We start from the raw sequence: 56,139 nt of genomic DNA, 5'->3' as shown, positions 1-56,139 counted from the left end.
TCTTTCCCGGGGCACGGCAGCGGCTGCGCGCGCTGGCACAGGCGTTGGAGACACCTCCGACCCACGTGCTCTATGTCGTGCGCTCCTACGACGCGCTCTTCCTCTCGGCTTATCGCAAGCGGGCCGAGGACAACCCCGTGCTGGATTTCGACGGTCTGGTGCCCACCCTTGCCGACATGGATCGCGGCTGGTCCGGGCTGATCTCCGACATCCGCGACGAACTGCGCCCCGAGCGGCTGACGGTGCTGGAATACGGCGCCCGTGGCAGCAGCCGCGACCTGCTCGCGAGGCTCGTGCCGGGGCTGGAGGGGGCCGAGCTTGCCGAACCGGCCAGGCTCGTGAACCTCAGCGCGACCGATGCAGGCCTGCTGGCTTTGCAGGCGCGCTACCGCGCCGGGGAGAAACTGGCGCGGCCTGAATGGAAGGCGGTGTTGCAGGACCATGCCGCCGACACCGAGCCGCGGGGCTTTGCGGCCTTTCCCGACGCCGTGGCCGAAAAGTTGCGGGACCGCTACGCGAGGGATCTCGAACGGCTCGCCAGCATGCCGGGCATAACCTTCGGCTGAACCTTACTCGGCGGCCTTTTCCTCGGCCTTCACCGCATCCCAGAGCGCATCCATCTCGGCAAGGTCGCTGTCGGACGGCATCTTGCCGCGATCGGCGAGCTTGGCCTCGATCCCCTCGAAGCGGCGGATGAACTTGGCGTTGGCGCGGCGCAGCGCGGCCTCGGGCTCGACCCCGAGGTGCCGGCCCAGATTGGCCATCACGAACAGCAGGTCGCCGAACTCTTCCTCGATCTCGTCGTGCCCCAGCGCGTCGCGCGCTTCGACCAGTTCGCGCGATTCCTCGGCGATCTTGTCGAGCACGTGGCTGGCGTCTGGCCAGTCGAACCCGACCCGCGCCGCGCGTTTCTGCAGCTTGTAGGCGCGCAGCAGGGCGGGCAGGCCCACCGCCACGCCATCCAGCGTCCCGGTCTGGGCCTTGCCTGCGCGCTCGGCGGCCTTGATCTTTTCCCAGTCGACCGTCTGCTGGTCCGCCGACTTGTCGCGGCTCTCGTCGCCAAAGACGTGGGGATGGCGCGTCACCATCTTGTCGGACATCGTCCGCACCACGTCCTGAAAGGTGAAATATCCAGCCTCGGCAGCCATTTGCGCATGGAACACCGACTGGAACAGCAGGTCGCCCAACTCGCCCTTCAGCTCGTCCCAGGCCCCGCGCTCGATGGCGTCAGCAACCTCGTAGGCCTCCTCGATGGTATAGGGCGCGATGGTCGAGAAATCCTGCTCCACGTCCCACGGGCAGCCTGAGTCGGGGTCGCGCAGGCGACGCATGATCTCGAGGAGCCGCTCGATTCCGGCGTTTTTGTCGTGGATCAGGGCATCTTCTGGCATTGCGGCGCTCTCATATCCGGTGTCAGATGCGACCGTAAGGTGCGCGCCCAAGGAGTTACAGCCCATGCCTGTTGTCAACCGTATCGCAGAATTTTCCGCCGATATGACCCGCTGGCGCCAGCACCTGCACACGATCCCGGAACTGGGGCAGGACTGCGTCGAAACCTCCGCCTACGTGGCCGAGCGCCTGCGCGAATTCGGCGTGGACGAACTGCACGAGGGCTTTGCCAAGACCGGCATCGTCGCCATCATCAACGGGCAGGGCGATGGTCCGACCATCGGGCTGCGCGCCGACATGGACGCGCTGCCGATCCGCGAGGCGACGGGGCTCGACTATGCCTCGACCCGCGAGGGCAAGATGCATGCCTGCGGCCACGACGGTCACACCACCATGCTGCTGGGCGCCGCGCGTTACCTTGCCGAGACCCGCAACTTCGCCGGTCGCGTCGCGCTGATCTTCCAGCCGGCCGAGGAAACCGGCGGCGGCGCCGAGGTCATGGTGGAGGAGGGCATCCTCGACCGCTTCGGCATTCGCGAGGTCTATGCCCTGCACAACGCCCCGGGCTTCCCGCCGGGCTCCTTCCATACCACGCCGGGCCCGATCATGGCCGCGGTGGACACCTTCCACATCCACGTCACCGGCCTTGGCGGTCACGGCGCCATGCCGCACCAGACGCGCGACCCGCTGATGGCGGCGGTCTCCATCGCGCAGGCGTTGCAGACCATCGTCAGCCGCAATCACTATGCGCTCGACGACCTCGTGCTCTCGGTAACCCAGATCCACGCAGGCAGCGCCGACAACGTCATTCCCGACAAGGCCTACATCAACGGCACCGTGCGTACCTTCGACCCGGCGGTTCAGGACATGGTCGAACGGCGCATGTCGGCCATCGTCGCAGGGCAGGCGGCCAGCTTCGGGGTCGAGGCCGAACTGGACTACGACCGCGGCTATCCGGCCACCGTGAACGACCCCCGCAAATCCGAGTTCGCCGCCGAGGTCGCCCGCGAGATCGCAGGCGAGAAACGGGTCGAGGCCGAGTCGGGGCGCGAGATGGGGGCGGAGGATTTCGCCTACATGCTGATGGAGCGCCCCGGCGCCTACCTGTTCATCGGTCAGGGCGACAGCGCCGGGCTGCATCACCCCAAGTACAACTTCAACGACGAGATCGCACCGGTCGGCGCCTCCTTCTTCGCGCGCCTCGTCGAACGCGCGCAGCCGCTGGCCGCGAGGTAAGGCATGGCGCTGGAAGACGCGAAGACCGTCGTCGACGACGCCTTCACGCGGGCGTCGCTGCGGGGCGCGAGCTTCGAGAACACCTTCGGCGGCGCCACCTCCTTCCTGCGGCGGCGCTACACCAAGGACCTGACCGGCGCCCAGATCGCCGTGACCGGCGTGCCCTTCGATCAGGCGGTCACCAACCGGCCCGGCACCCGCCTTGGCCCCCGCGCCATCCGCGAGGCCAGCACGCTGATGGCCTTCGACCGGCCCTATGGCTGGGATTTCAACGTCATGGAAGACTGCGACATCGTCGACTATGGCGACCTTGCCTTCGACTATGCCAATATCCCGGCCTTTCCCGACAAGCTGACCGACCACATCCGCACCATCCTCGCCGCCGGGGCCATGCCCCTCGTTCTGGGCGGAGATCACTACATCTCGTTCCCGGTGCTGCGCGCCCTGGCCGAGACGCACGGTCCGCTCTCGCTGGTGCATTTCGACGCCCATTCCGACACCTGGCCCGACGATGACATGTCGCGCGTCGATCACGGGACCATGTTCTACAAGGCGGTGAAATCCGGCATCGTCGATCCCGCGCGCTCGGTCCAGATTGGCATCCGCACCACCAACGACGACACTCTCGGCGTCCCGACCATCGACGCGCCCGAGGTGCACCGCATCGGGCCCGAGGCGGTGGTCGAACGGGTCAGGGAAATCGTGGGCGACCACCCGGTCTACCTGACCTTCGACATCGACGGGCTGGACCCGGCCTATGCGCCCGGCACCGGCACCCCGGTCTGGGGCGGGCTGACCAGCGCGCAGGCGGCAGCCATGCTGCGCGGCCTTGCCGGGATCAACATCAAGGGCGGCGACGTGGTCGAGGTCTCGCCCCCCTTCGACACCACCGGGGCAACGGCCATCGCGGGCGCCCATGTCGCGGTGGAAATACTCTGCCTGCTGGGATGGACACTACGGAAATGAACGACTTCAATCAGCCCCTCGGGGGGAACGAACTGGCCCGCTTCTCGGGGCCGAACACCTTCATGCGCCTGCCGGTCACCAACCGGCTCGACACGCTCGATGTCGCCTTCCTCGGCATTCCCATGGACATCGGCACCTCCTGGCGCTCGGGCACCCGCTTCGGCCCCAAGCAGATCCGCGCCGAGAGCGCGATGATCCGCCCCTACAACATGGCCACGGGGGCCGCGCCCTTCGACAGCCTGCAGATCGCCGACATCGGGGATCTGGCCATCAACACCTTCTCTCTGGCGGATACTGTTCGCATTATTACAGAGAGTTACGACGTGATCCTCAAGCATGACCTGATCCCGATGGCGATGGGCGGCGATCACACCATGACGCTGCCGATCCTGCGCTCGATCGCGAAAAAGCACGGCCCGGTGGCGCTGGTGCACGTCGACGCCCATGCCGATGTGAACGACGAGATGTTCGGCGAGAAGATCGCCCACGGCACCCCTTTCCGCCGCGCCTACGAAGAAGGGCTGATCCAGCCCGACAAGGTCTACCAGATCGGCCTGCGCGGCACCGGCTACGCCGCCACCGACTTTACCGAGGCGCAGGGCTGGGGCTTCCAGATCTTCCAGGCGCACGAACTCTGGGGCAAGTCGCTCGATACGCTCGGCGCCGAGATCCGCCGAGATATCGGCGACCGCCCGGTCTACATCACCTACGACATCGACAGTCTCGACCCGGCTTATGCGCCCGGCACCGGCACGCCCGAGATCGGCGGCCTGACCACGCCGCAGGCGCTCCAGCTGATCCGCGCCCTGAACGGCGTGAACGTGGTGGGCTGCGACCTTGTCGAGGTCTCTCCGCCCTACGATCCGTCGGGCAATACGGCTCTCACCGCGGCGAATATCCTCTACGAACTGCTCTGCATCCTGCCGGGCGTTACGCCGCACTGACAAACGCGGACCAACTCTGCCATCCTGTTCCTGCCTGGCGACAGGATGGTGTGAGGACATGAAGACGGCGCTGATGTTTCTGTGGATCGTGATCTGCCTGTGCGTGGTGGCCGTCGGCTATGTCCGGCTGGCGCCCAGCCCGGCTGCCGACTGGCACCTGCCGCTCGAGTTCGAGAGCGACCGCGACATGAAGGGCGGGGTGGAGCGGGTGGTCGAAACCGGCCCCGACGGGCTCGCCCGGCTCGATGCGGTGGCTCGCGCGACCCCGCGCACCGAGGTCCTCGCTGGCAGCGTGGCCGAGGGGCGCGTGACCTATGTCACCCGCACCAAGTGGATCGGCTTTCCCGACTACACCACGGCAGAACAGCATGACGACGTGCTGAGGGTTTGGGGCAGGTTGCGGTTCGGCCGCTCAGATTTTGGAGTGAACAAGGCCCGTGTCGACCGCTGGCTTGCTGATCTGCAGCCGTGACGTCTGGCAGCCCTGCTGCACCTCGCGCCACATCGGCACGTTCAGGGACATCTGGCACTGCGCCATGAAGGCCCGACCGTCGACAAAGAGGCAGATGGTTTCGCCCAGCTCGACCCGCGCGCCCGCCGTGTCCGTGCAATAGCAGTCGCGCACCTTGCCGCCCGGTCCGATCACATCGGCCCCGGCAGGGGACCCGGCGGCGCCAACCGCGAGCGAGAGCATCACGACAAACCGTTTCATGGGCCGACGATAGCACATGCGGGCTCTTGACCAAACCGGTTTGATATTGGACACCCCGCGAATGGTCCCGAACGAGCGCCTTGAACAGATCCTCCAGCGTTTCCAGTATCTGGAAGCGGCCATGGCCGACGGCAAGGGCGATATCGCCAAGCTGGCCAAGGAATACTCCGCCCTCAAGCCTGTGGTCGAACAGATCGAGGGCTGGCGCCGCCTGCAGTCCGACATCGCCGAGGCGGAAGAGATGCTGTCGGACCCCGACATGAAGGCCCTCGCCGAGGAAGAGCTCCCCGCGCTGCGCCGCCAGCTGCCAGAGGCCGAGCACGCCCTGCAACTGGCGCTGCTGCCCCGCGACGAGGCCGACACCCGCGCCGCCATCCTCGAGATCCGCCCGGGCACCGGTGGCGACGAGGCCGCGCTCTTCGCCGGTGACCTGCTGCGCATGTACATGCGCTACGCCGAGGAACGGCGCTGGCAGGTCGAGATCATCGAGCAGCAGGACACCGAACTCGGCGGCGTCAAGGAAGTGGTGGCGCGCATCAACGGCGACAACGTCTTCGCCCGGCTCAAGTACGAAAGCGGCGTGCACCGTGTCCAGCGCGTGCCCGCGACCGAGAGCGGCGGCCGCATCCATACCTCCGCCGCCACCGTGGCCGTCCTGCCCGAGGCCGAGGAGGTCGACGTCCAGATCGACCCGAACGATATCCGCATCGACACCATGCGCTCCTCCGGCGCGGGCGGTCAGCACGTGAACACCACCGACTCCGCGGTGCGCATCACCCACATCCCCTCCGGCATCGTGGTGACCAGCTCCGAGAAGTCGCAGCACCGCAACCGCGAGATCGCCATGCAGGTGCTGCGCACGCGCCTCTACGACGCCGAACGCCAGCGCGCCCACAGCGAACGCTCGGCCAGCCGCGCGGCGCAGGTCGGTTCCGGCGACCGCTCCGAGCGCATCCGCACCTACAACTTCCCCCAGGGCCGCATGACCGATCACCGCATCGGCCTCACGCTCTACAAGCTTGACCAGGTGCTGCAGGGCGACATCGACGAGATCATCGACGCGCTGATCGCCGACGGTCAGGCCAAACTTCTGGCGGAGATGGGCGCGTGACGGCGGGCGAGGCGCTTGCCGCGGCCGCCGCGCGGCTGCGCGCCGCCGGCGTGGCCGACCCGGCCCGCGATGCCCGCCTGCTGCTGGCCCATGCCGCCCGCATCGAGGCGGCCCGCATCACCCTGATCGCCCCCGAGGATCTCGCCCCCGAGATAGAGGAACGCTTCGACCAGCTGATATCGCTGCGCGCCATCCGCGTGCCGGTCTCGCACCTCGTCGGCGAACGCGCCTTCTACGGGCGCCGCTTCAAGGTGTCCGGCGATGTGCTCGACCCGCGCCCCGAGACCGAGACGCTGATCGAGGCCGCGCTGGCCGAACCGTTTTCCCGCGTGCTCGACCTCGGCACCGGCTCTGGCTGCATCCTCGTGACCCTGCTGGCCGAGCGCCCCGAGGCCACCGGCATCGGGATCGACCTGTCCGAGGCCGCCTGCCTGCAGGCCAGCGCCAACGCGGTGCTGCACCGGGTGCAGGCGCGGGCGCAGATCCTGCGCTCCGACTGGTTCTCGGGCGTCGAGGGGCAGTTCGACCTCGTCGTCGCCAATCCGCCCTACATCGCGCTCGACGAATGGCGCGGGCTCGAGGACGAGGTGCGCCGCCACGAGCCCGAACTCGCGCTCACCGACGGTGGAGACGGGCTCGGAGCCTATCGGCAGATCGCCGCCGGGCTCGATGCCCACCTCGCGCCGGGCGGGCGGGCGCTCATGGAAATCGGGCCGACCCAGGCGGCCCAGGTGCGCGAACTGCTGGAATCGGCAGGGTTTTCCCAGATCGGCGTGATCCCCGATCTCGACGGGCGCGACCGCGTGGTTCATCTCCGCAAACCCTAGGCCGTTGGCGCTACCATCGGCGGAAAACAACGAAACAGAACAAAAAAGAGACAAAAAATTTCGCAACGCCTCTTGTCTGGCGCGCCAGAACATGTTTTCTCAAGGACGTTGCTTCGGTAGATGCTCTAAGCGGCTCCCGCACAACGCCAAGCCCAAAAAGTCGATGATCCGGCGTATTTCTGAACGCAAGGGGCGTGAAACGGATCATGGGACAGCGAAAACAAGGCTGACAAGAAGTACATGAGATCGTCTAAATCACGTTCGCGTTCGAAATCGAGCCGTAACCGGAGTTCGTCCGGCGGCGGCAATGTGGTCAACCGGGTCTTTGACAGCTCGGGTCCCGAGGGCAAGGTCCGCGGTACCCCGCAGCAGATCATCGACAAGTACAACCAGCTCGCCCGCGACGCGCAGCTCGCCAACGACCGTGTGGCGACCGAGAACTTCCAGCAACACGCGGAACACTACCTGCGCCTGCTGAGCCAGGCGCAGCGCGAAATCGACCAGCGCCGCGAAGAGGTGGAACGCCAGAACCGCGACCGCCAGGCCGAGCGCGACCGGGAACGCTCCGAGCGCGACAACACCCGCTCGCAGGATGACCAGCCCGAGGTCGAACAGGCTCCGGTGCAGGCACAGGCTCCCGCCCAGTCCGACGAGCCCTTTGGCGGGGACCCGCTCGCCACCGACGACGGCGGCCGTTCCGACGAGGACAGCGGTCTGGTCGAAACGCCGGAAAGCAAGCCGAAGAAACCGAGCACCCGCAAGCCCCGCGCCAAGAAGGCGGCCCCCGCGCCGGTCGAAAGCAGCGAGGACGGCGGCGCCCCCGAGGCAGCCGAGTAAGACCACCGGTATCGGGGCGCACGACGCCCCGGTTTCAGGGAGGTAAGGGAGGCCGGCGCCTAGGCGTCGATCTGCCGTGCCAGGGCGCAAAAGCCCTCCAGCGAGATCTGTTCGGCCCGATCCGTCGGCTTTAGCCCGGCGGCAACAAGGCGGTCCTCGATATCCGGCCCCAGCGACTTCAGCGCCGCGCGCAGCATCTTGCGCCGCTGGTTGAAGGCCAGCGCCACCACCCGCGACAATGTCTCGGCCCGCGCGGGAAACCGCGGCTCGGGCAGGGCGGTCAGATGCACAACGGCGCTCGACACCTTCGGCGGCGGCGTAAAGGCTTCTGGCGGCAGCGACATCACGATCCGTGCCTCGGCCCGCCACTGGGCCAGGATGGCGAGCCGCCCATAGGCTTTCGACCCGGGCACCGCCACGATCCGCTCGGCCACCTCGCGCTGGAACATCAGCGTCAGGCTCTGCCAGAACGGCGGCCACTCCGGCGGCGTAAGCCAGCGCACCAGCAGCTCGGTACCCACGTTGTAGGGCAGGTTGGCGGCAATCCGGATCGGCGGGGTCAGATGCGCCAGCGCATCGACCTCCAACGCATCGCCGTTGATCACCTCCAGACGCCCGGGATAGGCCGCCGCGATCTCGGCCAGCGCCGGCAAACAGCGCGCGTCCTTCTCCACCGCCAGCACCCGCCGCGCGCCTTCCGCCAGCAGCCCGCGCGTCAGCCCGCCGGGCCCGGGCCCGATCTCCAGCACGTCCGACCCGCTCATGTCGCCCGCCTGCCGCGCGATCTTGGCGGTCAGGTTCAGGTCCAGCAGAAAGTTCTGCCCCAGCGCCTTCTTGGCCGACAGCTGGTGGGTCGCGATCACCTCGCGCAGGGGCGGCAGCCCGTCGATCGCACTCATTTCATCACGCTCGCGGCCGCCTCCCGGCACCGCGCCCCTTCATCTTTTCTTCTCAAATACTCAAATCCCGCCCCCTCGGCCAGCGCCGGTCTCCGGGATCAGCGCGCCGCCATCGCCTGCGCCAGCTTCAGCGCCTCGATCAGGCTGCTCGGGTTGGCAACGCCTTTCCCCGCGATGTCGAAGGCCGTGCCGTGATCGGGCGAGGTGCGCACGAACGGCAGCCCCAGCGTCACGTTCACGCCACGGTCGAAATCCAGCGTCTTGATCGGGATCAGCGCCTGATCGTGGTACATGCAGACGGCGGCGTCATAGCGGGCGCGGGCCGCCGCGTGGAACAGCGTATCCGCCGGATGCGGTCCGGTGACGTTGAACCCGTCGCCCTGCATCTCCGCGATCAGCGGCGCGATCCAGTCCAGTTCCTCATGGCCCATCTTGCCGCCTTCGCCCGCGTGCGGGTTCAGCCCCGCCACCGCAATGCGTGGCCGCTCGAGGCCAAAGCGCAGCCGCAACCCTTCCTCGGTAATCCGCAGCGTATCGCGCAGCAACTCCGGCGTCAGCGCCCGAGGCACCTCCGACAGCGCGATGTGGATGGTCGCGGGCACCACCCGCAGCTGGTCCGAGGCCAGCATCATCACCACCCGGTCCACGCCGGCCAGTGCGGCCAGGAACTCGGTATGGCCGGGATAGGCGAAATCCGCCCCGTCGATCAGCGCCTTCTTGTGGATCGGCGCGGTGCAAAGCGCCGAGGCGTCACCGGCCTGCACCAGCGCCACGGCGCGTTCCAGCACGGCCACCACGCCGGGCGCATTGGCCGGGTCGGCGTCACCGGGCACGGTCGGCTTGGCGAAGGGGTGCGCCAGCACCGGCATCGCCGTGGCGCTCACCCGGGCGGCATCGCCCAGGTCGGTGATAACTTCGATAGCGGTTCCGGCGGGCAGGTGGCGCGGATCGCCGATCCAGACAAAGGGACAGGTCTCGCGCAGCGCCGCCCAGGCCTTGACCGCCAGCTCGGGGCCGATCCCCGCCGGTTCGCCGCAACTCAGCGCGACGGGCGCGCTCATTGCTCGATGATCACCGCGTTGGCGCGCAGACGTCCAAGGTCGCTGTCGGCGTACTGCTGCAGGCGGCGCTGGATCAGCGAGCCCGCCACCCGGTCACGGTCGACATTGGCGTTCACGGCAGCGGTGCGGCTGCACAGCATCAGGAACACGAGGGTCTGCCCGTTGTTGCGGGTCAGCGTGGTCGAGACTTCGCCGGGATCGAGCTTGGACAGCTCCAGCGCGATATCGCGCGGGATCTGACCGGGCGACGCCTTGGTGCGTTCCAGAACCTCGGGTGGTTGTCCCTTGGCAACGCCGTAGAGGTCGTCGCAGCGGTCAACGCGGGCCTTCAGGGCAGCGGCTGCCGCCAGCGCCTCGGGGCTGCGCCCGCCCGGCAGGTAGTACGAGGCGTAGTCGATCTCGGAATAGCTGATCGTGCCGCCACCGGTCTCGCCGATATCGCGCATCCGGAAGATCGCCACGGCATTGTTCAGCAGGATCGGCTCCGAGATCTCGCCGGGGCTCAGCCCCTCGATGATCCCGCGCAGGGCGGGGGGCAGCTTGGAGGCCGCCATCCATTCAAGTTCGCCGCCATTGGCGCTGCTGGGCGAGGCCGAGTACTGCCGCGCCGCGTCTTCGAAGGCCGAGGCCGACTGCAACGCGGAGATCTGATTCGCCAGTTCCTCGACCTGCGCCGCGTTCTGCGCGTCGATCGGGATGATGATCTCGGACATCAGCACGCTCAGGTCCGACGTGGTGGCATCCTCGGACAGGGCGCGGTCGATCTCGGCCGAGGTCGGGCGGGCCCGCTCGATGTATTTGTCACGGACGAGGTCGCGCCAGGTTGCGGCGACACGGACAAAGTCGCGCAGGGTCTCGCGCGACACGCCGTTCTGCTCCAGCGCCTGGTAGAACTGGTCTTCCGACAGGCTGGTGCGGCCGATGAATTCCTTGGTGGCCTGCGCGACCTCCTCGTCGGTGATCGTAACGCCCGCCGCACTGATCGCCTGTGCTTGCAGGCGTTCCTCGACCAGACCCTTGCGGGCCAGCTGGTCGACATCGCCGGGGGCGCGCAGCAGCTTCAGCAGTTCGATGCGCTGTTGCAGCTCGAAGTTGGTGATCACGTCGCCGTTGACGCTGATGGCCGGCGCAAAGAGGTTCTGCGCCGTCACGGCAGCGGGGCTGCCAATCAGCAGGAGGGCACCCGTCAGGGCGCCGGCGAGGGCTCTGGGCAGACCGTGCCCGCACGGAAATCCGAAATTCAACTGCATGACCGTTTGTACTTCTCCGATCCCTTGTCGACTGAAAATCCGCTCAGCGAGATGCTAAACCCGAAATCCGTCGTAGGCTCAATACTTGAGGACGAGGTATAGCGCCGGTTCACCCGGAAATCCAATGTGACGCATTCGTTCTGGTAGACCACCCCGAGACCCGAGCGCGTGGTCTGTCCGCTCGCGATGTCGTAGCGCACCGAGGCGCTGGCCGACCAGTTCGGGGTGATGTCGTAACCGCCGTTGAACCAGATCTCCGAGAGCGACTCGTCGCGGTCCTCGTCCTCGTCTTCGCTGAGCCAGAGGTAGGTGCCCTCCAGCCGCGTGTTCTCGCCGGTCCAGCTGCCCCGCAGCTCGGCCTTGCCGATGTCAAAACCGCCACCAAGGAGCGTCCTGCCGGTCAGCGAAAGCCGGTTGCCAAGGCGCAGCTGTGCCGCGGCCAGCACGTCCGACGTGGTGCCCGACAGGCCCGAGGTCTCGCTGAAGCCGCTGTCGGCGGTCTGGCGCACCACTTGCCCGAAACTAGCCGAGGCGGTCCAGCCGTTGCTGCCGTAGCGCGCCCAGTTCACCCCGTAGGCCAGAACCAGCCCGTCCTCGCGCTGGTCGCTGGCGGGAAAGCGCGAGAGCGACAGCAGGTTGCCCTGGTCGAACTCCACGATGGTACTCTCGTCGACCGGCACGTCGCCGCCGTTCACGTCGCTCCAGGCCAGTTGCACCACCGGTTCGAGGAACTGCGTCGCAGCGCCGCCGGCTTCCACCCGCGTCATCGGCAGGCTCAGCTTGACGGCCGTGTAGGGCGTGGCGCGGTCGATGCGGTCGGGGTAGTTGCTGTCGCCGTCGATGCTGAAGGTGTCTGCGGCAAAGCCCGTCTGCCAGTCCAGCCGCAGCCCGCGCGAGAGGATCCAGTTCTGCCGCCAGTTCAGATCGGCCGTGGCGCGGGTGACGTCGCGGCCCACGACATCCTCGTCCGAGGTCCGGTGGTGGGCGTGGAAATCGACGTTGGCGCGCAGTTCGCCGCCAATGCGCGAGGGAAAGAACCGCCGCTCCAGCGAGCTGTCCATCACGATGCTCGGCTGCTCCGAATCGTCGTCGTCCTCGCGCAGCGAGTCGTAATAGATCAGCCGGGTGCGGAAGGCGCTGCGCATCTTGTAGCGGCTGAACGCCAGTTCGCTCTTCAGCCGGTCGAGGTCCTCGTGGCCGTAATCGACAAGGTAGGCATCGTCGCTCACCGTCTGGATGTCGAAGTCGAGCATGTAGCCGCGGCCAAGCTCGAAGTGGCCGTTGCCGAACAGGTAGCCCCGGTCTTCGCCGTCGATCAGGTCGTCGCGTGTATGCGCGCCCTCGAAGGTCACCCGGCCCGCGCGGAACGCCTGCCGATAGCGGTACTCCATCGTGCTGGTCGAGTTCGAGTAATAGGGCGTGAGCGTCAGGTCGGCGTGGTCGCCCAGACGGAAGAAGTAGGGCACCTTGATCCCGGTGCCGAGGGTCGAGGTCGACCGCACTGAGGGAATGAGGAAGCCGGTCGCGCGCTCCAGCGTGGGGTCGGGCAGGCGCATCCCGGGCAGGTAGAGGATCGGCACGTCGTAGACGAGGAACTGCGCGTCCTCGAAGTAAAGCTGCCGCTCGGCCTCGTCATGGGTGATCTTGCGCGCCCGGATCTGCCAGAGCGGGGGCCTGCCGTCGGAGCAGACGTGGCAGGAGGTCACCGCCGTCTTGTACATCTGCGAATAACGCCCGCCGACGCGGGTCATCTGCAGCGAGGCGATCTGAAGTTGCTGGTTGAACACCATGCGCGCGCCGGTCAGCAGCCCGTCCTGCAGGGTGCGGTCCAGTTCGGCGAAATCCGCGAGGATGGTGGCGTCGCCGCCGTGGTCGATGCGGATCGGGCCGGTGATCGTCAGCTTGCCGCTGGTGTCGTCGAACACGATCTTCTTGGCCCGGAGGCGGGTCTCGCCCTGGAACGCCTCGACATTGCCCTCGGCCACCAGCGTGCGCTCGGGCGTGATGAACACCCGGTCCGCCACCAGCGCGGCGGGGCCTGCCTGGGCAGTTGTCGCCCCGGCGGGCGCAGCCTGTCCGGTCGTCTGAGACGCAACGGGCAGGGCACCCATTGCCGTTGTCAGAAGCAGCGCTGCCGCCAGTGCCGTGATGCGACGAGCTGTCATCCGTCCTCCGCGTGAAGCAACAGTCCCAGCGTCAGAAGGATCGACGCCACCGGAGGCCCCCAGGCCGCCAGAGCGACCGGAATCTGTCCGTTCTCGCCGAGGATCTGTGCGAAATTCCGGACGAAGTACAGCGCGAATCCCAGCAGCACGGCGATCAGCACGGAGATGCCGGTGCCGCCGAACCGCGTGTGCCGCATGGTGAAGGCGGCGCCGACCAGGACCATCGCCAGCAGGAACAGCGGCCGCGCTAGCTCGACCTGGTACCAGACCTCGTGACGGCGGGTCGAGAACCCGGCCTGACGCAAGGCCCGGATGGTGCCGGGCAGGTCATAGACCGAGATCCCCGTGGGCCGGCCCAGCGTGTCGCGGATGCGATCCTCGGTCAGCGTCGTCGAGAAAGTCATGCGGTCATGGCGCTCGGCGGTCGTTTCCGGGTTCACACCGGCGGCAAGGCTCCAGACCTTGGCATCGCCGAGGATCCACTCGCCGTTGCCCAGCAGGGCGCTGCCCGCATTGATGCGCTGAACCGGTCCGCCGCCGGGGGCGTAGCTGATGATGGTCACGTCCTCCAGCGTCAGCGGATCGGCATTGGTGTAGCCGTTGGCGTGGATCACCGCCTGTCCCTTGGCACTGCCCTGTCGCAGCCACAGACCCTCGCGGCTGAGCGACAGCGCCGAGGGGCCGCCGTTGCGGTAGGTCTCCGAGAGCTGCTGATAGCGGTTCGAGGTCGCCGCGACGATCGGGTTCAGCGTGGTCACCGCCAGCACGCCGATCAGGAAGGCGACGACCGCCGGTGCCAGCAGCGCCCGGATGCCCGAGCGCCCGGTGGCGCGCAGCACCACCAGTTCGCTGCTGCGGGCAAGCCCGACAAAAAGCACCACGGTCGACAGGATCATCAGCAACGGCAGGATGTCCTTGATCGCGCCCGGCGTGTTCAGCAGGGTCAGGCCAAGCATCTGCCCATAGTTCACGTCGGAATCGCCGAAACGGCGCACCTGTTCAAAGACGTCGATCAGCATGATCATGCTGAGAAAGACGGCCCCGATCAGCAGAAAGCTCCACGCAAAGCGGCGGGCAAAGTAGAAGTCGAGGATCATGCCACGCCCTCCGGGCTGCGCGGCCGCCGCTTCAGTGGATTGGGGAACGGCCGCCCGCCAAAGCGGAGGAACAGCGCCGCCACGCCCAGCCCGATCAGCGTCGGCAGGTAGAGCAGGGGCCAGAGCGAGGGGTTGGCCAGCACCGGGGGCGAGACCACACCGCGCAGGCCTTCGAGCACCACGAGGAGGAGGAAGGCGATCAGCGCCTGCCGCCAGACCCCGAAGCGCGAGAAGGTGCCGAGCATCAGCGTCGCATAGCCGATCAGTGCCACCGAGATGCAGATCAGCGCGCGCGCGAACCGCGTGTGCAGCTCCTCGGCCAGATCGCCACGGGTGAACTTCTCGGTCTCCGAGATCTTCTGGCTCTCGGTCATCAGTTCAAGCGTCGGAATGGCCCGGATGCTGCGCGTCCGAGTGTCGTCCACCTCCACCATGCTGGAGATGTCATAGGAGAAATCCACGAAGGTCGTGGTCGACAGCGTCTGCGTGTCGGTGTTCAGCCGCTGCGCGATCCCGTTCAGCATGATCAGGTTGGTCTGCCCGTCCTGCCGCGCGAGAAAGGCTTTCTCGCCGGTATAGATGATGTTCACCTCCGGGTCGCGGCGGTCGGACAGGAACATGTCGTGCAGGGTGCCGTCGTTGCCGATCTCGCGGACGTAGAAGGTCACGCCTTCGGCCGGGTGCAGAAAGCTCCCCTCGGTCAGCAGCCGCGCGGTCACATTGCGCGCCACTTCGGCCTCGCGCACTGCCAGCTGGTTGATCGACGCGGGCAGGAGCACATGGGTCAACATGCTCATCATCAGCGCGGTGACGATGCCAAAGGCCAGCGCGGGCCGCGCCAGCCGCCACGGGCTCGACCCCGTCGCCTGCATCACCGTCAGTTCGCTTTCCGCGTTCAGGCGGTTGGTCACGTAGACGGTGGCGGCAAAGGCGGCCATCGGCAATATCATGCGGATCAGGTTCGGCAGCGTCAGGGCGGAGAACTCGAGGAACACCAGCGCCGACTGCCCGTCGCCGATCAGGCGGTCGAACAGCACCACGGCGCGGTTGATCCAGAACACGATCACCAGAACCAGCGAGAAAAAGCCGAAGAAGAGCAGATATTGCGACAGGACGTATCTGTCGTAGCGAGTCACCCTGTTCTCCCGGATCGTGCGGTCTTGTCGTGGTCTTCGATCCTAGAGCAATAGAGGGACGGGGAAAACTGCTATCTGGTAATGACGGCAGAGGGGCGCTACCTCTGGTCCGACTGGACAGACGGAGCCCGATGATGAGCAGCTTGACCCCGATACGTTTCACCGACACCGATCTCGACGCGATCGCCACCGCCGAAGGGCGTGTGGCCGTGCTGGTGACGCCGGATGGCAGGCTGGACGCGGCAGCGCGCCGGGCCAGCAAGCTGACACGCGGCGCCCTGCAGCGCCTTGTCGACAGCGACCGCTTTGCCAAGGCCAAGCCCGGTCAGGTCCTCACCATCGGCTGGCCCACCGGCCTCGCCGCCGAGGCGCTCGACGTGCTGGTTCTGGAGCGCAACGCCTCCCCGGTCGAGGCCCGCAAGGCCGGGGCCAAGCTCGGGGCGCTCAAGGGCGGCAAGCCCGCGCTGGTGATGACCGGGAGCATGAAGAACGCCGCCGACCTCGCCCTCGGCATGGTTCTGCGCGACTATCGTTTCGACGCCCACAAGACAGCCGCAGACGCGGGCGAGGCGCCTGCCGAGTCGGTGATCTGCCACAACAAGTCCGAAGAGATTGCCGCCGCCGCCGCGCCGCTGCTGGCCGTGGCCGAGGGCGCGCATTTCACCCGCGACCTTGTGAACGAACCCGCCAACGTGCTCACCACCACCGAGTTCGCCAACCGTCTGGCCGAGATGAAAGCGCTGGGCCTCAAGGTCGAGGTGCTGGAAGAGGCGGAGCTCGAAAAGCTCGGCATGCGCACGCTGCTGAGCGTCGGGCAGGGTTCCGACAGCCCCTCCAAGGTCGTCGTGATGCAGTGGGAAGGGGGCGAGAAGGGCACCGCCCCGCTGGCCCTGATCGGCAAGGGTGTGGTCTTTGACACCGGTGGCATCTCGCTGAAGCCGGCGGCAGGCATGGAAGACATGACGATGGACATGGGCGGCGCCGGTGTCGTCGCGGGCGTCATGCGCGCGCTGGCGCTGCGCAAGGCCAAGGCCAACGTGGTCGGCCTCGTCGGGCTGGTCGAGAACATGCCCTCGGGCAACGCCACCCGTCCGGGCGACGTGGTGACCTCGATGAAGGGCGACACCGTCGAAATCATCAACACCGACGCCGAAGGCCGCCTCGTGCTGGCCGACGTGCTCTGGTACGCGCAGGACCGCTTCAATCCGGCAGGCATGGTCGACCTCGCCACCCTGACCGGCGCCATCATCATCGGCCTCGGACATCACAACGCGGGCGTCTTCTCGAACGACGATCCCTTCTGCAACGCCTTCCTCAAGGCCGCCGAGGCCGAGGGCGAGGGCGCATGGCGGATGCCGCTGGGGCAGGACTACGACGACCAGCTGAAATCGCGCATCGCCGACATGAAGAACGTGGGCGGTCGCCCCGGCGGATCGGTCACCGCCGCCCAGTTCCTCCAGCGCTTCGTCAAGGACGGGATGCCCTGGATCCACCTCGACATCGCTGGCGTGGCCTCGGTGACCTCCGACACCGCCTTCGCGCCCAAGGGTGCGACCGGCTGGGGCGTCGCGGCGCTGAACCGCCTCGTGGCGGACAAGTTCGAGGGCTGAGGCCCGTGGGCGCGGCCTATTTCTACCACCTGACGCGGGGCCCGCTGGAGCGGACCCTGCCGGTGCTGCTGGGCAAGGCGCGAGAGGCGGGCTGGCGCATCGCCGTGCGCGGGCGCGACGCGGACCGGATGGAGTGGCTGGACGAAAAGCTCTGGCAGGGGGCCGACGACGGCTTCCTGCCGCACGGCCTCGCCGGTGGACCGCACGACGCCCTGCAACCCATCCTTTTGACCACCGCGGCCGCCGCGACGAACGATCCCGCCTGCCTGATGGCCATCGACGGGGCCGAGGTCGCCCCGGAAGAGGTGCAGCGGCTCGAACGGGTCTGCGTCCTGTTCGACGGCAACGACCCCGAGGCCGTCCAGGTCGCGCGCGGCCAGTGGAAGGCGCTGACCGGCGCGGGCTGCTCGGCCCAGTACTGGTCCGAGGAAAGCGGTCGCTGGGAGAAGAAGGCGGAGAGCGGGCAGGGCGCCTAGCGCGACAGCACCAGCTTGCCGCCCGAGATCTCGATCTTGGCGAAGCGCTGGAGATAGGTCATCCCCAGCAGCGAGGTGTCCATCTCGCCATCGTTGACCGTGGCCGAGACATCGCGGTCGGTCACCGGCCCGAGGCTCACCGTGTCAAGCCAGACAGGCGCCACCTTGACCGTGCCGTTCGCCGTTCTGGCGGTGCCGTAGAACCCCTTGCTGGTCAGGTCGAGCCCCGCCTTCTGCGCGTCCGAACGGGTCAGGACCATGTCCGTCGCCCCGGTGTCGACGACAAAGCGCACCGGCTCTCCGTTCACCTCCAGCGTCAGGTAGTAGTGGCCATCCGGCGCGCGTGGCACCGTGATCTCGCCGCCCTCCATGCTGATCCGGGGCTGAAACGTGGTCGAGCTGCGGATATCCTCCCAGAGCCCGATGGCCGCGACCATGCCCACGAAGATCAGCGCCCAGAGCGCGGCATGCTGCAGCTTCTGGTTCAGCGACTCGCGGTTGCGGACGAACATCCAGAACACCAGCACGCTGCCCAGCAGGACAAGGTAGATCAGTCGGGCGGTCTGGTCGGATGTCACGGGCGCGGTCCTTTGCTGTCTCTGTCCGATATAGGTCCGCCCGCGCGTTCCGCTAGGAGGCGAAGCCAAAGGCGCGCAGACCGTCCAGCACGAACTGCACCGACAGCGCGGCCAACAGCATCCCCAGAAGCCGCGTCACCACGTTGATGCCAGTCCGCCCCAGCGCCCGCTCCATCAGGCCGCTGGCCATGAACAGCGTCATCACCAGCGCCATCACGGCAATGGTCACGCCAAAGGCCGCCATCACCCCCTCGATCCCCGGCCGCTGACCCGAGATCAGGATGACCGAGGCGATGGCGCCGGGCCCGGCGATCAGCGGAATGGCCAGCGGAAAGACCGAGGGGTCGCGATGCTCCTCCTCGTCGGCCTGTCCCTTGCGCCGCTGCGTGCGCCGTTCGAACAGCATGTCGAGCGCGGTCAGGAACAGCAGGATGCCCCCCGCCACCCGAAAGGCGGGCATCGAGATGCCGACAAAGCCCAGCACCGCCTCGCCGAACAGGGTGAACACCGCCAGCACCATGATCGCCACGCCACAGGCACGCAGCCCGATGGCCCGGCGCTGCTCGGGCTTCATGCCCTGAGTCAACGCAACGAACAGCGGCGCCAGCCCCAGCGGGTCGATCACCACGAAGAGGGTGACGAAGGCAGTGATGAGAAACGACATCTCCATGAGAGCGCAGGCTAGTCGTCGTCGCGCGAGCTGTCGAGCAGGCTCGCCACCACGGCGCGCAACATGGAACGGTCGATGGGTTTCTGCAGGAAGGGCATGTCGGTGGCCCAGGGCATCTGCCGCCGCTGCCGCTCGGATTCATAGCCCGACATGATCACCACCCGCACCATCGGATAGAGGTCGCGGATCCGGCGCGCCAGTTCGTGGCCCTGGATCGGGCCGGGCATCACCAGGTCGGTGATTACGAGGTCCGGCAGCTGCTTGGCCCGCGCGAGGTGGTTCAACGCCTCCTCGGCGTTGACCGCGATGCTCACCTTGTGGCCGTCCCGCTCCAGCTGACGCGCGACGACGCGCGTCACCCCGGGTTCGTCGTCCACCAGCAACACGCCCGCGCCGGTCGGGCGTTCGTTGTCGGGCTGGTCCGGCCCCGGATGACCGCCGGGCGCCACGATATCGCGCACCGGAAAGTACATGCTGACCGACGTGCCGGCACCTGCGGTGCTCTCGATCTGAAGTCCGCCATTGGACTGCCGGCAGAACCCCATGACCACCGACAGCCCGAGGCCCGAGCCTTCGCCGGCGGGCTTGGAGGTGTAGAACGGCTCGCTCGCGTGCCGCCGCACCTCCTCGTCCATGCCATTCCCATCATCGAGGACGGTCACCTTGACATAGGTCCCCTCGACGGGCGGCTCGTCGCTCTCGAAGTCTTCCATCTGGCCGGAGACCAGCGAAACCACCGAGGTCGAGGTCTGGATATGGCCGCCACGGGGCATCGCATCGCGGGCGTTGATCAGCAGGTTCAGCAGCGACTGCTGGAAATTCACCGCGTCGATCTCGGTCACCACGTGGCCTGCCGCCAGCGACCGGTCGACGGCGATGGTGGCCGGGCAGAGCCTGCCGAACATGGCCAGCGTCGGCTCGATCAGCTTGTCGAGGATCAGCGGCTCGGGGTTCAGCCGCGACTTGCGCCCATAGGCAAGCAGCTGGCGGGTCAGGTGGGCCGCATGGTTGGCCGCGTCGATGGCCTCGTTCAGGTACTCCACCCGGCTCTCGGCCTCCGCCTCGTCGGCGATCAGTTCGAGGTTGCCAAGGATCACGGTCAGCGTGTTGTTGAAGTCATGGGCGACACCGCCCACCAGTTGCCCGAGCGCTTCGACCTTCTGCGCCTGCACGATGGCCAGTTCCGAGTTCTGCCGCAGCCGCTCACTGCGCCGCAGCGCCTCGCGGGTGGTCGCGTTCTGCTGCTCGGTCAGGTTCACGCGGTGGGCAAAGTGGAACGCGGCCAGCCCGATCGACAGGATCATGGCAAAGGCCAGCACCGCCAGCCGGAAATCCGCGCTCATAACCGACTGGTTGGTCGCGAAGAGGGCCAGACCGCAGAGCACAAGGGGGCCGAGGATGATCACCGGCAGCAGGCGGCGCAGCATCACGCTGCCGTTCTCGCCCGCCAGCACCAGCGCGATCCAGCCATGCTGGGGCGCGGCCGTGACAAGGGCGAAGAGAACGCAGAGCAGCCCCAGCGCGGTGTGCAGCGCCATCGAGGTGTAGACCGGGTTCGCAAACAGCGCCTCGGCGTTGAACAGGTAGCCGATCACCGGGATGCAGACGACGCAGGCACCGACCGAGGCAAGGCCGGACCTGATGGACATCCACCTGTCCGAGGCATTCAGCGGAATCAGCAGGGTCAGCGCGCAGGCGAGGGAACCGATCGTGGTCGCCGCCGACATGGCGTCGCCCGGGGCAAAGTTGCTCAGACGGACCGGTTGGGTCAGTTCGGCGATCAGCACCAGCAGGACGATGACACCGCCCCCCTGCGCCACGATTTGCCAGGGACCGGACCGCGAGGGCCGGAACAGGCAGAGCGTCGCAATGGCAAGCACGAGAATGCAGACCGCCGTTTCGGGCACCATCGCCGGATAGCCGGGGCGGATGCGCACAAAAACCTGGTATCCGCCCGCCCATCCCAGCAGCAGATCGGCAAGCGCAGCAATGGCGGCGCAGATCGCAAGTATCTGCGCAATAACCCAGAAACGCGCGCCAGTCGCCCGCGCCCTCCCTGCAGCGGCTGCTACCTCTTCCGGCATGAATTTCCGTACTTACTGTCCCCTTGAGGAAATCATGCAGCGGAAATACAGGTTTTACCATTGGAACGTTCACCGCCTTGTGACAGGCCGGATCCGCACCTCAGATTCCGGTCTCGGCCCGCTCCAGCTTCTCCAGCGCCTTCATCCAGAGTTCCTCGGCCCGGTCGAGCCCATTCATGACCTCGGCGTACTTCTTCTGCCAAACTTCCGCTTCCCCGCGCTTTTCCTCTTCGTAGAGGGCGGGGTCGGCCAGCTTCTTGGCTAGCTTGTCACGCATTTCGTTAAGCTTCTCAATGCGTTCCTCTCCCTTCTTTACTTCGGACTTGAGGGCGAGGATGGCATCGCGAGAGGGCCGCTTGGGCTTGGCGGCCTCTTCCTTCTTCTTCTGCGGCTTGTCCGAGGCCAGCAGCATGGCGCGATAGGCATCGAGGTCTTCCTCGTAGGGCCTGACCGCACCGTTCGAGACCAGCCACAGCCGGTCCGCGACAAGGCTCAGCAGGTGCATGTCGTGGCTGACGAGGATCACCGCGCCCGAATAGGCTGTCAGCGCCTCCACCAGCGCCTCGCGGCTCTCGATGTCGAGGTGGTTGGTCGGTTCGTCGAGGATCAGCAGGTGCGGCGCGGGCAGCGTGGCCAGCAGCAGCGACAGGCGCGCCTTCTGACCGCCAGACAGGCGCCCCACCTCGGTCTCCGCCTGCGCGGCGCCAAGTCCAAAACCCGCCAGCCGCGCGCGCAGCTTGGCCTGGCCTTCCTCGGGCCGCTCGCGCAGCAGATGCTGCAACGGGGTCTCGTCCACGTGAAGCTCGTCCACCTGGTGCTGGGCGAAAAACCCGATCCGCAGCTTGGAGGAGGAGGTCATCCGCCCCTCCATCGCATCAAGACGTCCCGACAACAGTTTGGAAAGAGTGGATTTTCCCTCACCGTTCCGGCCCAGCAGGGCGATCCGGTCGTCCTGGTCGATGCGCAGGTTCAGGTTGCGCAGAACCGCCTTGCCGTCATAGCCGACCGAGACGCCCTCGGTCGAGATGATCGGCGGCGAAAGCTCCTCGGGCTCGGGGAAGGTAAAGACCACCCGTGCCGCGTCTTCCGGCATGGTGATGGTTTCCATCTTCTCCAGCATCTTCACCCGGCTCTGCGCCTGCTTGGCCTTCGATGCCTTGGCCTTGAACCGGTCGACGAAGCTCTGCAGGTGCGCGCGATGCGCCTGCTGCTTCTTGGCCGCCGCCGCCTGCACGGCGCGCTGTTCGGCGCGGGTGCGGGCGAAGGTGTCGTAGTTGCCGGTGTAGAAGGTCAGCTTCTTGTTCTCGAGGTGCAGGATCCCGTTCACCGCCCGGTTCAGCAACTGCCGGTCGTGGCTGATGATCAGCACGGTATGCGGGTAGCGGCCCAGATAGTTCTCCAGCCACAGCGCGCCTTCGAGGTCGAGGTAGTTGGTCGGTTCGTCGAGCAGCAGGTAGTCGGGTTCCGAGAACAGCACCGCCGCCAGCGCCACGCGCATCCGCCAGCCGCCCGAAAAGGCCGAGCAGGGCATCTTCTGCTCTTCGTAGGTGAACCCGAGGCCCTTCAGGATCGCCGAGGCGCGCCCCTCTGCCGACCATGCGTCGATATCGGCCAGCCGCGTCTGGATCTCGGCGATCCGGTGCGCGTCCGTCGCGGTCTCCGACTCGGCCATCAGCGCCGCGCGCTCGGTATCGGCGGCCAGCACGGTGTCGATCAGGCTGACCTCGTTGCCGGGCACCTCCTGCGCCACGCCGCCGATGCGGGCGCGGGCGGGCAGGGTGATGGTGCCGCCTTCCAGCGACAGCTCGCCCCGGATCAGGCGGAACAGCGTGGTCTTGCCCGCGCCATTGCGCCCGACGAGGCCCACCTTGTGACCTTCGGGAATGACGGCGCCTGCCTCTTCAAAGAGGTTCCGGCCTTCGACGGCGTATGTGATGTCTTCGATGCGTAACATGGGCGGCTCATAGCAGAGAGAATCCACCGCCGCCAGACGCCGCGCTATGGTCTCGCCGTAGAGGCTGTGATAGCCGCCGGGCCGGGCGCGAACTGCCCGAATTCCGCCCGAGTCCCATGCGCCCAGCCACCACGCCCCCGCACCTGTTCACCCTCGTTCTGTGCACCGCCATCGCGGTGCTGTCGCTGAACATGTTCCTCCCGTCGCTCGCGCGGATCGGAGAGGAGTTCAAGGCCGACTACGGGCTCGTGAACCTGTCGATTGCGGGCTACCTCGCGGTGACCGGCGTCCTTCAACTGTTGATCGGCCCGCTGTCGGACCGCTACGGCCGCCGCCCGGTGCTGCTGGTGTCGATGGCGATCTTCGTGCTCGCCTCCATCGGCTGTGCACTGGCCCAGTCGATCTGGGTCTTCCTCGGCTTCCGCCTGCTGCAGGGCGGGGTGATCTCGGCGCAGGTGATCTCGCGCTCGGTCCTGCGCGACATGTACCCCCCGAACGAGGCCGCCTCCAAGCTCGGCTATGTCTCGATGGTCATGTCGCTGGCGCCGATGCTCGGGCCGATGCTGGGCGGCGGGCTCGACATGGTGTTCGGCTGGCGCAGCGCCTTCGTTCTCTACATGCTGCTGGGGCTGGTCATCCTCGTGATGATCTGGGTCGACCTGGGCGAAACCAACAATAACCGCGCCGCCACCATGACCCAGCAGATCCGCGAGTATCCGCACCTGTTCCGCTCGCGCCGCTTCTGGGGGTACAGCCTCTGCGCCGCCTTCTCGGTCGGCGGTTTCTTCAGCTTCATCACCGGCACCCCGCTGGTCGCCGCCGCCTGGTTCGACATGTCCCCCGCGCAGGTGGGTCTGGGCATCGGCATCATCACCGGCGGCTTCATGGTCGGCAACTTCGTGACCGGGCGCCTCTCGATGCGCATGCAGCTTGTCACAATGGTGATCGCCGGGCGCGTCTTCGCCACCATCGGCCCGCTCGCCGGTCTGCTTCTGTTCTCCCTCGGCCTCGGCAACCTCTGGGTCTACTTCGGGTCCGCCATCGTGCTCGGCTTTGGCAACGGGCTGACGATGGCCAACGCCAACGCCGGGCTGATGTCGGTGCGCCCGCATCTCGCCGGCAGCGCCTCTGGCCTCTCCGGCGCCCTGACCGTCGCGCTCGGCGCGGTGCTGACCACTGTCACCGGCACCATCGTCACGGCGACCAACGCCCCCTTTGCCGTCCTCGGCCTGATGCTCTGCTGCGGTGTCTTCGGGCTCGCCTCGGCGCTCTTCGTCCGCTGGGTCGACCTGCGCGAGCCCCTGCCGGACGCCGTCTGAGCGCGGGATGCCGCGAATGCGAAAGGTTTTCGCCCCGGCAGGCAGTTTCGCGCGATCATAGCGCTTTTCTTGGCGCAATTCCCGTGTTAGGCGGCGCGCGAACCATTCCGGCGCCGATCACGCGCCAAGAACAAGGAGACGCAAGATGGCCCTGGAACGCACCTTTTCGATCATCAAGCCCGATGCAACCCGCCGCAACCTGACCGGCGCAATCAACGCCAAGTTCGAGGAAGCCGGCCTGCGCATCATCGCGCAGAAGCGCATCCTCATGACCAAGCAGCAGGCTGGCGTGTTCTACGAAGTGCACAAGGAACGCCCGTTCTACGACGAACTCTGCGAGTTCATGTCGTCCGCTCCGGTCGTCGTGCAGGTTCTGGAAGGCGAGAACGCCATCACCAAGAACCGCGAGATCATGGGCGCCACCAATCCGGCCGACGCAGCCCCCGGCACCATCCGCGCCGAATTCGCTGAATCGGTTGGCGAGAACTCGGTCCACGGCTCCGACGCACCGGAAACCGCGGCTGTCGAGATCGCCTACTTCTTCTCCGGTCTCGAGCTGGTCGGCTAAGCCACCGCTCTCCCGAGACGGAACAGGGCCCGCGCGGAGCGATCCGCGCGGGCCTTTTCATGTCTGGCGATCAGTGGCGGGCCGCCGCGTACTCGGCGATCAGCTCCGGCATGACCTCGCGCGGTGGAAAGCCGTCATACTGGTGCGGCGCCCCCAGCCGGGCAAAGGGCATACCCTCCGACAGCATGGTCTCCATGAAGGGCACTTCGGTCGGCGTGACGTCGAGCATCGAGGTCCGCACGTTCACCAGGAAATCGCGGTCATCGAAGAAGGTAAAGACCCAGCTCTTGCAGCTCTCGCAATGCATGTGGTTGAGGGTGGAGGCAGCGCTGGCCCCGAGCCCGCCGCGCACCGGCGTTCCGGACGTTACCTCGAAGGCGGGTTTCGGAATGCCGACCGTCAGCGAAAAGGCGCCCCCGGTCATCTTCTGGCAGTCCCGGCAATGGCAGGCCGCGCTGAAGAGCGGCGGCGCGCTGATCGAGAAACGCAGGGCGCCGCACTGGCAGCCCCCGGTGGCGGGCAGGGTGGCGATATCGGGCATGGTCGGTCTCCTCGGTTCAGGCGGACCATGCACCTCTCACGGGATCAGGGCAATGCCGCAGACCTGCACCCAAGACGACGAAACGGGCACCCTCGCAGGATGCCCGTTGCAGGAATAGTCAGGCTGCAGCGGCCGGCGCCGGTGTGGGCTCCACGAAGGGCACCGGCTGCGCCTCGGGAATGCGGTCGCGATGCTCCAGCCAGTCGCGCAGCAGTCGCGCGTTGCGGGTATTGGCCTTGTAGCCCACGTCGAGGATGTCACCGACCAGCGGAAGCAGACCCACCATCCAGTCGATGGCGATGTTGCCCGCCATCCGTCCCAGCAGGATCGTCGGCGCGCCCATCTCGCGCGCCTCGTTCACGATCCATGCCGCCGGGGCCAGCGCCAGCGTATCACCGATGCCCGGAACAAGACCGATGACCGAGTCCCACCCGAGGCGGATCGAGGTGAAGGGCAGGCGGAACGCGCGGTCCATCCGGTGCGCGACCCGCTCGACCCGCTCCAGCCGATCGAAATGATCATTCGGGATCACGGCGATCACGCGTGCTGGGGTTCGCGGGCGATGATCCACACGGCATGGACGATGCCGGGGATGTAGCCGAGAAGCGTCAGCAGGATGTTCAGCCAGAAATGCTTGCCCAGGCCCACCTGCAGAAACACCCCGAGCGGGGGCAGAATGACGGCGGCGATGATGCGGATCAGGTCCATGGTCGGAGCCTCCATTGCGTTTCACGTTCGCTCAGACAACACCGAAACCGCCCCGGCGGTTCCCTCGCAGGCGCAGCAGGCGCACGCGCTGCGCCTTAGGTTTGTGGTGTCAGGATACTGTAAACGCTTGAAAAACGCCGTTAGGCGCGACGGCGTACGCCGATCTCGTCAAGGATCGCCTCGATCCCGATCAGCGGGTCCGCCGTGATCCGCGCCTTGAGTGCATCGAAGCTCTTGCGCAGCGCTTCCTTCTCGGCCCCCTTGCAGTCGTTCCAGGGCCGTCCCTGCAGCGACATGTGCAGCACGTAGTACCAGATGAAATGCGGCTTCGAGCCCGATTCCAGCAGCCGCGCATAGGCCGCGTCCGCCCCCATTTCGCGCAGGGTCTCCGCATCCGGAATGCCCGCACGGATACAGGCCTCCTCGAAGGCAGGGCCAAGGTTGCGGATGGAGGAAATGGGTGTCGACATGGGGCCACTCTAGCGGCCGCGCGCAAGGGGGCAAGCGCCGCGAGGGGCGGATCGGCGGTCAGTTCCCGAAAATCCGCCGCAACCTGTTCCCCTTGCCGGGCTTTGCCGCCATTATGCCCTCGTTTGGCCCAGCTTCCAGCGCAGGACCGCTCCCGATGCCATACCGAGATCTGCCACCCCAATCCTTCTGGAAATCCTGCCGCGACGGCGATGGGTTCCGGCTGGGCGACATCTACGCGCCCCGCTTCGCGCTCTCTGCCGGAGACCGCGTGGCGACGGCGGGCAGCTGCTTTGCCCAGAACATCTCGCAGGAACTGCGCCGCTCGGAGCTGACCTTCGTCGATACCGAGCCCGCGCCGCGGGGCATGTTGCCCGGCGTCGCCCGGGCCTTCGGCTACGGTCTCTTCTCGGCCCGCTACGGCAACATCTACACCGCGCGCCAGATGCGCCAGCTGCTGGACGACGCCATCGACGGCCGCGTGCACGACACCGCCATCTGGGAGAGCGAGGGGCGGTTCTACGACGCGCTGCGCCCGGGGGTCGAGCCCGAGGGGATGGACTCGCCCGACGAGGTCGTCGCCCATCGCCTCAGCCACCTCGCGGCAGTCGCCTCGGTGGTGGCCTCGATGGATGTCTTCGTGCTGACCCTCGGCCTGACCGAGAGCTGGATCGACCGTGACAGCGGGCTCGTCTTTCCCTCGGCGCCGGGCGTGATCGCCGGAGCCTACGACAGCACGGCGCATGGCTTCGTGAACTTCGGATTCGCCGAGGTGATGGACGACCTGCGCGCCGTGATCGCCGTGCTGCGCATGGTCCGTGCAGACCTGCGCGTGATCCTCACCGTCTCTCCCGTGCCGCTCACCGCAACGGCGACCGGCGGGCATGTTCTCTCCGCCACCACCTATTCCAAGTCCGTGCTCCGCGCCGTCGCCGGCGAACTCGCGGCCACGGACCCGCTGGTCGACTACTTCCCGTCCTACGAAATCGTCGCCGGGCTGCCCTTCGGACCAGCCAACTACCAGAAGAATCTGCGCAACGTCTCCGATGCCGCGGTCGCGCGGGTGATGGACCTGTTCTTTGCCGCCCACGACCTCTCGCGCGAGGCGTCGGACGAGACGGACAGGCCCATCCGCGAGGAGGAGGCCTGCGAAGAGGCCCTGCTGGAGGCGTTTGCGGCGCAATGAAGCTCTGTGTCATCGGCAATTCACACGTCGCCATGCTGGTTCAGGCCACGCGCGAGGCCGCGCCCGAGGGGCTCGACCTCACCTTCTTCGCGCGTCAGGGGCGCGGGCCGGAGGGCGTGCGCCTGAAGGGCACCGAGATGTTCGCGCTGCACAAGTCGCTGCAGCAATCCCTCGCGCGCATGGGGATGCCCGACCGCGTCGACCTCGCCACCTTTGACGGTTTCGTGCTCGTCGCCATGACCGCCTCGGTCTTCTCGATGTCGGGCATGGTCTCGTCCCACGCGGTCCACGGCTGGGGCAACAACGAGGACGAGCGTCCGCTGATGTCCCGGGCCGCGCTGGAGGCATCGCTGCGTACCTCGATAGTGGACAACATCGCCCACCGCATGCTGCGCAAGATCCGGCGGGTCAGTGACAAGCCGGTCCTCCTTGTACCCCAGCCGTTCCCGGCCGAGGCCGCCATCGCCCCCGGCACCCGGTTCCCGGCCCTGCGCGAGATCCATGACCGTGGCATCGGGCCTCAGGCGGTCGCGGCGCTGCGCAATGCCCATGTGGATGTCTTCGGCGACATGGCGGGGGTGCACCTGCTGACCCAGCCCGATGAAACCGTGGTGCAGGGCTTCCTCACCGCCGAGCCCTTCACGCGCGGCGCGGGCAGGCTCAACCCGGAGGGGCGCCAGCCCGAGGATGACCTGCTGCATGCCAACGCCACCTATGGCCGTCATGTGCTCGACCAGATCGCGGGCGCGTTCGAGGCGGCCTGAGCCGATCGCTACAATCCGCAGGATAATCCGGGGCCGCTGAAACGCGCCCTTAACGCCCGCAAGGTAGAACTGGCCTCTCCATTGCCGGAGGCCCAGACCGTGACCAAGCCCCTCTACGTGCTGGCAGGGCAAAGCAACGCGCAGGCGATGCGCGACGCTATCCGCATGGAACTAGAGGCGCGGCATGGTCCGGGTGGCTTCGTGCTGGTCGAGGTCGCGGCTGCCGGGGCCCCCCTGACCTTCAAGCGCAGCGGCGAAGACTGGGCCGCCGGGGACGAGTTGCGGCAGGAGCTTGTCACCGCGACGGTCGCGGCGTTGCAGGCTGACCCGGAGGCCCGGGTCGCGGGCCTGATCTGGCTGCAGGGAGAGGGGGACACCCATGCCGTCGCCCGCGCCGACACCTACGCCACCCGCCTTGCCGACCTGGTGGAGGACTGGCGCACCGCTGTCGCCACCCGGTTCGGGGCGGTCGATACCGGCATCGGGACTGCCCCCGTCGCGCTCGCCTCGCTCTCGGCCCGCGCCCCGGCGGCGCAGGAGCGGAGCCAGTGGGGCGACGTCATCGCGCAGCAACAGGCGCTCGCCGAGGCGGAGCCGCTGTTCCGCCGGGTCGACCCCGACCCCCTGATGGCGGGCCTGCAACCCGGTGCGGTCTTCCCCGACTGTTTCCATTACGCCGCATCGGTGCGACCCACCCTTGCCACGGCACTGATCGCGGCGCTGTCGGAGGGCCCGTCGCTGGCCCGCGGCCCGTGGGACGACCTGCTGACCGGCACCGCTGGCGCCGACGCGCTGGCGGGCGGTCGGGGGGACGACACCTACCTCGTCAATCACGCCGGCGACCGGATCGACGAAAGGGCCGGCGGCGGCAACGATACCGTCATCGCCAGTATCACCGTCTGCCTGCGGATCTGCGCCCCGCAGGTCGAGACGCTGACGCTGACCGGCCTCGCCGACCTCGACGGCACCGGGAACAGCGGCCACAACGTGATTACCGGCAACGCCGGGAACAACCTGCTGCGCGGGGGACGGGGCGACGACGCCCTCTTCGGCGGGGCCGGTAACGATACCTTCATCGACGCGCGCGGGGCCAACCGGATGGCGGGGGGCCCCGGGGACGATACCTACGTGATCACTGGTCACTCCAACCGCATCGTCGAACTGGAGGGCGAGGGGTGGGATACCGTCCGCGCCTCGGTCGACATCACCCTGCGCTTTCACAGTCAGCACATCGAAGACCTCGTGCTGACCGGCCGGGACGATGTGAACGGCACCGGCAACGGGTTCGGCAACCTCATGCTGGGCAACGGCGGTGACAACAGGCTCGACGGGGCATGGGGCGATGACGACCTGCGCGGCCGGGGCGGCGATGATCGCCTGATCGGGCACATGGGCAACGATACGCTCACCGGCGGCGCGGGTCGCGACACCTTCGTCTTCGCCCCGGGGCACGGCGTGGACGTGGTGCGTGACTTCACCCCGGGCGAAGACCGCCTGGAGCTGCAGGACCGCGCCCGCACCGATGTTCACCTGTCGGCCAGCGGCGGCGACACCCTCGTCACCCTTGGCGGTGGCGACGAGATTCGCCTGTTCGGCGTACAGCCCACTGCGCTGGAACCGGGCGACATCCTGTTCCTCTGAGGGCTTTCCCTCGCCCCAACCAGTGTCGATCTTGCCGCTTTCGTGATGGGTTAACGGTGGGTTAACTTTTTTCACAGGGAATCTGTGCTAGATTTACCCTGCGTCATCTTCGGAGGCTCGCCAGAAGCAGAGGTAGCCCGCTTGCCGAAAGACCCGGCTGGCATATGTCTGCGACAGTGAACCCGGTCGATGCCGTCCGCACTGTCTGCGACCTGCAGGAGCAACTGCCGGCGCGGAAGACCCTTAGCGAGGTGGCCTCGAGGAGTAGGCACGTTGCCCGAAGGTACGCAGAACCGACCAACCTCCGCCTTGGCCACGCTGCTGGCCTGGTGCATCATGACCGTGGGCTTCCAGGTCTTCCTCGTCCGCGCGGGCGCGATGGGCCCGGGGCTCGTCACCGAACAGATCGGCTGGTCCTTCGCCGTCATCTCGGCCTTCCTCATGGTCCTCGTCCTCTACAAGGATTGGGACGACGTCGGGGTAGAGCAACCCATGCGATGGGCGCACCTGCCGATGCTGTGGCTGCCTTTGCTCTACGTCGTCGCGATGCTCGGTCTCGCCGTCTCGCTGGGCCTGCCCCCGGTCTCGGTGCTGATCATGGTGATGATCAACAGCCTTCTCATCGCCTTTTCCGAGGAACTGATGTTCCGGGGCATCCTCTTCGCCGGCCTGCGCCGCGCGCTGCCGCTCTGGCCCGCGGTCCTCGCGGTGACGGCGCTCTTTGCCGCCGTGCATGTCCTCAACCTGCTTCTTGGTGCCAGCATCGTTCTGACCGGCGTTCAAGTGGTGGCGGCCTTCCTGAACGGGCTGCTCTTCATGGCCATCCGCCTGCGCTCCGGTTCACTCTGGCCCTCGATCCTGCTGCATGCGCTCTGGGATTTCTCGGCCTTCATGCTGCTGCAGGCCTCGCCGACCGGGGGCCAGTCCGGCACCATGCCGCTCTCCACCGCGATCTGGCCCGTTCTGCTAGTGCTGCCCAACGGGCTCTATGCCCTCTACCTGATGCGTCGCAAGTCGCTGATCTCACCGGCGAAACGGATCACGCCGCGCGAAGGTCAGCGCGGCTGAGGCCTGTCTTTCGCGGTTGGAGCCTCTATACTGCGCCGGAACGGTCCGCCGGGACGGCAACAGGAAGAGACAGGCAGGATGTCTGAAAGAACAGGGGTCTTCGCAGGACGCGGCGCGCTCGCCGCCCTTCTGCTGGCGGGGCTGTGCGCATGGGGCGGGCCGCTGGCCGCGCAGGACGACGAGGCCCCGATGCAAGAGTCCGAGCCCGTCTTGGAGGAGGACGGCGCGGTGATGACCGGGGTGGACCCCGACGCGCCCCTGCTGACCGGCGAGATCGAGGAAGATGTCGAGGTCGACGTGCCCGAGGGCAGTATCCTGACCCTGCACGCCGCGCCCGAGAGCGAGGCAACCGTCACCGGAGAACTGGAACGCGGGGCCGACGTGCGCAACCTCGGCTGCCGCACGGAGAACGGCCGCCGCTGGTGCCGCGTCGAAACTCCCAGTGGCGAGGGCTGGGTCGTCGCGCGCTTCCTGCGCTACGACTCCGGCCCCGGACGCCGGATATCCGTCAGCACGACACCCCCGCCGCGGTCGGTCGAGCAGGAGAGCCGGTGGGTGGTGACTGGCCTCGCCGTCGGCGGCTTTGCCGGCTACCGCGCCGGACCGTCCCCGCGCGACCGCGTGCTCGGCGGTTTCCCCGTCGGCCGCCCGCTGCGCAACCATGGGTGCAGCCGGCACGGCGGGCGCGACTGGTGCCAGGTCTCGCCGCTGGGTGGCGTCGCCGTCAGCGGCTGGATCGAACGCCGCTATGTCGAACCCTACGCGCCGCTGCGCGCGGAGCCCCTGCAACCGCAGTCCCCGGGCCGCGTGGGGCAATACGGAGACGAGGAGCCGGACGTCATGCTGCAACAGGGCGGCGACCTCGAAGTCTCCTTCGTGACCGGCTGCTCGCTGTTCTTCGCGCCCGACCGCACCCTGCGCGCCGCCTCCTCGCGTTGCACCCCCGCCGAAACCCTCGCCGCCGACGACGCGGCACGCCGCTTCCTCGCCCAGCTTGAGGAATAGGCAGGCAGTGCCGCCCCGCTCCTGACCGGAGCGGCCCGCGCCGCGTTTTCCTCGCGGCGGTGGTTGCCGTGGGTCCACGGGGAAAGTAACCAGTCCATCGGCGGCAGGACGCCGGGTCCGGAAAGCCGGGGCGACTCGGGCGGCCCGTCCTCCGCACGTGAAAAGGGAAGCTCTACGTGACGATTTACATTTCCGGGGGCTCCAATTCCCTCAAGAAAGACGGCTGGGTCCCAAAGCTTCACGAGGTCCTTGGGTCGCAGACCGATCTCAGGAACATCTCGATCGGTGGTGCGCCCTCCCAGATGGGTGCCTACCGCAGCCTGTTCAGCATCTCGATGGAGGCCGGGGATACGGTGCTCTGGGAGTATGCGATCAACGACGAGCTTCATATCGACCTGCGCGGCTACGAGGTCGACACGCTGCTGAACGGAGTGGAGTGGCTGCTGCGTGGGTGTCACCAGCGCGGGATCAAGTTCGCCGCGATGGTCTTCCGCACCCGGCGCCGCCATCTGCGTCCGACGGATTGCACCTATACCGAGAAACTGGCCGCGCTCTTCCGGCACTACGATGTTCCGGTCTTCGACGTGAACGCCGAGTTCGCGATCCGTCGTCCGCGCAAGGACGGGGTGCAGGCCAGCCACTACAGCGACAACGCGCATTACGACACCGAGAAGAGCATCATGAAGATGATCGTCAAGGGTGCGGTCGAGATGGTCGAACAAGCCCGGGTGCCTGCTGACAGCGGGCCGGGCACCGATCTGGTGGTGTATGACCGCTTCGAGGGCGGCGAGCAGTCCCGCTTCGAAAACAGCGCAGGCGCGTTCGAGGTCTGGAAACCCGGCGAGAGCGGCATGTCGGTCCAGTTTGAAGAGGCCGGTACCGTTGTGGGGCTCGTCCTGCTCTCGACCACCAAGGGGGGCGTTATCGATGTCTCCCTCAACGGCTCCTCCGCGCGCATCTCCCTCGCGTTCAAGGAAAAGAACTACGACAAGCCCATGATGAAGTTCATCTCGCTGCCCACCCTGACCGGCCAGCCGCTGACCTTCGAGGCCGGGGACAGCTTCCGGATCGACTGGGCCGACACCGCCGAGGGCGCGCTTGCCGATCTCAAGTTCAATGCCAACCCGGGCCCCCGCGTGGTGAGTGGCCGGGAGGCGCGCATCGCGGCACTTCTGGTGCAATCGGCGCTCACTGCCGAGGTGAGTTCCGCGCCGCGCGGCGGGCTGGTGAACCGACTGCTCGGCAAGACGGCGCGCCCCTAGTCCATCTGGGGCCAACTGCCCAACCGTCCAATCCGTGCCGCCTTCGCCCCCACCGGGGCGGAGGCGTTCGCATTCCGGACAGCCCCCCGACCGATCCGGATAGACAATCGCCCTGCACAGTGAGGAAATGTCGGCATAGCCTGACGCGGTTTTTCGCGAGGGGCGCGTGCCGGTCACATCAACGAGTCCTCCGGTACATGCCCCCGCGACCAAAGGAGGCCCGGCAATGCCTCGTCCGGGCCTCCCGCAGATCTCTTGATTTTCTTCTTGGAATGGATTGGACCGATGAAACCCAGACTAGCCCTGTTTGCCATTGTCCCCCTCATCGCGGGATGCCTCGACGATTCCGATGGCGATCTCTCCGGCACGCCGAGCGAGTTCGCGCAGATGAAGGCCCCCTGTGTGAGCCAGGCTGCAAGGATGACCAACATCCCGGCGGACCAGATCGTCGTCACCAACGAGATCCAGACCGGGGGCGGGCCGCTCCTGACCCTCGATGCGCGGGGCACCAGCTACAGCTGCCGCAAGGAGGCGGACGGCAGCGTGACGGTCTTCAGCGAATTCGCCAACTGACCGCCCTCGGGCGGACGCACCATGAGAGGGGGAGAAAGCGATGACATTGCTGGCCAAGTTCACTCGTAGGCGTTCCGCGCGTTTGCGCAGCTTCGCGGTCATGGCGCTGCTGCTGCTGTCCCCCGGACTGTCGATGGCGCAGATGGGGCCGGATTACTGGAAGGTCACCGGGGTCAGTTCCGATGACCATCTCAATATCCGCAGCGGGGCCGGGGCCTCTTACCGCGTGGTCGGCATGGCGCCCAACGGATACGTCTTTCGCAACCTTGGGTGCGAGGGCACCGGCACCAGCCGCTGGTGCCATGTCGAGACACCCGATGGCGGCCTTTCGGGCTGGGTGGCTGGCCGCTACCTCACCGAATCCGGGGCTCCGGGCCATCACACATCGCAGGCCAACGACGTGCCCGAACTGTTCATCCGCAGCTCCGGCGAGATGGAGGTGCGCTTTCACACCGGCTGCACCGCACTGTTCAATTCCTCCGGACGCAGGATCGGAACCGGCGGCAGCTGCTCCGGTACCCAGCTGACCCGGGCGAACGCAGCGGTGGAGAGCCATATGCGCGAAAGCGGTGGGCATGGGGGCACCTCCGGCGGCGGGGCCGATGTCAACCTCTCGGGCCGGGGCATCCTGCACGGGGGCGGCGGCTCGATCGACGGCAAGGTCTTCGGTCACAAGGAAGGCGCCTATGCCGTCATGATCAGCGGGGGCACGCATGTCATCACCTGCACCGGCCTGTTCCAGAGCGCACCGATGACCGTCAAGAGCCAGAGCACGCGCCTGCACTGCACCAGCGGCGCCTCGGGCACCGCAGTGCTCTCGACCAACCGGAACGGGCAGGGCGCGACGCTCACCTTCACGCTCTCCGATGGCGAGGGCGGCTACATCCTGTTCTGACGACGCATCGCAGGGCGCAACCCCGGCGCGCATTGGCTTGGTGATTTCCCGGTTCCGGGTTAGTCTCGGCACAAGGCACATTTGAGACGTTCAACTTTTACAGATCATTAGACCCGGCGTGCACCGGGGCGCGACTGGCCGAAGACCCTGCAAGAGGGGGCCTGCGTCGCCCAGAGGCCCCAAGTCCGGAGCATCCTGCCGCTGGAGGGGAGGAGATGCTGAATTATACGAGCGAGCGCTGGACAGAGGGCACATCGGCCCCCGGCAGACACACCGCGCTTCTGTTCAGCCGGGCCGCGCGGTTCGATTTTCTGACCCGGTCGAAACGCGCGCTCGCAGTCCGGCGCGCCAGCTTCGACAACAGCAGTATCAGCCTGCTCGGCGTAACCTCCTCAGGCCACCAGATCGAACTGACCGACGAAGACAGCATGACCCTGATGTTCCCGGTCCGGGGGCGGCTGGAAGTGGTCCATGACAGGCGTCTGCTGGTCGAGCGGGACGGAGGGCTGCTCGGCTTCGGTCCCAGCCGGCGTCAGACCCGTGTTATGGGCGAGGAGGGCGACCGCTTTGCCGCCTACATGCTCAAGGCGCCGGTCCGCTCCGCCCCGTTCACGCTGGCGCAGCCGCCTCTGGGGCCGGAGGCTTCGGCCGACCCGCTGCTGGTCACCCGCAAGGGCGCCGCCGCCGCGCTGGGCGAGCTGATCCGCTACATCCTGACCGACCTCGCCTCCGAGACCCCGCTGCTGCTCTCGGACCGGTCGGCGGCACTGGTCGAGGCGCTGCTGATCGACCACGTGGAGCAGCTGTTCCTCGATCCCGCCACCGCCCGCAGCGCCGACCAGCCGGCGGCCATCGTGCGCGAGGCCGAGGATTACATGCGGGCCTATTACCCCGAACCCATGCGGATAGAGGACATCGCCCGCGCCCTGGGGATCACCCCGCGCCATCTTCAGTCCGCCTTCCGCCGCAGCAGCGGTTGCAGCCCGTGGGAGAGGCTCACCGCGATCCGTCTGGACGAGGTCAGGCACCGCCTGCTGGCCGGGCGCGGGGAATGCACGGTAACCGGCGTGGCGATGGACTGCGGGTTCAGCCACCTCGGACGTTTCGCACAGACCTACCAGAGCACCTACCGCGAGCTGCCCTCGACCACCCTGCGCCGCGCCCGCCGGGACCTGAACTGAACCCGCCCCGGAGGGCCGGGGGTACGTAATTCGGACATGCGCGGCCCGATCCGGATAGTCGGCCCGCGCGCCTTCGGTCTAGGATTCCACGCAAGACGGCGCGCCGGGGCCGGACGATTTCTGAAAGGACGTCGACGTGATCAGATACCACCTAGCCGCAGTGCCCTTCATTGCCGCCACGGCCACCCTCTGCCTAGCACAGGACGGCCCGACCTTCGACTGCGCCAAGGCGGAGAGCTCCGCCGAGAAGCTGATCTGCGAGGATCCGGCGCTCGCCGCCCTCGACCGGCGCCTGGCCGAGGTCTTCGAGGCGGCGGTCGCCGTGACCAGCGGCCTCGACGCGGGGGCCCAGACCGCCACCGACGAGTTGCGCGCCTACCAGCGCGGATGGATCAAGGGGCGTGACGAGTGCTGGAAGGAGACCGACCTGCGCAGTTGCATCGAAACCGAGTACCTGCGGCGCGAGGGCGAACTGGTCGCCGAATGGATGCTGGAGGAACCGGCCTCGGTAACCACCTATCTCTGCGGTCAGGGCCCGGCAGACGAGTTGATCATCTACCTGTTCCCCAACGAGCTGCCGGGCATCCGCGTCGAGCGCGGGGACAGCATCGGCGTCGGCGCCCAGACCTCGGTCGATACGCCCGACACCTACTACCTGCGCCAGATGGGGAGCGTCACGCTAAACGGTCCGGAAGCGCTGTGGGAGGATGCCTACGGCAAGGCCACGACCTGCACGGCGCAGGGCTGAGGCGGGCAGGGCGCTTAACGTCACACGCGCTCCGTCCGGCACAGACAACCGCAAGCGAGGGAGAGTTCCGCCATGACACCCGACCAGGTACTGACCACCGTCGTCGCCCTCCTGTCCGGGGCGGGCGACCCGGCCTTCGACGCCCTCCGGAACGGCGGGCACGACGACAGGTATCCCGTCGCCATCGAGAACTGCCCGCGTCCCCTCGGCGCGCTCGAGGTAGAGGGCAAGACGGTGATCTGCGGACGCATCTCCGTCCCGGAAAACCACGAGGCCGACAACGGCCAGACGATCCCGCTGGCCTTCGCGGTGCTCAAGGCGCGATCCGAGGCACCGGCGACCGATCCGGTGATCTACCTGCATGGCGGCCCCGGCGGCTATACCGTGCAGGACATCCCCTTCAACGCGCGCGTCTTCGACTTCGTGCGTGACCGGCGCGACGTGATCATCTTCGATCAGCGCGCCTCGGGCATCTCGGACAAGACCATCGCCTGCTACAACGAGTTCTCCAAGGACTTCATGCAGTTCGTGAAACCCGATGACGAGGACAAGATCTTCGAGCCCGGCCAGCCGCTCGCCCGCTGCATCGCCGAGACCGCCGAGAGCGGTGTCGATCTCTCGCTCTACAACACCACCCAGAGCGCGAAGGACGTCCGCGCCATCATGGATGCGCTGGGCTACCCGGAGTACAACGCCTTCGGCATCTCCTACGGCACCAAGCTGGGGCAGGAGCTGCTGCGCGCCGCTCCCGAAGGGCTGCGCAGCCTCGTGATCGACAGCATTGCGCGCGTCGACAATGCCTCCTACGACAGCAACGGCGTCCCGCCCGATCAGGCGCTGGGCTGGGTGGTGGACTACTGCGCCGCCGACGAAGCCTGCGCCAAGGCCTTTCCCGATCTCGAAGCCACCATCGCCGCCGTCGGCAAGCGGCTGGGCGAGGAGCCCCCTCTGAAGGTCGCCGGGCAGGAGGTGGGCCCCGAGTTCATCGACAGCCTGCTTGAGCTCAGCAACCGCACCGCCGCTCCCTTTACCATGTACCTGCCGCAGGTTCTGACCGAACTGGCGCGGGGAGAGACCGCGACCGCCGACAAGCTGCTGACCGGCGGTCTTAATCCCGATGCCTCTCCCGCCGCCCTGATGGCGCGCTTCGGCGCGCGCCTGAACGACGCAGACCGCACCGTCGCCGAGGTCGCGCTGATGCAGGCCGACCAGATGCGCAGCCTTCAGGCCGCCACGGCCAAGCTGCTGTCCTCGCTCTCCGACGAGGTCTCGGCCACCGGCTCCGCCGACACCGAACAACTGTTTGACGACCAACTGTCCGCCGTCGCGCAGGGGATGGAGGCCGACGACCTGCTCGCCATGCTGCAGGACTACGTGCTCTTCATCGGCCAGCAGCCGGACCGCGAGGCCATCGAGCGTTTCGTCACCCTGCACGTCCCCGAGGCCGAGCGCCCCCGCATCCTCGGGCTCGTCGCCGCGATGACCGACGAGGATGTCGCCGCCTTCTACGAACGCGCGCGCATCGACTCGGCCAAGTTCACCTCGAACACGCGGATGATGTTCTCTCTGGGGATCATCGCCTGTCAGGAGGATTTTCCCTTCAACTCGCGCGAAGGGTTCGACAAGGTCTCGGCGCAGTACCGTTTCCCGGTGATCGACGTCGGCGTGCGCGAGGACACCATGCCGCTCTACGGGTTCTGCGACCTCTTCGACAAGCACCCGCGCGAGGGCTACCACGACCCGGTGTCGAGCGAGCTCCCCGTCCTTGCGATGGCGGGCACCAAGGACACCCAGACCAACCCCGACGCCGCCGAGATGGTGGTGCGGACCCTCCCGCAGGGGCAGGCGGTGCTCTTCCCCGAGGCCGGGCACGCGGTCATCCAGTTCTCGCAATGCGCCCGCGACATCGCCGCGGCCTTCCTCGAACACCCCGAGGCCCCGGTAAACGCCGCCTGCACGGACAAGCTCAAGCCAAAGTTCTACGTGCCGCCTCCCGCCAAGTAGGCGCGCTGGCGGCTTGTGTCTTGACCGTGGCTGTCGTTAGCTGGCTCGAACCCCGCCGCATTCCGGTCCTCCGGACAACCCCGAGCCACAGACAATGTCTTTTACCCTCAAGCAACTGAGATACTTCGTTGCCGTCGCCGAAAAGGGCTCGGTCATCGGGGCGGCCCAGACCCTCTCGATCTCGCAATCCGCGGTGACCGAGGCGCTCAAGAACCTCGAGGCCGATCTGGGTGTGCCCCTGTTCGAGCGTCACGCGCGGGGCCTGACCATCACCCACAGCGGCCATCAGTTCCTGCGCCATGCCACCAAGATCCTCTCCGACGTCTCCGGCGCGCGGCGGGCCTTCAAGCGACCCCCGGGCAAGACGGCGGGCCGCCTCAACATCGGGGTGACCTCGCTGATGGCGGGTTACGTCATGTCGGACCTGCTCTCGCGCTACCGCCGGATGAACCCCTCGGTCAACGTCTCGGCGCTGGAAGATACCGGGGAGTACCTCGAACACCTGCTGATCGGCGGCGAACTGGACGTCGCCGTCATGGTCATCTCGAACCTGCGCGACCGCATGGCGCTGCAGACCGAGATCCTCGATGTCTCGACCTTCCGTCTCTGGCTGCCGCTGGAGCACAAGCTGGCCAACCGCGAAAGCATCGGGCTGGACGACGTGGCGCGCGAGCCGCTGATCATGCTGAACGTGGACGAGATGGAGGAAGAGGCGGTCAAACTGCTCTCGGCCTTCGGCAAACGACCCCAGATCGCCTTCCGGACCCGCAGCGTCGAGGCCGTGCGCAGCCTCGTGGCAACCGGCTCGGGCGTGGCCCTTCTGCCCGACCTCGTCTACCGCCCCTGGTCGCTCGACGGCGACCGGATCGAGAGCCGCGATGTCTCGGGCGCGCTGCCCATCGTGCAGGTGGGGGTCGTCTGGCGCCGCGGACTGCCCCTGTCGCCCGCCGTGCGCGACTTCATCTCGCTGGCGCGGATGGGGCAGGGCGGCAAGCACCTTCGCGTTTGACGTGTCCGAGCTATCGGAAATTCCGAATGGTAGTTTCTGATTATTGAATTTGCGAACGCAGACGCGCCTTTGCATAGTGATCCTGCGACGGATGGACCGTGGGCCCTGGGGCCGTGCGGCCCCGGATCGCGCCCGGATCAGCCGGGTCCATAGCAAAAAACATCTTGGGTATCCGGCGGCGCCGCCGGGCCGGTCGCCTGCGGCCGGTCCACGAGGTCGCGCGCTCTGCCCCGCAGGGAGATTGCAATGAGACAGACATTCATCACTGCCGTGGTGAGCTCCATCACCGCCGCGGCAGTCGCGACCGGGGCCACCGCCCAGATGACCGCGGTCGGCGAAGGCGAGGGCGCGCTCTCCATCGTCGCCTGGGCCGGCTACATCGAGCGCGGCGAGACCGACAAGAGCTTCGACTGGGTCACCAAGTTCGAGGAAGCGACCGGCTGCATGGTCTCGGTCAAGACCGCGAACACCTCCGACGAGATGGTCGCGCTGATGAACGAGGGCGGCTTTGACCTCGTGACCGCGTCGGGCGATGCCTCGCTGCGGATGATCGCGGGCAAGCGGGTCCAGCCGATCAACATCGACCTGATCCCCTCGTGGAACACCGTGGATGACCGCCTCAAGGAAGCGCCCTGGCACTACGTCGACGGCACCCACTACGGCACCCCCTACATGTGGGGCCCGAACGTGCTGATGTATAACACCGAGGCCTTCGCCGAAGCCCCGACCTCGTGGAGCGTGGTGTTCGAGGAAACCACCCTGTCGGACGGCCAATCCAACAAGGGCCGGGTCCAGGCCTACGATGGCCCGATCCATATCGCGGACGCCGCCAACTACCTGATGTTCCACAAGCCCGAGCTGGGCATCAAGGACCCCTACGAACTGACCCCCGACCAGTACGCCGCCGCGCTCGACCTGCTGCGCGGCCAGCGCGAGCTGGTCAGCCGCTACTGGCACGACGCCTTCATCCAGATCGACGACTTCAAGAACGAGGGCATGGCCGCCTCCGGCTCCTGGCCGTTCCAGGTGAACCTGCTCAAGGCCGACAACGTGCCGGTCGCCTCGGTCATCCCCGAGGAAGGCGCGACAGGCTGGGCCGACACCACCATGCTGCACGTCGACTCCGAGCATCCGAACTGCGCCTACAAGTGGATGGAGCACCAGCTGAGTTCCAACCTGCAATCCGACCTCTCGGTCTGGTTCGGCGCAGTGCCCTCGGTTCCGGCGGCCTGCACTGACGGTCGCGGGATGCAGAACCAGGAGGGCTGCGATGCCAACGGCCTCGCCCAGTTCGACAAGATCAAGTTCTGGAAGACCCCTGTCGCCAACTGCGAAAGCCAGGGCGAATGCGTGCCCTACTACCGCTGGGTCTCCGACTACATCGGCGTGATCGGCGGCCGCTGATTTCCTGAAACCCCGCCCGTGCCGACCCCGTCGGCGCGGGCCAAGACCGGACCATCTCCATGTCAGCCGTATCTTTCGCGAACGTCTCGCGCCACTTCGGGGCGGTGAAGGCGGTGGATGGCGTCAGCCTCGCCATCGCCGAAGGCGAATTCTTCGCCATGCTGGGGCCCTCGGGCTCGGGCAAGACCACCTGCCTGCGCCTGATCGCGGGGTTCGAACGACCGACCTCGGGCGATATCCGCATCTTCGGCGAGTCCGTCGCCGACCTGCCGCCCTACAAGCGGCACGTGAACACGGTGTTTCAGGACTATGCGCTCTTCCCGCACCTGAACGTGATCGACAACGTCGCCTACGGCCTCATGATCGCCGGGCAGGGCCGCAAGCAGCGCCACGCCGCCGCCGAGGAGGCGCTGGAGATGGTGCGCCTCGGCGGCTACGGCACGCGCAAGCCCTCCGAGCTCTCTGGCGGTCAGCGCCAGCGGGTCGCGCTGGCCCGCGCGCTGGTGAACAAGCCGCGCGTGCTGCTGCTCGACGAACCGCTGGGCGCGCTCGACCTCAAGCTGCGCGAGCAGATGCAGGAAGAGCTCAAGGGCCTTCAGCGCCAGCTGGGCATCACCTTCGTCTTCGTCACCCATGACCAGGGCGAGGCGCTGTCGATGGCCGACCGCGTCGCCGTCTTCAACGACGGCAAGATCATTCAGGTGGGCGGCCCCGAGGATATCTATTTCCGCCCCGAGGTGCCCTTCGTCGCCGATTTCGTCGGCTCCTCCAACGTGCTGCCCGAGGCGCTGGTGGCCCGCCTGACTGGTGAGCGCTGCCCGGCGGCCATCCGGCCCGAACGGCTCCGGCTGGCATCGGACGGCCCGCTCAAGGCGCGGGTCACCGGCCTCAGCTTCCTCGGCCTTACCACGCGCGTCAGCTTCGAGGCCGAGGGCACGCGCCTGACCGCCCTGCTGCCGCAGGACGCGCCGCGCCCGGTCGAGGGCGAAACGGTCGGCCTCACCTGGGCGGCGGACGATCTGCACCTGATGCGGGCCGGGGCATGAGCATGGCCCAGACCAGCGACAGCTTCAGCCAGACCCGGAGCGAGGGGATCGGCACGCGCCTCTCCGACACGCTCTGGCGCCGTCCCGGGCTCCTGCTGATCCTGCTCCTGCTGCCGCCGGTGCTGTGGCTGGGGATCATCTACCTCGGCTCGCTCTTCGCGCTGCTGCTGCAGAGCTTCTTCTCCATCGACCACTTCACCGGGCTGGTGAACTACGAGTTCACGCTCAAGACCTATGCCGAACTCTTCACCCCGGCGAACTTCGACATCATCCTGCGCACCGTGACGATGGCGGCGATCTGCACGCTGGCCTCGGCGGTCATCGCCTTTCCCATCGCCTATTACGCCGCCCGCTACGCCCGGGGCCGCTGGCGCGCGGTCTTCTACCTCGGGATCATGATGCCGCTCTGGTCGAGCTACCTCGTCAAGATCTACGCGTGGAAACTGATCCTCGCCAAGGAAGGCATCCTGACCTGGGCACTGGAGGGGCTGCACCTGAACTGGCTGCTCGACGCCTACCTCTCTCTGCCGGTGGTCGGGGGCAACTCGCTCTCGGTCAGCCCCACGGGCACCTTCATCGTCTTCGTCTACGTCTGGATGCCCTTCATGATCCTGCCGATCCAGGCCGCGCTGGAGCGCGTGCCGCCCTCCATGCTCGAGGCCAGCGGCGACCTCGGCGCCCGCCCGGCGCAGACGTTCCGCCACGTGCTCTTTCCGCTGGCGCTGCCGGGGATCGTGGCCGGGTCGATCTTTACCTTCTCGCTGACGCTGGGCGACTACATCATCCCCCAGATCATCGGCACCTCGCGGCTGTTCATCGGGCAGGCGGTCTACCAGCATCAGGGCATCGCCGGGAACATCCCGCTGGCCGCCGCCTTTGCCGTGGTGCCCATCGTGATCATGGGGTTCTACCTCTGGGGCGCCAAGCGCATGGGGGCCTTCAATGCACTCTGACCGCGCCCCCCTCTCGCTCAAGATCGCCGCGGCGGCCGGGCTGCTGTTCCTGCACCTGCCGATCCTGCTGATCTTCGTCTACGCCTTCACCACCGAGGAGAAGTCCTTTCAGTGGCCGCCCCCGGGCCTCACGCTCAAGTGGTTCGCGGTCACCTGGAACCGTCCCGACGTGTGGGAGGCGCTGGGTCTCTCGGTCCGCGTCGCCGCCATCGCCACGATCCTCGCCATGATCCTCGGCACGCTCTGCGCCGCCGCCGTCAGCCGCACCCGGTTCTTCGGACGCGAGACCATCTCGCTGCTGGTGATCCTGCCCATCGCGCTGCCCGGCGTGGTCACCGGCATCGCGCTGCGCTCGGCCTTTTCCATCGCCGAGATCCCTTTCAGCACATGGACTATCGTGCTGGGCCACGCGACCTTCTGCGTAGTGATCGTCTACAACAACGCGGTTGCCCGGTTCCGCCGGACCTCGGGCAGCCTGATCGAGGCTTCGATGGACCTTGGCGCCAACCTGTTCCAGACCCTGCGCCATGTCATCCTGCCCAATATCGCCACGGCCCTCGTGGTGGGTGGGATGCTGGCCTTCGCCCTCAGTTTCGACGAGGTCATCGTGACCACCTTCACCGCCGGTCAGCAGCAGACCCTGCCGATCTGGATGCTGGAGGAACTGGTCCGCCCGCGCGAGCGGCCGGTCACCAACGTGGTCGCCATGATCGTCGTCATCGTCACCCTGCTGCCCATTCTGGGCGCCTACTATCTCACACGCGGCACCGAAGCGGTCGCCGGACAAGGCAAGTAACGGAGGAAATCCATGCAGACCAAGATGCTGATCGGTGGCGCTCAGGAGGCTGGCACCGAGACCGAGGAGCAGGTCCTGAACCCGCGCACCGGCGAGATCATCGTCGCGATGCCCGAGGCCGACCTCGACCAGGTCAACCGCGCCGTCGCGGCGGCCCGCGCAGCCTTTCCGGGCTGGGCGCGCACCACGCCCGGCGAGCGGTCGGCCATGCTGCTGGCCCTGGCGGATGCCGTCGAGGCGCGGACCGAGGACTTTGCCGCGCTCGAGGCACTGAACTGCGGCAAGCCGATCAACGAGGTGCGCACCGCCGAGGTTCCGGCGGTGGCCGACTGCTTCCGCTTCTTCGCCGGTGCGGTGCGCAACATGCACGGTCCCGTGGCGGGCGAGTACCTCGCCGGCCATACCTCGATGATCCGGCGCGACCCCATCGGCGTGGTCGCCTCCATCGCGCCGTGGAACTACCCGATGATGATGATGGCGTGGAAGCTGGCACCGGCGCTGGCGGGCGGCAACACCGTCGTCATGAAGCCCTCCGAGCAGACGCCGCTGACCGCGCTGCTGATGGCCGAGATCATCGCGGGCATCTTCCCGACCGGCGTGGTCAACGTGATCGTGGGGCAGGGCGGCAGCGTCGGCAACGCGCTGATCAACCACCCCGAGGTCGACATGGTCTCGATCACCGGCGATGTCGCCACCGGCAAGAAGGTGCTTCAGGCGGCGTCCAAGTCGGTCAAGCGCACCCACCTCGAACTGGGCGGCAAGGCCCCGGTGATCGTGATGGACGACGCCGATCTCGGGCGGGTCGTCGACGGTCTGCGCGCCTTCGGCTACTATAACGCCGGGCAGGACTGCACCGCCGCCTGCCGCATCTACGCCGGGCCCAAGATCTACGACAACCTCGTCGCCGACCTCACCAGCGCCGTCTCGTCCATCGTCTATGACAACGTCGATGACACCCTGAACGAGATCCCGCCGCTGATTTCCGAGCGTCAGCGCGACCGCGTGGCAAGCTTTGTCCAGCGCGCCTCCGAGCTCAAGCACATCGAGGTCACCACCGGCGGCGAGCTTGCGGCCGGATCGGGCTTCTACTACCGCCCGACCGTCGTGGCAGGCGCGCTCCAGACCGACGAGATCGTCCAGCGCGAGGTCTTCGGCCCCGTCGTCTCGGTCACCCGTTTCGACGACGCCGATACCGCCGTCGCCTGGGCCAACGACAGCCAGTACGGCCTTGCCTCCTCGGTCTGGACCGGCAACATCGGCCGCGCGCTCGATATCTCGGCCCGCCTGCAATACGGCTGCACCTGGGTGAACACGCATTTCATGCTGGTGAACGAGATGCCGCACGGCGGGCTCAAGCAGTCCGGTTACGGCAAGGACATGTCCATGTATGCGCTCGAGGACTACACCGTCGCACGCCACGTGATGATCGCGCACTGACGCAATCCCTCGCCCCCGCGATCCCGTGACCGCGGGGGCGAACCCTCAGGAAAACACAGGTTTCGGGCGCTCTCCCGTTCCCGCGCCGCCTGCCGCTCCCGGCACCGCTGCCACCCTTGCAGGCATCTCTCCACAGATCGCGCAACCCTGACGCGACCGCGCATCCCCATGCATTTGCATTTTGAAATATCCAGTTGAATCAAACTGGTCGAGGGGTAACAAATGCGCCCACAGCTTTCCGTTCCCGGAAAGCCTGGTCAAGATCATGTGGAGAGTACATTGGCTAAGGATTTTGTTAGAACCACTTACACCATTACCGACGGCAAGGGGTACGAGTGGGACATTTCGAGCGACGGGTCCATCTACGACGGGACCGATGACGCATTTGACTATGGAATGGATTTCAACGGGCTCGGCAGCTACTACTACCTGATTGCCGAGGACGACCACACCTTCCGCACGCTGCCCTACGTGAGCTATTCGGGCATCTATGCCGAGCGGCAGATCCAAGTGTCGCAGACCGATGGTTACGCACGCTTCTTCGACACCATCACCAACACGTCTGACAGCACGCTCACCTATACCTACCAGCTGAGAACCGACTTCGGGGCCGACGGAAATATCGCCACCAAGACCTCCAGCGGCAACGCCGCGGTCAACAACAAGGACAGCTGGGTCGCCGCTTACGACAGCACCGACGCCAGCACGCCCTCGGCCGTTCTGGTCAGCAACAAGAACGCGGGCGGCGGCGACCTCTCCCTCAGCTACGACGACCTCGTCTACCAGTACGAAGTCACCCTTGCCCCGGGCGAGACGGCCTCCTTCCTCACCTTCGCCGCGCAGGGCAGCGGTGTGCGGGATCTCAAGGCGACGATGGACGCGCTCAAGGGCCTGCCGATCGGCGCGCTCGACGGGCTGACCGCCGACGAGATCGGCTCGATCGTGAACTGGAAGATCCCGAGCCTCTCGCTGGATCTCGAAGGCACCTCCGGCAACGACGACCTCTATGGCGCCAGCGCGGACGACACCCTGCGCGGCCTCGCCGGTGACGACCTCCTCGTCGGCGGCGCGGGCAACGACGAACTGCGCGGCGGTTTCGGCGCCGACGTCATCCACGGCGGCGACGGCGACGACGTGATCTATGGCGACGGCACCGTGGTCTCGGTCACCACCTCGTCCATCGAAACCCTCTCGACCGGCGAGGAAATCGCTATCAGCCTCAGCGTGGACGATGCCGCCAGCGGCCGCGCGGCCAAGATCTCCGGCTTCATCTCGCGGCAGGAGGTCGTCTCGGACAACGTCGACCTCGTCTTCGCCATCGACGTCTCGGGCAGCACCTACGACAGCTTCTCGGGCTCTGTCGATGTGGGCGACCGCAACGGCGACGGCTACAGCAACACCATCCTCGACGCCGAAATCGCCTCCTTCGAGGCGCTGCACGCCTCGATCATCAACGATGCCAACCTGCCCGATGCCGCGATCACCATCGTCCCTTTCGACTCCGATTCCTCGGTGTCCAGGACCTTCACGGCCTCCGAGGACAGCGACGGCAACGGCATCGCCGACGCGCTCGAATACGTGCGCAGCCTGGACTTCCTCGGCGGCACCGACTTCGAAAGCGCGCTCCAGTCCTCGCTGGCCCATTTCAAGAGCTCGGACGCAGGCCAGAAGGTGCTGTATTTCCTCTCGGACGGCGGCAACAACGAGGGCGGCACGCTGACCGACGAGGTCGCCGCGCTGCTGAAGGAGGGCGTGCAGATCCAGAGCTTCGGGGTCGGCGGCTATGCCGTCGAGGCCGATCTCGACATCGTCGATGACAACCTCAGCAACGGGTCCACGACCATCGTGCTCGATCCGTCGAGCCTGTCGGACGAGCTGCTCGATCCGGGCATCGCCGCCACCGACCTCGAATCGCTGACGATCTACCTCAACGACGTCGAAGTCGCCTCCATCGACCCGGCCGACCTGACGGTGACGCCCTTCGGCCTGCGCTACTTCGAGTTCAAACTGACCGGAATGAATCCCAAGGCCGACGACAAGGTCGAAGTGCGCGCTGTAGCAAGCGACGGCAGCAGCACGGTGATCTCGACCTCGCAGGTCGTCGAACATCTGGCAGGCCAGGACAAGGGCGACAAGCTTCACGGCGGCGCCGGTGACGACCGGATCGAGGGCGGTGCCGGGAACGACATCCTGATGGGCGGCGCGGGCGCCGACGACCTTCTGGGCGGTGCAGGCAAGGACATGGCCAGCTATGCCGACGCAGATGGCGGCGTCGCGGCGGACCTCAGCGGCGCGTCGGCGGCCCACGGCGATGCGATCGGTGACACCTACAGCTCTGTCGAGGGCCTGATCGGCAGCAGCTACGACGACGTTCTGACCGGCGACGCGAGGGCCAACACCATTCGCGGCCTGAACGGCGATGACACCATCATCGGGGGCGGCGGCAACGACACCCTCGTCGGCAATCTCGGCAACGATCGCCTCATTGGCGGCAACGGGCGTGACGTCCTGCGCGGCGAACGGGGCAACGACGTGCTCTCGGGCGGCGCCAAGGCCGACCGCTTCATCTTCGGCCTCGGCGACGGCCGCGACGTGATCGAGGACTTCCAGACCCGGGTCAAGGGAGAGGTCATTGACCTGCGCGAGTTCGACATCGACAGGTTCAGCGATCTCAAGGACATGATGGTCACCAAGAACGGCGATACCATCGTCACCTTCGGCGATGGCGACCGTCTGGTGATCGAGAACGTGACGGTCGCCGACCTGGCCGCCAACGACTTCCTGCTCTGATCGGCAGAACCCTGGGCGAAGGCGGTATCAGTGCCGCCTTCGTCTGCATCACGCTTGATCGAAGAGACCTGAGATTTCAGGTGAGGATAATCTTTCAAGTATCAGATTTTGAATAATTAATCTAACCAGGAAATTCCACCATCTGGCGCGCCCAAAGCTCCCACCTTGGCCCGGCCAGCGTCTATTCCTTCGCCTCCGCCACCAGCAGCTTCAGAAGGTCCGGGAACCGCGCCTCCAGATCCGTCCAGCGCAGTTGGTTGGTGCGGCTGTTGCCCAGATCGACCTGCCGGATCAGCCCGGCCTCGCGCAGCACGCGAAAATGATGCGTCCGCGTGGCCTTGGTGACGGGCAGATCGAACGAACTGCAATGCCGGATGCAATCGGGGTCGGACGCGAGCGCCAGCACCACCTTGCGACGCACCGGATCGGCGAGCGCCGAGAACAGCACGCCCAGCTCCATCTCTTCGATCTCGGGATGCCCAGTCTCGTCCGGCACGCGCATCGTCCTTTTCTCTTGCAGCAAGGTACGATGGCGATCATACCTTGGGTCATTCTGAGATCCTAGCACCAGTGTGGGGAGCACCAAAATGGTGAAAAGCCGTGTCGTGGAACTGACAGAGGTCGGGGTCCCCGACGTCATGAAACTGGTCGACAGGCAGCTGCCGCCGCCTGCCGCAGGCGAGGCGCTGATCCGCCACACCGCCATCGGCTTCAACTTCATCGACATCTACCAGCGCAAGGGCATGTACCCGCTCCCGATGCCGACGGGGCTGGGCTTCGAGGCCGCGGGCGTGATCGAGGCGCTGGGGCCGGATGTATCCGGCCACAAAGTGGGCGACCGGGTGGCCTACATGAACGCGGGTGTCGGCGCATATGCGAGCCATCGCAACGTCCCCGCCGACAAGTTGGTCACGCTGCCGGACGCGGTGAGCGACGAGATGGCGGCGACCCTGCTGTTCAAGGGGATGACGGCCCAGTACCTCCTGCGGCGGACCCACCGGGTCGAACCGGGCGACGTGCTGCTCGTTCACTCTGCGGCGGGCGGCGTCGGCCAGATCCTCGCCAGATGGGCCACCGACCTGGGCGCGGTCGTCTACGGAACCACCGGCTCGCCGCAGAAGCGCGAGACCGCACTGGCGGCCGGGTGCCGGGAGGTGATCGACCTCAACGACCCGGAATGGCCGGCCGCATTCGTTGCCGCCGCGGGCGAGAAGGCCCGCGTCGTTTACGATGCCATCGGCAAGGACACCCTGCTCGGGTCCCTCGATTGCGCAAGACCCTTCGGCCTCGTCGTGTCCTACGGGGCGGCCTCTGGGAAAGCCCCCGCAATCGACCCCGAGATTTTGAACAAGAAGGGCTGCCTGTTCCTGACCCGTCCTTCCGTCTTCCCCCACAATGCTGACCCCGCGACCTTCCGGGCCAATGCCGCCGAACTCTTCGACGCCATCGCGCGAGGGGTGGTTCAGGTCGACATCGGGGCGCGCTTCTCCCTCGACGACATCGCTTTGGCGCACGGAGCCGCCGAGGAGCGAACGGTCAAGGGCGCGATCCTGATCACGCCCTGACGGCAGGCGAACGCGGGGCAGGGGCATGGCGCCAACGGCGCCTGCTCCCATCCGGGTCGGCGTGAAATCAGCTTGAAAGCGGGCCCGAAACCCGTCTACGACAGCCCGTCGCACCGGGTTGGCAAGGCCGAGGTCGCCGACAGCCCCGCCACGGCCCCTACAACCCGGACACGCTGATCCCCGATGCTCCCGTACCCCAGCCTGTTCCTCGCCGCCTTCGTCGCGGCGACGCTGCTGCCGGCCCAGTCCGAGGCGCTGCTGGCCTACTACCTGACCGATGGGGCGCTCTCCGTGCCCCTGCTGCTCGGTGTCGCGACGGCGGGCAACGTGCTGGGTTCGGTGGTCAACTGGCTCTGCGGCCGGTTCCTGCGCCGGTTTCAGGACAGGCGCTGGTTCCCGGTCTCCGCCAGCCAGCTGGCCCGCGCCGAGGCGCAATACCACCGCTATGGCCGCTGGAGCCTGCTGGCCAGCTGGGTCCCGGTCATCGGCGACCCGCTGACCGTCGTCGCGGGGGTGATGCGCGAACCGCTGCCAAGCTTTCTGCTCATCGTCACTATTGCGAAAGCCGGGCGCTACCTTGCGGTGGCCGGGCTCACGCTGGCCTGGCTCTAGCCCGTCCCGCTCCGGGGCCCCGCAACGCCCGATTGACAAGACAGGCGACCTGCAGGAAGATTGCCGCATGGGGATTTGCGATCTCCCCACGAGGCGACAGCCGAAGCTCGCGTTCCAACTTCATCCGGCTTTCTGGAGGAACGCTCATGCCTGCGCTCGATGCCATAACCAACGACAAGCTTCTGAAACTGATCGGCACGCCCCGTTGCCCGGTCATCCTCGACAACCGGCGCGACCCGATCCGCGCCGAGGATCCCCGCCTGCTGCCCGGCGCCCGCGCGCTGAGCGATGCCGAAATGGAGCCCGCCGCGCTCGACGCCCTCATCGCCAACCTGACCGGCCCGGTCATCGTGGTCTGCGCCGAGGGCCACGGCCGCAGTCAGGGCCTCGCCGCCCTGCTGCGGAGCCGGGGGATCGCGGCGGAATACCTCGACCAGGGCCACAACGGCTGGCGCGATGCCGGTCTGCCGCTGATCAATGCCGACCGCATCACCGGGCGCGACCGACAGGGGCGGAGCCTCTGGATCACGCGCTCCCGCCCCAAGATCGACCGCATCGCCTGTCCCTGGCTGATCCGGCGCTTCGTCGATCCCCGTGCGGTCTTCCTCTACGTGGCACCGACCGAGGTGGTGAACGTTGCGGATCTGCTCGGAGGGATGCCCTTCGACATCGAAGGCGTGTTCTGGAGCCACCGGGACGAGACCTGCACCTTCGACACCATGCTGGCCGAGTTCGGCCTCTTCACCCCGGCGCTCGACCGGCTGGCCACCATCGTCCGTGGCGCCGACACCGCGCGGCCAGAGCTCGCCCCCGAGGTGCCGGGCCTGCTTGCCGCCTCGCTGGGTCTGTCGCGGATGTATGCGGGCGACCTCGACCAGCTCGAGGCCGGGATGGGCCTCTACGACGCCTTCTACCGCTGGTGCCGCGACGCCACCGAGGAAACCCACAATTGGCCGACCAACAAGCCGGGAGCCGCAACATGACCGACGCATCTCTCGACACCCGGCTCGCAACTGCGCGGGAAGACTGGCCGACCCTTGGCGAAGCGACGCGGGTCTGGGCCCGCGTCGCGGCGCTCTCCTTCGGGGGCCCCGCGGGGCAGATCGCGGTGATGCACCGCATCACCGTGGAAGAGAAACGCTGGATCGGCGACGACCGTTTCCTGCACGCGCTGAACTTCTGCATGTTGCTGCCGGGCCCCGAGGCGCAGCAGCTCGCCACCTACATCGGCTGGCTGATGCACGGCACCCGTGGCGCGGTGATCGCGGGCGGGCTCTTCATCCTCCCCGGCATCCTGGCGATCATGGGCCTCAGCTGGATCTACGTGATCTGGGGCGAGGTGCCCCTTGTCGAGGGGCTCTTCTTCGGGCTCAAGGCGGCAGTGCTGGCCATCGTGCTCCAGGCGCTCGTCCGCATCGGTCGCAAGGCCCTGAAGAACAACGCGATGCGCGCCATCGCGCTCTGCTCCTTCCTCGCCATCTTCGCCTTTCAGGTGCCCTTTCCGCTGATCGTCGCCGCCGCCGCCCTCATCGGCTACGCAGGCGCACGCGCCGGGATCGCGGCCTTTGCCCCCGGGGGCGGGCATGGCGCGGCAAGCGGCGCCCATGTGGCGGACAGCGACACGCTCCTCGGCGACGAGACCATCGAGATGCCCCGCGCCGCCCGCCGCAGCGCCCTTGTCGCCGGTCTGCTGGCGCTCGCCTTCTGGCTGGTCCCGGTCGGTCTCCTTTTCCTCGCCCTCGGTCCCGGCAACGTCTTCGCCGACATCGCGCTGTTCTTCTCCAAGATGGCGGTCGTCACCTTCGGCGGGGCCTACGCGGTGCTGGCCTATGTGGCGCAGGAGGCGGTCGGCACCTACGGCTGGCTCACCGCCGGCCAGATGCTCGACGGTCTCGGCATGGCCGAGACAACGCCCGGGCCGCTCATCATGGTGCTCCAGTTTGTCGGCTACCTCGGCGCGTGGAGCGCCACCGGCAATCTCTGGGCGGCAACGCTCGGCGCGCTGCTCGCCACCTGGGTCACCTTCGCGCCGTGCTTCGCCTGGATTTTCCTCGGCGCCCCCTGGATGGAACGGCTGCGGCAGAACCGCGCCCTCGCATCGGCGCTCACGGCGGTAACGGCAGCCGTGGTCGGCGTGATCCTGAACCTCGCCATCTGGTTCGCGATCTACGTCATCTTCCGCGAGGTGATCACCTGGCAGGCCGGCCCGATGACGATGCAACTCCCGCGTCCCGCCTCAATCGACTGGCGCGCGGCGCTGCTGACGGCCTTCGCCATCGTCGCGGTCTTCCGCCTCAAACTGGGCATGGTCACCGTGCTGGCAGGCGCCGCCCTCACCGGAGTTCTGTTGACGATGCTGGCCTGACCCCGCGCAGGCCATAGGCGGACCCGAGGGTCCGCCTATGGCCAATAGCTGACAGAAAGACGCTAAGGCGCTTTCCTAGAAGATAAAATCGCCACGAGCGAGGTCATCGACATCGATACCGACCAGAACAATCTTGGTGCCATCCCCATCATCGATCACGGTATTGCCGTTCCGGAACGTCAGATGATTGTTGACCAGGTCCCGGTATCCCGCGATCTCGTCGACCGCGCTCAGATCGAGCTTTTCGCGCCGGTTGAACACTTCAAAATCCATGACCCTGTCGATCCCGCCCTGGTTCTGGAAAACGAAGATGTCGTTTCCCTTGCCACCGCGAAGCTGGTCATTGCCACCACCGCCGATCAGGGTGTCGTTGCCGCCGCCACCGCTGATCTGGTCCTTGCCCCCGGCGCCGAAGATCGTGTCCTTCCCCTTGCCGCCAGCCAGAATGTTCCCGAACTTGTCCCCGGTGATCACATCGTGCTCGCTGATGGTCGGCGTGCCGACCCGCGAGAGCGGGATATCCATGTCCGGTCCGTAGAACCCCCAGTTCAGCAGCTGCGTGCGGTGAACCGAGGAAAGGAAGGCATTCATGTCGGCGGCGGTGTCGAACTCGGGAATGCTGTCCCCCGAGATCTGCGTGACGAACGTGGTTCCATCGCCGAGTTCTACCGAAAGAACGTTCGACACCCCTCCCGACCACGCAAGCTGCTCGGTCTCCGCATGAAGCCCGGCGATCGAGTAGAGGGGGATGTTCTCGTCATCAACGCGCAGCGTGAGCAGCTCGCTTTGAATGTAGATGTACGCGTCGGGTTCGCCGTTGGTGTAGGTGCGGCTGTAGCGGAAGGTCGCGTCCGCCCCATCCGCAACGACGTCCATGGTTGCTTCGGTAACCTTGGATACGCTTCTATTGGCACGAAATGTAGCGATGTAACCTGAATATGTGAAAGTCGTCATGTGACTGCCTTGAAATGAAGAATTTGGACCAAGTCTTCAGACAGCCTAGCATGAAACCACAAGTGCTGAACAAATCAATAATGTGGCATTCGCTTCGCGACCGGATTGGTTTTCTTGTAGGTCCGGAGCGACAGCAACAGAGGCGGTGACGCCTCCAGGCGGGGCCCGTACCTGACACGAGAGTTGGGATTTTCGGCGGAATTGGTAGGCCCGGCAGGCCTAATACCCCTCAGGAAAAAGCCTAATATTTTCAATGATTAGGTGTCACAGATGACAGGGTTGGAATCCGGCGTGTGACACATCACCAGTCCATCCTTGCCAGTTTCGAGGCAGCAGACGCAGCCAAACGCTGCCGCTCCACACCCCTCGTGTAGACCTCAGAGGTGCTGGCATTCGCGTGTCCGTGGACCGCCATAATCTCATACTGAGACGCGCCATTGATGGACAGTAGGTGGCCTGCAGCCTTCCTGATGCCGTGGCTGGACCTATCCGGGATACCAGCCTCTGTGCACCATTTCTTGAGCCGGTTCCTCAGCCCTTCGGGCGAGCGGAACGGTTTCCCATATCCCGTCAACAGATACGTCGGGCCGATCACAGATTGCGAACGGATAGCGGAAAGCAGGGGTGGCAAGATTGGAATCTCAACGTAGCTCGATCCCTTCTTCTCTGGCTGCCATCCGAGCCATGGTTCGCCGTTCAACTTGATTTCGTTTGCTCTCCCGAGAGTGATTGCGTCCCCTATGCGGCAGGCAGTGAACATGAAGAGTGAGAGCGTCAGGTGCGCTTGCGTGCCCTTCGGATGGCAGGCTCGGAACTTCTCAAGGTCGGCCAGCGTCCAAGGTGTTGCGCCTCCTTGGCTTTTGTAATCGACCTCAAGTCCTGCTGCCGGGTTCGACGTGCAATATTTCCGTTGCACCGCCCACTTGAACATGGCGCGAAGGAATTTTCGCATGTTTATCGCCTTCCCAGGTGTAGCGATGAAACTGTCCATGAAGCGAGCCAGTTCCTCCTGCGGGATCGCCATCGGCAAATCTCGGTAGGCTCGGCCATACGAGCGCGGGCTGGTTGAAGTGTGGGCCTTCAACTCTTCGGCAAATGGCTTGCGCTGCTTCATGGTAAGCGGGGAAGCCTGTCCTGCTGCGATCAGCCGGTCCAGATGGCCTATGTAGGAATCCACTAGCCAACCAACTGTGCCCGGCTCGGCGCGCTCCACAGGCGTCTTTGTGGGGCGTAGGGAAACGCCAACTCTGGCTGCTGCATAGGCTTCGTGGAACTGAGGATGGTCCGGGCCCACCATCAGAGTTATGCGCTTTCTCGGATTCCCTTCTACACGTACAAGCCATCGCAGGTTCCCGGATGGCAATACGTCGCGGATAAGGCCCGGATACTTTAGTTTCATCTCTACCACTGAGGGATGTCCTCAGGTCCATTTGTGTCCCCGTTTCTATAGGGCTGAGCCGAGAACCAGCGGTCAAGATCATCCCTGTCATAAAGTACGTTGCCACCGACCTTCCGAGGTTCGATTGGCAGATCACGTAGCTTGCTAGCACTGATCCCGAGGTAATCCGCGGCATCCTTCACTTTGAAGCCGCGCGGCATTAGGACCGTCATCCCTTCAGCTCCCTTCGTGCTTCGCGCCTTGCGAGGGTCATGAGGCGCCCGGTTATGGAGTTGGGTTTGCGGCCGAGCGCGCGTGCGATCGCGGAGACGGTTTCGCCGTCGAGCTCCATGGCCAGCAGGCGACGGTCTTCGTCGTCGGTGAAGCGGCGGACCTGGTGGTTGCCGCGGGAGACGACCCGTGGTCCCGGCGCGTGCTCCCGGCTTCGCTGCGCGCGGGGGCTGTCGGCACCGAGCCGCAGGCAGTGCCAGTAGGCGGCCCCGTAGGAGATCCCGAGGCGCTGCGAGATCGCCGTGTAGGAATGGCCCTCATCCCGCATGGCTGCGGCGCGATCGAGCAGGGTGTCGGAATACTTGCGTGCTGGCATGGGTCCTGGTGCTTCCGTGGTGCGTTGTGTGGGTGGGCGAGGGGCTTAGCCCATCCCAAGGGCGGCCATGTAGAGCTCGAGGACGGCCTCGTGCTCTGCGAGCGTGTCGGGGTCCTGCTTGCGGCGCTTGACGAGGGCGCGGAGGGCCGGGGCATTGAAGCCTTCGGCCTTGAGCTCGGCGTAGACCTCCTTGATCTGGCCAGCGATCTCCGCCTTCTCCTGCTCCAGGCGCTCGATGCGCTCGACGAAGGACCGGAGCCGGTCGGCCGTGGCCTGCTCGACCTTGTCGC

55 protein-coding genes (1 of these 55 only partly in view) are annotated in these 56,139 nt (G+C 66.7%); 34 read left to right on the top strand and 21 right to left on the bottom strand.

Features of this window, described 5'->3' with window-relative positions:
• Nucleotides 1-566, top strand: partial view of a hypothetical protein gene (locus DDT93_RS18075; protein ID WP_157960224.1) — the 3' portion only. It extends 313 nt beyond the left edge of the window; the window shows 566 of its 879 coding nt (coding positions 314-879); the start codon falls outside the window, past its left edge; its stop codon occupies nt 564-566.
• Between the two features lie 3 nt (nt 567-569).
• Here DDT93_RS18075 and mazG read toward each other — a convergent pair whose 3' ends face one another.
• Nucleotides 570-1,391 (bottom strand): nucleoside triphosphate pyrophosphohydrolase, encoded by an 822-nt coding sequence (gene mazG, locus DDT93_RS18070; RefSeq protein WP_109467284.1) that lies wholly within the window; start codon nt 1,389-1,391, stop codon nt 570-572.
• Between the two features lie 64 nt (nt 1,392-1,455).
• Between mazG and DDT93_RS18065 the strand changes: the two genes are divergently transcribed.
• From DDT93_RS18065 to DDT93_RS18050, 4 genes are read left to right on the top strand one after another with little or no spacing between them, the layout of a single operon-like run.
• A complete protein-coding gene (locus DDT93_RS18065) occupies nt 1,456-2,625 on the top strand; it encodes a M20 aminoacylase family protein (RefSeq protein ID WP_109467283.1) in 1,170 nt (389 codons plus the stop codon).
• 3 nt (nt 2,626-2,628) lie between these two features.
• Entirely contained in the window at nt 2,629-3,591 is a 963-nt protein-coding gene (speB, locus tag DDT93_RS18060) for an agmatinase (protein ID WP_109467282.1), read from the top strand.
• Entirely contained in the window at nt 3,588-4,535 is a 948-nt protein-coding gene (gene speB / locus DDT93_RS18055) for an agmatinase (RefSeq protein WP_109467281.1), read from the top strand. The genes speB (DDT93_RS18060) and speB (DDT93_RS18055) overlap by 4 nt, the downstream gene beginning before the upstream one ends.
• A gap of 58 nt (nt 4,536-4,593) precedes the next feature.
• The gene (locus tag DDT93_RS18050) at nt 4,594-5,007 is read left to right on the top strand and encodes a DUF1499 domain-containing protein (RefSeq protein WP_109467280.1); all 414 of its coding nucleotides are present in this window, start codon (nt 4,594-4,596) and stop codon (nt 5,005-5,007) included.
• Here the strand turns inward: DDT93_RS18050 and DDT93_RS18045 are convergent.
• Nucleotides 4,948-5,247, bottom strand: coding sequence for a hypothetical protein (locus tag DDT93_RS18045; RefSeq protein ID WP_109467279.1), 300 nt, complete (start codon nt 5,245-5,247; stop codon nt 4,948-4,950). The two genes, DDT93_RS18050 and DDT93_RS18045, sit on opposite strands and share 60 nt — an antisense overlap.
• A gap of 61 nt (nt 5,248-5,308) precedes the next feature.
• Between DDT93_RS18045 and prfA the strand changes: the two genes are divergently transcribed.
• From prfA to DDT93_RS18030, 3 genes are all read left to right on the top strand, one after another.
• Nucleotides 5,309-6,358, top strand: a complete 1,050-nt coding sequence (prfA, locus tag DDT93_RS18040; RefSeq protein ID WP_109467278.1) for a peptide chain release factor 1 — start codon at nt 5,309-5,311, stop codon at nt 6,356-6,358.
• Complete coding sequence (prmC, locus tag DDT93_RS18035; RefSeq protein WP_109467277.1) at nt 6,355-7,185, top strand: peptide chain release factor N(5)-glutamine methyltransferase; 831 nt, start codon at nt 6,355-6,357, stop codon at nt 7,183-7,185. Before prfA ends, prmC begins: the two co-directional genes overlap by 4 nt.
• A gap of 240 nt (nt 7,186-7,425) precedes the next feature.
• Nucleotides 7,426-8,022 carry a DUF4167 domain-containing protein gene (locus DDT93_RS18030; protein ID WP_109467276.1) on the top strand — a complete coding sequence of 199 codons (597 nt, stop codon included), beginning with the start codon at nt 7,426-7,428 and terminating at the stop codon, nt 8,020-8,022.
• Nucleotides 8,023-8,081: 59 nt separating this feature from the next.
• Here the strand turns inward: DDT93_RS18030 and rsmA are convergent, their stop codons facing one another.
• The 6 genes from rsmA to lptF all read right to left on the bottom strand — a co-directional run bounded on the left by rsmA (nt 8,082) and on the right by lptF (nt 15,630).
• Nucleotides 8,082-8,921, bottom strand: a complete 840-nt coding sequence (rsmA, locus tag DDT93_RS18025; RefSeq protein WP_109467275.1) for a 16S rRNA (adenine(1518)-N(6)/adenine(1519)-N(6))-dimethyltransferase RsmA — start codon at nt 8,919-8,921, stop codon at nt 8,082-8,084.
• Nucleotides 8,922-9,019: 98 nt separating this feature from the next.
• Nucleotides 9,020-9,982, bottom strand: coding sequence for a 4-hydroxythreonine-4-phosphate dehydrogenase PdxA (gene pdxA, locus DDT93_RS18020; protein WP_109467274.1), 963 nt, complete (start codon nt 9,980-9,982; stop codon nt 9,020-9,022).
• Complete coding sequence (locus tag DDT93_RS18015; protein WP_109467273.1) at nt 9,979-11,232, bottom strand: peptidylprolyl isomerase; 1,254 nt, start codon at nt 11,230-11,232, stop codon at nt 9,979-9,981. Before DDT93_RS18015 ends, pdxA begins: the two co-directional genes overlap by 4 nt.
• Nucleotides 11,223-13,397: an LPS-assembly protein LptD gene (locus DDT93_RS18010; RefSeq protein ID WP_198654906.1), complete on the bottom strand. Its 2,175-nt coding sequence runs from the start codon at nt 13,395-13,397 to the stop codon at nt 11,223-11,225. The genes DDT93_RS18015 and DDT93_RS18010 overlap by 10 nt, the downstream gene beginning before the upstream one ends.
• Nucleotides 13,394-14,494, bottom strand: coding sequence for an LPS export ABC transporter permease LptG (lptG, locus tag DDT93_RS18005; protein WP_109467272.1), 1,101 nt, complete (start codon nt 14,492-14,494; stop codon nt 13,394-13,396). Before lptG ends, DDT93_RS18010 begins: the two co-directional genes overlap by 4 nt.
• Complete coding sequence (gene lptF, locus DDT93_RS18000; RefSeq protein ID WP_109467271.1) at nt 14,491-15,630, bottom strand: LPS export ABC transporter permease LptF; 1,140 nt, start codon at nt 15,628-15,630, stop codon at nt 14,491-14,493. Before lptF ends, lptG begins: the two co-directional genes overlap by 4 nt.
• Before the next feature lie 134 nt (nt 15,631-15,764).
• Between lptF and DDT93_RS17995 the strand changes: the two genes are divergently transcribed.
• Complete coding sequence (locus DDT93_RS17995; protein ID WP_109467545.1) at nt 15,765-17,240, top strand: leucyl aminopeptidase; 1,476 nt, start codon at nt 15,765-15,767, stop codon at nt 17,238-17,240.
• A gap of 5 nt (nt 17,241-17,245) precedes the next feature.
• Nucleotides 17,246-17,716 (top strand): DNA polymerase III subunit chi, encoded by a 471-nt coding sequence (locus DDT93_RS17990; RefSeq protein WP_109467270.1) that lies wholly within the window; start codon nt 17,246-17,248, stop codon nt 17,714-17,716.
• On the opposite strand, the gene DDT93_RS17985 is transcribed toward DDT93_RS17990, so the two are convergent.
• From DDT93_RS17985 to abc-f, 4 genes are all read right to left on the bottom strand, one after another.
• Nucleotides 17,713-18,294, bottom strand: a complete 582-nt coding sequence (locus DDT93_RS17985) for a retropepsin-like aspartic protease family protein (RefSeq protein ID WP_232825499.1) — start codon at nt 18,292-18,294, stop codon at nt 17,713-17,715. The genes DDT93_RS17990 and DDT93_RS17985 overlap by 4 nt on opposite strands.
• 52 nt (nt 18,295-18,346) lie before the next feature.
• The gene (locus tag DDT93_RS17980; RefSeq protein WP_109467269.1) at nt 18,347-18,964 is read right to left on the bottom strand and encodes a MarC family protein; all 618 of its coding nucleotides are present in this window, start codon (nt 18,962-18,964) and stop codon (nt 18,347-18,349) included.
• An 11-nt stretch (nt 18,965-18,975) separates the two neighbouring features.
• Complete coding sequence (locus tag DDT93_RS17975) at nt 18,976-21,048, bottom strand: response regulator (protein ID WP_109467268.1); 2,073 nt, start codon at nt 21,046-21,048, stop codon at nt 18,976-18,978.
• Between the two features lie 100 nt (nt 21,049-21,148).
• Nucleotides 21,149-23,002: a ribosomal protection-like ABC-F family protein gene (gene abc-f, locus DDT93_RS17970; RefSeq protein ID WP_109467267.1), complete on the bottom strand. Its 1,854-nt coding sequence runs from the start codon at nt 23,000-23,002 to the stop codon at nt 21,149-21,151.
• 116 nt (nt 23,003-23,118) lie between these two features.
• On the opposite strand from abc-f, the gene DDT93_RS17965 reads away from it, so the two are divergent.
• Nucleotides 23,119-24,321 (top strand): multidrug effflux MFS transporter, encoded by a 1,203-nt coding sequence (locus tag DDT93_RS17965; protein WP_109467266.1) that lies wholly within the window; start codon nt 23,119-23,121, stop codon nt 24,319-24,321.
• Between the two features lie 145 nt (nt 24,322-24,466).
• Nucleotides 24,467-24,889, top strand: a complete 423-nt coding sequence (ndk, locus tag DDT93_RS17960; protein ID WP_109467265.1) for a nucleoside-diphosphate kinase — start codon at nt 24,467-24,469, stop codon at nt 24,887-24,889.
• 70 nt (nt 24,890-24,959) lie between these two features.
• Here the strand turns inward: ndk and DDT93_RS17955 are convergent, their stop codons facing one another.
• The 4 genes from DDT93_RS17955 to DDT93_RS17940 form a co-directional block, all read right to left on the bottom strand.
• The gene (locus DDT93_RS17955; protein ID WP_109467264.1) at nt 24,960-25,430 is read right to left on the bottom strand and encodes a GFA family protein; all 471 of its coding nucleotides are present in this window, start codon (nt 25,428-25,430) and stop codon (nt 24,960-24,962) included.
• 118 nt (nt 25,431-25,548) lie between these two features.
• Nucleotides 25,549-25,962, bottom strand: a complete 414-nt coding sequence (locus tag DDT93_RS17950) for a DUF4112 domain-containing protein (protein WP_408607944.1) — start codon at nt 25,960-25,962, stop codon at nt 25,549-25,551.
• Nucleotides 25,963-25,967: 5 nt separating this feature from the next.
• Complete coding sequence (locus DDT93_RS17945; RefSeq protein ID WP_109467543.1) at nt 25,968-26,138, bottom strand: YqaE/Pmp3 family membrane protein; 171 nt, start codon at nt 26,136-26,138, stop codon at nt 25,968-25,970.
• 140 nt (nt 26,139-26,278) lie between these two features.
• Nucleotides 26,279-26,608: a TfoX/Sxy family protein gene (locus DDT93_RS17940; protein ID WP_109467262.1), complete on the bottom strand. Its 330-nt coding sequence runs from the start codon at nt 26,606-26,608 to the stop codon at nt 26,279-26,281.
• Nucleotides 26,609-26,763: 155 nt separating this feature from the next.
• Here DDT93_RS17940 and DDT93_RS17935 point away from each other — a divergent pair, with 155 nt between their 5' ends.
• The 18 genes from DDT93_RS17935 to DDT93_RS17850 all read left to right on the top strand — a co-directional run bounded on the left by DDT93_RS17935 (nt 26,764) and on the right by DDT93_RS17850 (nt 48,368).
• Nucleotides 26,764-27,792, top strand: coding sequence for a GSCFA domain-containing protein (locus tag DDT93_RS17935; protein WP_157960223.1), 1,029 nt, complete (start codon nt 26,764-26,766; stop codon nt 27,790-27,792).
• Entirely contained in the window at nt 27,789-28,556 is a 768-nt protein-coding gene (locus tag DDT93_RS17930; RefSeq protein ID WP_109467260.1) for a hypothetical protein, read from the top strand. Before DDT93_RS17935 ends, DDT93_RS17930 begins: the two co-directional genes overlap by 4 nt.
• Nucleotides 28,557-28,655: 99 nt before the next feature.
• Entirely contained in the window at nt 28,656-30,197 is a 1,542-nt protein-coding gene (locus tag DDT93_RS17925; RefSeq protein WP_157960222.1) for a sialate O-acetylesterase, read from the top strand.
• Between the two features lie 273 nt (nt 30,198-30,470).
• Complete coding sequence (locus DDT93_RS17920; protein ID WP_157960221.1) at nt 30,471-31,265, top strand: CPBP family intramembrane glutamic endopeptidase; 795 nt, start codon at nt 30,471-30,473, stop codon at nt 31,263-31,265.
• A gap of 78 nt (nt 31,266-31,343) precedes the next feature.
• Nucleotides 31,344-32,270, top strand: coding sequence for an SH3 domain-containing protein (locus tag DDT93_RS17915; protein ID WP_109467257.1), 927 nt, complete (start codon nt 31,344-31,346; stop codon nt 32,268-32,270).
• Nucleotides 32,271-32,446: 176 nt separating this feature from the next.
• Complete coding sequence (locus tag DDT93_RS17910; RefSeq protein ID WP_109467256.1) at nt 32,447-33,532, top strand: hypothetical protein; 1,086 nt, start codon at nt 32,447-32,449, stop codon at nt 33,530-33,532.
• A gap of 285 nt (nt 33,533-33,817) precedes the next feature.
• Nucleotides 33,818-34,105, top strand: coding sequence for a hypothetical protein (locus DDT93_RS17905; protein WP_109467255.1), 288 nt, complete (start codon nt 33,818-33,820; stop codon nt 34,103-34,105).
• Nucleotides 34,106-34,145: 40 nt separating this feature from the next.
• Nucleotides 34,146-35,000 carry an SH3 domain-containing protein gene (locus tag DDT93_RS17900; protein WP_109467254.1) on the top strand — a complete coding sequence of 285 codons (855 nt, stop codon included), beginning with the start codon at nt 34,146-34,148 and terminating at the stop codon, nt 34,998-35,000.
• Between the two features lie 215 nt (nt 35,001-35,215).
• Nucleotides 35,216-36,181 (top strand): helix-turn-helix transcriptional regulator, encoded by a 966-nt coding sequence (locus DDT93_RS17895; protein ID WP_109467253.1) that lies wholly within the window; start codon nt 35,216-35,218, stop codon nt 36,179-36,181.
• 136 nt (nt 36,182-36,317) lie between these two features.
• Nucleotides 36,318-36,929: a lysozyme inhibitor LprI family protein gene (locus tag DDT93_RS17890; RefSeq protein WP_109467252.1), complete on the top strand. Its 612-nt coding sequence runs from the start codon at nt 36,318-36,320 to the stop codon at nt 36,927-36,929.
• Between the two features lie 72 nt (nt 36,930-37,001).
• The gene (locus DDT93_RS17885) at nt 37,002-38,933 is read left to right on the top strand and encodes an alpha/beta hydrolase (protein WP_109467251.1); all 1,932 of its coding nucleotides are present in this window, start codon (nt 37,002-37,004) and stop codon (nt 38,931-38,933) included.
• 94 nt (nt 38,934-39,027) lie between these two features.
• The gene (locus DDT93_RS17880) at nt 39,028-39,942 is read left to right on the top strand and encodes a LysR family transcriptional regulator (RefSeq protein ID WP_109467250.1); all 915 of its coding nucleotides are present in this window, start codon (nt 39,028-39,030) and stop codon (nt 39,940-39,942) included.
• 246 nt (nt 39,943-40,188) lie between these two features.
• Nucleotides 40,189-41,346 (top strand): ABC transporter substrate-binding protein, encoded by a 1,158-nt coding sequence (locus tag DDT93_RS17875; RefSeq protein ID WP_109467249.1) that lies wholly within the window; start codon nt 40,189-40,191, stop codon nt 41,344-41,346.
• Nucleotides 41,347-41,405: 59 nt separating this feature from the next.
• Complete coding sequence (locus DDT93_RS17870) at nt 41,406-42,392, top strand: ABC transporter ATP-binding protein (protein WP_109467248.1); 987 nt, start codon at nt 41,406-41,408, stop codon at nt 42,390-42,392.
• Between the two features lie 2 nt (nt 42,393-42,394).
• The gene (locus tag DDT93_RS17865; protein ID WP_232825498.1) at nt 42,395-43,345 is read left to right on the top strand and encodes an ABC transporter permease; all 951 of its coding nucleotides are present in this window, start codon (nt 42,395-42,397) and stop codon (nt 43,343-43,345) included.
• The gene (locus DDT93_RS17860; protein ID WP_109467246.1) at nt 43,335-44,141 is read left to right on the top strand and encodes an ABC transporter permease; all 807 of its coding nucleotides are present in this window, start codon (nt 43,335-43,337) and stop codon (nt 44,139-44,141) included. Before DDT93_RS17865 ends, DDT93_RS17860 begins: the two co-directional genes overlap by 11 nt.
• Before the next feature lie 12 nt (nt 44,142-44,153).
• Complete coding sequence (locus DDT93_RS17855) at nt 44,154-45,578, top strand: gamma-aminobutyraldehyde dehydrogenase (protein ID WP_109467245.1); 1,425 nt, start codon at nt 44,154-44,156, stop codon at nt 45,576-45,578.
• Nucleotides 45,579-45,857: 279 nt separating this feature from the next.
• Nucleotides 45,858-48,368, top strand: a complete 2,511-nt coding sequence (locus tag DDT93_RS17850) for a VWA domain-containing protein (protein ID WP_198654905.1) — start codon at nt 45,858-45,860, stop codon at nt 48,366-48,368.
• A 181-nt stretch (nt 48,369-48,549) separates the two neighbouring features.
• Here the strand turns inward: DDT93_RS17850 and DDT93_RS17845 are convergent, their stop codons facing one another.
• The gene (locus tag DDT93_RS17845) at nt 48,550-48,864 is read right to left on the bottom strand and encodes an ArsR/SmtB family transcription factor (RefSeq protein WP_109467542.1); all 315 of its coding nucleotides are present in this window, start codon (nt 48,862-48,864) and stop codon (nt 48,550-48,552) included.
• A 91-nt stretch (nt 48,865-48,955) separates the two neighbouring features.
• On the opposite strand from DDT93_RS17845, the gene DDT93_RS17840 reads away from it, so the two are divergent.
• The 4 genes from DDT93_RS17840 (at nt 48,956) to chrA (ending at nt 52,910) form a co-directional block, all read left to right on the top strand.
• Nucleotides 48,956-49,933 carry a quinone oxidoreductase family protein gene (locus tag DDT93_RS17840; protein ID WP_109467243.1) on the top strand — a complete coding sequence of 326 codons (978 nt, stop codon included), beginning with the start codon at nt 48,956-48,958 and terminating at the stop codon, nt 49,931-49,933.
• Nucleotides 49,934-50,116: 183 nt separating this feature from the next.
• Nucleotides 50,117-50,545 carry a YqaA family protein gene (locus DDT93_RS17835; protein WP_109467242.1) on the top strand — a complete coding sequence of 143 codons (429 nt, stop codon included), beginning with the start codon at nt 50,117-50,119 and terminating at the stop codon, nt 50,543-50,545.
• A gap of 146 nt (nt 50,546-50,691) precedes the next feature.
• Nucleotides 50,692-51,528, top strand: a complete 837-nt coding sequence (locus DDT93_RS17830; protein WP_109467241.1) for a chromate resistance protein ChrB domain-containing protein — start codon at nt 50,692-50,694, stop codon at nt 51,526-51,528.
• On the top strand, nt 51,525-52,910 hold the full coding sequence (gene chrA / locus DDT93_RS17825; RefSeq protein ID WP_109467240.1) for a chromate efflux transporter: 1,386 nt from the start codon (nt 51,525-51,527) through the stop codon (nt 52,908-52,910). The genes DDT93_RS17830 and chrA overlap by 4 nt, the downstream gene beginning before the upstream one ends.
• Nucleotides 52,911-52,985: 75 nt before the next feature.
• Here chrA and DDT93_RS27090 read toward each other — a convergent pair whose 3' ends face one another.
• The 4 genes from DDT93_RS27090 to DDT93_RS17800 form a co-directional block, all read right to left on the bottom strand.
• Nucleotides 52,986-53,786: a calcium-binding protein gene (locus DDT93_RS27090; protein ID WP_269800956.1), complete on the bottom strand. Its 801-nt coding sequence runs from the start codon at nt 53,784-53,786 to the stop codon at nt 52,986-52,988.
• Between the two features lie 379 nt (nt 53,787-54,165).
• A complete protein-coding gene (locus DDT93_RS17815) occupies nt 54,166-55,263 on the bottom strand; it encodes a tyrosine-type recombinase/integrase (protein ID WP_109467238.1) in 1,098 nt (365 codons plus the stop codon).
• A gap of 208 nt (nt 55,264-55,471) precedes the next feature.
• The gene (locus DDT93_RS17805; RefSeq protein ID WP_109467236.1) at nt 55,472-55,849 is read right to left on the bottom strand and encodes a hypothetical protein; all 378 of its coding nucleotides are present in this window, start codon (nt 55,847-55,849) and stop codon (nt 55,472-55,474) included.
• A gap of 45 nt (nt 55,850-55,894) precedes the next feature.
• Nucleotides 55,895-56,139 (bottom strand): DUF2312 domain-containing protein (locus DDT93_RS17800; RefSeq protein WP_109467235.1); only part of this gene is annotated, 245 nt, incomplete at its 5' end.

The sequence above is a fragment of the Albibacillus kandeliae genome (assembly GCF_003116585.1).
Classification (GTDB): domain Bacteria; phylum Pseudomonadota; class Alphaproteobacteria; order Rhodobacterales; family Rhodobacteraceae; genus Albibacillus; species Albibacillus kandeliae.
The sequence above is the reverse complement of the archived record's forward strand: the minus strand, read 5'-3'. Positions and strand labels throughout refer to the sequence as shown.

Excerpts from the sequence above, each read along its gene's own strand:
- mazG (WP_109467284.1), bottom strand. The coding sequence starts at position 1,391 with ATGCCAGAAGATGCCCTGATCCACGACAAAAACGCCGGAATCGAGCGG.
- DDT93_RS18065 (WP_109467283.1), top strand. The coding sequence starts at position 1,456 with ATGCCTGTTGTCAACCGTATCGCAGAATTTTCCGCCGATATGACCCGC.
- speB (WP_109467282.1), top strand. The coding sequence starts at position 2,629 with ATGGCGCTGGAAGACGCGAAGACCGTCGTCGACGACGCCTTCACGCGG.
- speB (WP_109467281.1), top strand. The coding sequence starts at position 3,588 with ATGAACGACTTCAATCAGCCCCTCGGGGGGAACGAACTGGCCCGCTTC.
- DDT93_RS18050 (WP_109467280.1), top strand. The coding sequence starts at position 4,594 with ATGAAGACGGCGCTGATGTTTCTGTGGATCGTGATCTGCCTGTGCGTG.
- DDT93_RS18045 (WP_109467279.1), bottom strand. The coding sequence starts at position 5,247 with ATGAAACGGTTTGTCGTGATGCTCTCGCTCGCGGTTGGCGCCGCCGGG.
- prfA (WP_109467278.1), top strand. The coding sequence starts at position 5,309 with ATGGTCCCGAACGAGCGCCTTGAACAGATCCTCCAGCGTTTCCAGTAT.
- DDT93_RS18030 (WP_109467276.1), top strand. The coding sequence starts at position 7,426 with ATGAGATCGTCTAAATCACGTTCGCGTTCGAAATCGAGCCGTAACCGG.
- rsmA (WP_109467275.1), bottom strand. The coding sequence starts at position 8,921 with ATGAGTGCGATCGACGGGCTGCCGCCCCTGCGCGAGGTGATCGCGACC.
- pdxA (WP_109467274.1), bottom strand. The coding sequence starts at position 9,982 with ATGAGCGCGCCCGTCGCGCTGAGTTGCGGCGAACCGGCGGGGATCGGC.
- DDT93_RS18015 (WP_109467273.1), bottom strand. The coding sequence starts at position 11,232 with ATGCAGTTGAATTTCGGATTTCCGTGCGGGCACGGTCTGCCCAGAGCC.
- DDT93_RS18010 (WP_198654906.1), bottom strand. The coding sequence starts at position 13,397 with ATGACAGCTCGTCGCATCACGGCACTGGCGGCAGCGCTGCTTCTGACA.
- lptG (WP_109467272.1), bottom strand. The coding sequence starts at position 14,494 with ATGATCCTCGACTTCTACTTTGCCCGCCGCTTTGCGTGGAGCTTTCTG.
- DDT93_RS17995 (WP_109467545.1), top strand. The coding sequence starts at position 15,765 with ATGAGCAGCTTGACCCCGATACGTTTCACCGACACCGATCTCGACGCG.
- DDT93_RS17980 (WP_109467269.1), bottom strand. The coding sequence starts at position 18,964 with ATGGAGATGTCGTTTCTCATCACTGCCTTCGTCACCCTCTTCGTGGTG.
- DDT93_RS17975 (WP_109467268.1), bottom strand. The coding sequence starts at position 21,048 with ATGCCGGAAGAGGTAGCAGCCGCTGCAGGGAGGGCGCGGGCGACTGGC.
- abc-f (WP_109467267.1), bottom strand. The coding sequence starts at position 23,002 with ATGTTACGCATCGAAGACATCACATACGCCGTCGAAGGCCGGAACCTC.
- DDT93_RS17965 (WP_109467266.1), top strand. The coding sequence starts at position 23,119 with ATGCGCCCAGCCACCACGCCCCCGCACCTGTTCACCCTCGTTCTGTGC.
- ndk (WP_109467265.1), top strand. The coding sequence starts at position 24,467 with ATGGCCCTGGAACGCACCTTTTCGATCATCAAGCCCGATGCAACCCGC.
- DDT93_RS17955 (WP_109467264.1), bottom strand. The coding sequence starts at position 25,430 with ATGCCCGATATCGCCACCCTGCCCGCCACCGGGGGCTGCCAGTGCGGC.
- DDT93_RS17945 (WP_109467543.1), bottom strand. The coding sequence starts at position 26,138 with ATGGACCTGATCCGCATCATCGCCGCCGTCATTCTGCCCCCGCTCGGG.
- DDT93_RS17940 (WP_109467262.1), bottom strand. The coding sequence starts at position 26,608 with ATGTCGACACCCATTTCCTCCATCCGCAACCTTGGCCCTGCCTTCGAG.
- DDT93_RS17935 (WP_157960223.1), top strand. The coding sequence starts at position 26,764 with ATGCCATACCGAGATCTGCCACCCCAATCCTTCTGGAAATCCTGCCGC.
- DDT93_RS17930 (WP_109467260.1), top strand. The coding sequence starts at position 27,789 with ATGAAGCTCTGTGTCATCGGCAATTCACACGTCGCCATGCTGGTTCAG.
- DDT93_RS17915 (WP_109467257.1), top strand. The coding sequence starts at position 31,344 with ATGTCTGAAAGAACAGGGGTCTTCGCAGGACGCGGCGCGCTCGCCGCC.
- DDT93_RS17905 (WP_109467255.1), top strand. The coding sequence starts at position 33,818 with ATGAAACCCAGACTAGCCCTGTTTGCCATTGTCCCCCTCATCGCGGGA.
- DDT93_RS17900 (WP_109467254.1), top strand. The coding sequence starts at position 34,146 with ATGACATTGCTGGCCAAGTTCACTCGTAGGCGTTCCGCGCGTTTGCGC.
- DDT93_RS17895 (WP_109467253.1), top strand. The coding sequence starts at position 35,216 with ATGCTGAATTATACGAGCGAGCGCTGGACAGAGGGCACATCGGCCCCC.
- DDT93_RS17885 (WP_109467251.1), top strand. The coding sequence starts at position 37,002 with ATGACACCCGACCAGGTACTGACCACCGTCGTCGCCCTCCTGTCCGGG.
- DDT93_RS17880 (WP_109467250.1), top strand. The coding sequence starts at position 39,028 with ATGTCTTTTACCCTCAAGCAACTGAGATACTTCGTTGCCGTCGCCGAA.
- DDT93_RS17875 (WP_109467249.1), top strand. The coding sequence starts at position 40,189 with ATGAGACAGACATTCATCACTGCCGTGGTGAGCTCCATCACCGCCGCG.
- DDT93_RS17870 (WP_109467248.1), top strand. The coding sequence starts at position 41,406 with ATGTCAGCCGTATCTTTCGCGAACGTCTCGCGCCACTTCGGGGCGGTG.
- DDT93_RS17865 (WP_232825498.1), top strand. The coding sequence starts at position 42,395 with ATGGCCCAGACCAGCGACAGCTTCAGCCAGACCCGGAGCGAGGGGATC.
- DDT93_RS17860 (WP_109467246.1), top strand. The coding sequence starts at position 43,335 with ATGCACTCTGACCGCGCCCCCCTCTCGCTCAAGATCGCCGCGGCGGCC.
- DDT93_RS17855 (WP_109467245.1), top strand. The coding sequence starts at position 44,154 with ATGCAGACCAAGATGCTGATCGGTGGCGCTCAGGAGGCTGGCACCGAG.
- DDT93_RS17840 (WP_109467243.1), top strand. The coding sequence starts at position 48,956 with ATGGTGAAAAGCCGTGTCGTGGAACTGACAGAGGTCGGGGTCCCCGAC.
- DDT93_RS17835 (WP_109467242.1), top strand. The coding sequence starts at position 50,117 with ATGCTCCCGTACCCCAGCCTGTTCCTCGCCGCCTTCGTCGCGGCGACG.
- DDT93_RS17830 (WP_109467241.1), top strand. The coding sequence starts at position 50,692 with ATGCCTGCGCTCGATGCCATAACCAACGACAAGCTTCTGAAACTGATC.
- chrA (WP_109467240.1), top strand. The coding sequence starts at position 51,525 with ATGACCGACGCATCTCTCGACACCCGGCTCGCAACTGCGCGGGAAGAC.
- DDT93_RS27090 (WP_269800956.1), bottom strand. The coding sequence starts at position 53,786 with ATGGACGTCGTTGCGGATGGGGCGGACGCGACCTTCCGCTACAGCCGC.
- DDT93_RS17815 (WP_109467238.1), bottom strand. The coding sequence starts at position 55,263 with ATGAAACTAAAGTATCCGGGCCTTATCCGCGACGTATTGCCATCCGGG.
- DDT93_RS17805 (WP_109467236.1), bottom strand. The coding sequence starts at position 55,849 with ATGCCAGCACGCAAGTATTCCGACACCCTGCTCGATCGCGCCGCAGCC.